This is a genomic window from Nocardia sp. NPDC050793, assembly GCF_040654065.1.
Classification (GTDB): Bacteria; Actinomycetota; Actinomycetes; order Mycobacteriales; family Mycobacteriaceae; genus Nocardia.
Genome location: NZ_JBFAHG010000003.1, coordinates 509296 through 566966 on the forward strand (window position 1 = coordinate 509296; position 57671 = coordinate 566966).

Annotated in this window: 52 protein-coding genes and 1 riboswitch (2 of these 53 only partly in view); of the genes, 17 read left to right on the forward strand and 35 right to left on the reverse strand. The window is 69.9% G+C overall.

Annotation, left to right across the window (positions count from 1 at the left end):
* On the forward strand, positions 1-533 hold the 3' portion of the coding sequence (gene bla / locus AB0H50_RS12930; RefSeq protein WP_357450683.1) for a class A beta-lactamase. The gene continues 397 nt to the left of window position 1, outside the view; the window shows 533 of its 930 coding nt (coding positions 398-930); its start codon lies off the left edge, out of view; its stop codon occupies positions 531-533.
* Positions 534-584: 51 nt separating this feature from the next.
* On the opposite strand, the gene AB0H50_RS12935 is transcribed toward bla, so the two are convergent.
* From AB0H50_RS12935 to AB0H50_RS12945, 3 genes are read right to left on the reverse strand one after another with little or no spacing between them, the layout of a single operon-like run.
* Positions 585-2144, reverse strand: a complete 1560-nt coding sequence (locus AB0H50_RS12935; RefSeq protein WP_357451543.1) for a multicopper oxidase domain-containing protein — start codon at positions 2142-2144, stop codon at positions 585-587.
* 5 nt (positions 2145-2149) lie between these two features.
* Positions 2150-2536 carry a hypothetical protein gene (locus AB0H50_RS12940; protein WP_357450685.1) on the reverse strand — a complete coding sequence of 129 codons (387 nt, stop codon included), beginning with the start codon at positions 2534-2536 and terminating at the stop codon, positions 2150-2152.
* A gap of 38 nt (positions 2537-2574) precedes the next feature.
* The gene (locus tag AB0H50_RS12945; protein WP_357450687.1) at positions 2575-3684 is read right to left on the reverse strand and encodes an amidohydrolase family protein; all 1110 of its coding nucleotides are present in this window, start codon (positions 3682-3684) and stop codon (positions 2575-2577) included.
* Positions 3685-3859: 175 nt separating this feature from the next.
* On the opposite strand from AB0H50_RS12945, the gene sigJ reads away from it, so the two are divergent.
* Positions 3860-4783 carry an RNA polymerase sigma factor SigJ gene (gene sigJ, locus AB0H50_RS12950; RefSeq protein ID WP_357450690.1) on the forward strand — a complete coding sequence of 308 codons (924 nt, stop codon included), beginning with the start codon at positions 3860-3862 and terminating at the stop codon, positions 4781-4783.
* 13 nt (positions 4784-4796) lie between these two features.
* Here the strand turns inward: sigJ and AB0H50_RS12955 are convergent, their stop codons facing one another.
* The 11 genes from AB0H50_RS12955 to AB0H50_RS13005 all read right to left on the reverse strand — a co-directional run bounded on the left by AB0H50_RS12955 (position 4797) and on the right by AB0H50_RS13005 (position 19685).
* Positions 4797-6824 (reverse strand): SDR family oxidoreductase, encoded by a 2028-nt coding sequence (locus tag AB0H50_RS12955; protein ID WP_357450693.1) that lies wholly within the window; start codon positions 6822-6824, stop codon positions 4797-4799.
* Between the two features lie 296 nt (positions 6825-7120).
* Positions 7121-8233, reverse strand: a complete 1113-nt coding sequence (locus tag AB0H50_RS12960) for a glycosyltransferase (protein WP_357450696.1) — start codon at positions 8231-8233, stop codon at positions 7121-7123.
* A 44-nt stretch (positions 8234-8277) separates the two neighbouring features.
* Positions 8278-9657, reverse strand: coding sequence for a glutamate-1-semialdehyde 2,1-aminomutase (locus AB0H50_RS12965; RefSeq protein WP_357450698.1), 1380 nt, complete (start codon positions 9655-9657; stop codon positions 8278-8280).
* A 75-nt stretch (positions 9658-9732) separates the two neighbouring features.
* Positions 9733-11079, reverse strand: a complete 1347-nt coding sequence (locus AB0H50_RS12970; RefSeq protein WP_357450700.1) for a GNAT family protein — start codon at positions 11077-11079, stop codon at positions 9733-9735.
* Positions 11080-11083: 4 nt separating this feature from the next.
* A complete protein-coding gene (locus tag AB0H50_RS12975; protein ID WP_357450703.1) occupies positions 11084-12445 on the reverse strand; it encodes a glycosyl hydrolase family 28-related protein in 1362 nt (453 codons plus the stop codon).
* Positions 12442-13722, reverse strand: coding sequence for a Wzz/FepE/Etk N-terminal domain-containing protein (locus AB0H50_RS12980; RefSeq protein ID WP_357450706.1), 1281 nt, complete (start codon positions 13720-13722; stop codon positions 12442-12444). Before AB0H50_RS12980 ends, AB0H50_RS12975 begins: the two co-directional genes overlap by 4 nt.
* 19 nt (positions 13723-13741) lie before the next feature.
* On the reverse strand, positions 13742-15076 hold the full coding sequence (locus tag AB0H50_RS12985; RefSeq protein ID WP_357450708.1) for a hypothetical protein: 1335 nt from the start codon (positions 15074-15076) through the stop codon (positions 13742-13744).
* Positions 15073-16086 carry a glycosyltransferase gene (locus tag AB0H50_RS12990; protein WP_357450710.1) on the reverse strand — a complete coding sequence of 338 codons (1014 nt, stop codon included), beginning with the start codon at positions 16084-16086 and terminating at the stop codon, positions 15073-15075. Before AB0H50_RS12990 ends, AB0H50_RS12985 begins: the two co-directional genes overlap by 4 nt.
* Positions 16083-17471: a lipopolysaccharide biosynthesis protein gene (locus AB0H50_RS12995; RefSeq protein WP_357450713.1), complete on the reverse strand. Its 1389-nt coding sequence runs from the start codon at positions 17469-17471 to the stop codon at positions 16083-16085. Before AB0H50_RS12995 ends, AB0H50_RS12990 begins: the two co-directional genes overlap by 4 nt.
* Positions 17464-18618 carry a glycosyltransferase family 4 protein gene (locus tag AB0H50_RS13000; RefSeq protein ID WP_357450716.1) on the reverse strand — a complete coding sequence of 385 codons (1155 nt, stop codon included), beginning with the start codon at positions 18616-18618 and terminating at the stop codon, positions 17464-17466. The genes AB0H50_RS12995 and AB0H50_RS13000 overlap by 8 nt, the downstream gene beginning before the upstream one ends.
* A complete protein-coding gene (locus AB0H50_RS13005; protein WP_357450719.1) occupies positions 18615-19685 on the reverse strand; it encodes a glycosyltransferase family 4 protein in 1071 nt (356 codons plus the stop codon). Before AB0H50_RS13005 ends, AB0H50_RS13000 begins: the two co-directional genes overlap by 4 nt.
* A gap of 215 nt (positions 19686-19900) precedes the next feature.
* Between AB0H50_RS13005 and AB0H50_RS13010 the strand changes: the two genes are divergently transcribed.
* Together AB0H50_RS13010 and AB0H50_RS13015 are read left to right on the forward strand one after the other, a co-directional pair.
* Positions 19901-21244: a polysaccharide pyruvyl transferase family protein gene (locus AB0H50_RS13010; RefSeq protein ID WP_357450721.1), complete on the forward strand. Its 1344-nt coding sequence runs from the start codon at positions 19901-19903 to the stop codon at positions 21242-21244.
* 9 nt (positions 21245-21253) lie between these two features.
* Complete coding sequence (locus tag AB0H50_RS13015; RefSeq protein WP_357450724.1) at positions 21254-22090, forward strand: glycosyltransferase; 837 nt, start codon at positions 21254-21256, stop codon at positions 22088-22090.
* Between the two features lie 21 nt (positions 22091-22111).
* Here AB0H50_RS13015 and AB0H50_RS13020 read toward each other — a convergent pair whose 3' ends face one another.
* Positions 22112-22750, reverse strand: coding sequence for an MspA family porin (locus AB0H50_RS13020; RefSeq protein WP_357450726.1), 639 nt, complete (start codon positions 22748-22750; stop codon positions 22112-22114).
* Positions 22751-22812: 62 nt separating this feature from the next.
* Positions 22813-23952 carry a methyltransferase domain-containing protein gene (locus AB0H50_RS13025; protein WP_357450729.1) on the reverse strand — a complete coding sequence of 380 codons (1140 nt, stop codon included), beginning with the start codon at positions 23950-23952 and terminating at the stop codon, positions 22813-22815.
* Positions 23953-23986: 34 nt separating this feature from the next.
* On the opposite strand from AB0H50_RS13025, the gene rfbC reads away from it, so the two are divergent.
* Positions 23987-24559 (forward strand): dTDP-4-dehydrorhamnose 3,5-epimerase, encoded by a 573-nt coding sequence (gene rfbC, locus AB0H50_RS13030; protein ID WP_357450732.1) that lies wholly within the window; start codon positions 23987-23989, stop codon positions 24557-24559.
* Between the two features lie 13 nt (positions 24560-24572).
* Here the strand turns inward: rfbC and AB0H50_RS13035 are convergent, their stop codons facing one another.
* From AB0H50_RS13035 to AB0H50_RS13050, 4 genes are read right to left on the reverse strand one after another with little or no spacing between them, the layout of a single operon-like run.
* Positions 24573-25613, reverse strand: a complete 1041-nt coding sequence (locus AB0H50_RS13035; protein WP_357450735.1) for an SDR family oxidoreductase — start codon at positions 25611-25613, stop codon at positions 24573-24575.
* Between the two features lie 2 nt (positions 25614-25615).
* On the reverse strand, positions 25616-26266 hold the full coding sequence (locus tag AB0H50_RS13040) for a PIG-L family deacetylase (protein WP_357450738.1): 651 nt from the start codon (positions 26264-26266) through the stop codon (positions 25616-25618).
* A complete protein-coding gene (locus AB0H50_RS13045) occupies positions 26263-27039 on the reverse strand; it encodes a glucose-1-phosphate cytidylyltransferase (protein WP_357450741.1) in 777 nt (258 codons plus the stop codon). Before AB0H50_RS13045 ends, AB0H50_RS13040 begins: the two co-directional genes overlap by 4 nt.
* Positions 27036-28355, reverse strand: a complete 1320-nt coding sequence (locus AB0H50_RS13050) for a class I SAM-dependent methyltransferase (protein WP_357450744.1) — start codon at positions 28353-28355, stop codon at positions 27036-27038. Before AB0H50_RS13050 ends, AB0H50_RS13045 begins: the two co-directional genes overlap by 4 nt.
* 496 nt (positions 28356-28851) lie before the next feature.
* On the opposite strand from AB0H50_RS13050, the gene AB0H50_RS13055 reads away from it, so the two are divergent.
* A complete protein-coding gene (locus AB0H50_RS13055) occupies positions 28852-30366 on the forward strand; it encodes a sugar transferase (RefSeq protein ID WP_357450747.1) in 1515 nt (504 codons plus the stop codon).
* A gap of 3 nt (positions 30367-30369) precedes the next feature.
* On the opposite strand, the gene AB0H50_RS13060 is transcribed toward AB0H50_RS13055, so the two are convergent.
* Together AB0H50_RS13060 and AB0H50_RS13065 are read right to left on the reverse strand one after the other, a co-directional pair.
* Positions 30370-31032 (reverse strand): biliverdin-producing heme oxygenase, encoded by a 663-nt coding sequence (locus AB0H50_RS13060; protein ID WP_357450750.1) that lies wholly within the window; start codon positions 31030-31032, stop codon positions 30370-30372.
* A 109-nt stretch (positions 31033-31141) separates the two neighbouring features.
* Positions 31142-32662 (reverse strand): threonine/serine exporter family protein, encoded by a 1521-nt coding sequence (locus AB0H50_RS13065; protein ID WP_357450753.1) that lies wholly within the window; start codon positions 32660-32662, stop codon positions 31142-31144.
* 137 nt (positions 32663-32799) lie between these two features.
* Between AB0H50_RS13065 and AB0H50_RS13070 the strand changes: the two genes are divergently transcribed.
* Positions 32800-33660, forward strand: coding sequence for an LLM class F420-dependent oxidoreductase (locus AB0H50_RS13070; RefSeq protein ID WP_357451546.1), 861 nt, complete (start codon positions 32800-32802; stop codon positions 33658-33660).
* Between the two features lie 42 nt (positions 33661-33702).
* Here AB0H50_RS13070 and AB0H50_RS13075 read toward each other — a convergent pair whose 3' ends face one another.
* Genes AB0H50_RS13075 through AB0H50_RS13085 form a run of 3 tightly spaced genes read right to left on the reverse strand, consistent with a single transcriptional unit; the run spans position 33703 to position 36916 of the window.
* The gene (locus AB0H50_RS13075; RefSeq protein WP_357450756.1) at positions 33703-35334 is read right to left on the reverse strand and encodes an ABC transporter permease; all 1632 of its coding nucleotides are present in this window, start codon (positions 35332-35334) and stop codon (positions 33703-33705) included.
* On the reverse strand, positions 35331-36263 hold the full coding sequence (locus AB0H50_RS13080) for an ABC transporter ATP-binding protein (RefSeq protein ID WP_357450759.1): 933 nt from the start codon (positions 36261-36263) through the stop codon (positions 35331-35333). Before AB0H50_RS13080 ends, AB0H50_RS13075 begins: the two co-directional genes overlap by 4 nt.
* Positions 36263-36916, reverse strand: coding sequence for a TetR family transcriptional regulator (locus AB0H50_RS13085; RefSeq protein WP_357450761.1), 654 nt, complete (start codon positions 36914-36916; stop codon positions 36263-36265). Before AB0H50_RS13085 ends, AB0H50_RS13080 begins: the two co-directional genes overlap by 1 nt.
* Positions 36917-37002: 86 nt before the next feature.
* Between AB0H50_RS13085 and AB0H50_RS13090 the strand changes: the two genes are divergently transcribed.
* Complete coding sequence (locus AB0H50_RS13090) at positions 37003-38937, forward strand: acyl-CoA dehydrogenase (RefSeq protein WP_357450764.1); 1935 nt, start codon at positions 37003-37005, stop codon at positions 38935-38937.
* Between the two features lie 57 nt (positions 38938-38994).
* Here the strand turns inward: AB0H50_RS13090 and AB0H50_RS13095 are convergent, their stop codons facing one another.
* The 3 genes from AB0H50_RS13095 to AB0H50_RS13105 all read right to left on the reverse strand — a co-directional run bounded on the left by AB0H50_RS13095 (position 38995) and on the right by AB0H50_RS13105 (position 43136).
* Positions 38995-39885 (reverse strand): nuclease-related domain-containing protein, encoded by an 891-nt coding sequence (locus AB0H50_RS13095; RefSeq protein ID WP_357450767.1) that lies wholly within the window; start codon positions 39883-39885, stop codon positions 38995-38997.
* Positions 39886-39995: 110 nt separating this feature from the next.
* Positions 39996-41387 carry a DUF2252 domain-containing protein gene (locus AB0H50_RS13100; protein ID WP_357450769.1) on the reverse strand — a complete coding sequence of 464 codons (1392 nt, stop codon included), beginning with the start codon at positions 41385-41387 and terminating at the stop codon, positions 39996-39998.
* Positions 41388-41441: 54 nt separating this feature from the next.
* Entirely contained in the window at positions 41442-43136 is a 1695-nt protein-coding gene (locus AB0H50_RS13105; protein WP_357450772.1) for a GMC family oxidoreductase, read from the reverse strand.
* A 185-nt stretch (positions 43137-43321) separates the two neighbouring features.
* Here AB0H50_RS13105 and AB0H50_RS13110 point away from each other — a divergent pair, with 185 nt between their 5' ends.
* From AB0H50_RS13110 to gcvP, 7 genes are all read left to right on the forward strand, one after another.
* Positions 43322-43906, forward strand: a complete 585-nt coding sequence (locus AB0H50_RS13110) for a CDP-alcohol phosphatidyltransferase family protein (protein ID WP_357451549.1) — start codon at positions 43322-43324, stop codon at positions 43904-43906.
* 42 nt (positions 43907-43948) lie between these two features.
* Complete coding sequence (gene gcvH / locus AB0H50_RS13115; RefSeq protein WP_357450775.1) at positions 43949-44347, forward strand: glycine cleavage system protein GcvH; 399 nt, start codon at positions 43949-43951, stop codon at positions 44345-44347.
* A 164-nt stretch (positions 44348-44511) separates the two neighbouring features.
* Positions 44512-44997, forward strand: coding sequence for an FHA domain-containing protein (locus AB0H50_RS13120; RefSeq protein WP_357450778.1), 486 nt, complete (start codon positions 44512-44514; stop codon positions 44995-44997).
* A gap of 145 nt (positions 44998-45142) precedes the next feature.
* Positions 45143-45946, forward strand: a complete 804-nt coding sequence (locus AB0H50_RS13125) for a MerR family transcriptional regulator (RefSeq protein WP_357450781.1) — start codon at positions 45143-45145, stop codon at positions 45944-45946.
* Between the two features lie 215 nt (positions 45947-46161).
* The gene (locus AB0H50_RS13130; protein WP_141811267.1) at positions 46162-46635 is read left to right on the forward strand and encodes a bifunctional nuclease family protein; all 474 of its coding nucleotides are present in this window, start codon (positions 46162-46164) and stop codon (positions 46633-46635) included.
* A gap of 199 nt (positions 46636-46834) precedes the next feature.
* Entirely contained in the window at positions 46835-47428 is a 594-nt protein-coding gene (locus AB0H50_RS13135) for a MerR family transcriptional regulator (protein ID WP_067839000.1), read from the forward strand.
* A gap of 133 nt (positions 47429-47561) precedes the next feature.
* Positions 47562-47660, forward strand: a riboswitch (glycine riboswitch).
* A gap of 184 nt (positions 47661-47844) precedes the next feature.
* Entirely contained in the window at positions 47845-50667 is a 2823-nt protein-coding gene (gene gcvP, locus AB0H50_RS13140; RefSeq protein WP_357450785.1) for an aminomethyl-transferring glycine dehydrogenase, read from the forward strand.
* Between the two features lie 70 nt (positions 50668-50737).
* On the opposite strand, the gene AB0H50_RS13145 is transcribed toward gcvP, so the two are convergent.
* Positions 50738-51325: a TetR/AcrR family transcriptional regulator gene (locus AB0H50_RS13145; protein ID WP_357450788.1), complete on the reverse strand. Its 588-nt coding sequence runs from the start codon at positions 51323-51325 to the stop codon at positions 50738-50740.
* A gap of 56 nt (positions 51326-51381) precedes the next feature.
* On the opposite strand from AB0H50_RS13145, the gene AB0H50_RS13150 reads away from it, so the two are divergent.
* Positions 51382-52872, forward strand: a complete 1491-nt coding sequence (locus AB0H50_RS13150) for an ABC-F family ATP-binding cassette domain-containing protein (RefSeq protein WP_357450791.1) — start codon at positions 51382-51384, stop codon at positions 52870-52872.
* Positions 52865-53722: a virginiamycin B lyase gene (locus tag AB0H50_RS13155; protein ID WP_357450794.1), complete on the forward strand. Its 858-nt coding sequence runs from the start codon at positions 52865-52867 to the stop codon at positions 53720-53722. The genes AB0H50_RS13150 and AB0H50_RS13155 overlap by 8 nt, the downstream gene beginning before the upstream one ends.
* 140 nt (positions 53723-53862) lie before the next feature.
* Here AB0H50_RS13155 and AB0H50_RS13160 read toward each other — a convergent pair whose 3' ends face one another.
* The 6 genes from AB0H50_RS13160 to AB0H50_RS13185 form a co-directional block, all read right to left on the reverse strand.
* On the reverse strand, positions 53863-55479 hold the full coding sequence (locus AB0H50_RS13160) for a VWA domain-containing protein (protein WP_357450797.1): 1617 nt from the start codon (positions 55477-55479) through the stop codon (positions 53863-53865).
* Between the two features lie 170 nt (positions 55480-55649).
* Positions 55650-55922 (reverse strand): WhiB family transcriptional regulator, encoded by a 273-nt coding sequence (locus AB0H50_RS13165; RefSeq protein ID WP_357450799.1) that lies wholly within the window; start codon positions 55920-55922, stop codon positions 55650-55652.
* Positions 55923-55946: 24 nt separating this feature from the next.
* A complete protein-coding gene (locus AB0H50_RS13170) occupies positions 55947-56492 on the reverse strand; it encodes an HNH endonuclease (protein ID WP_357450802.1) in 546 nt (181 codons plus the stop codon).
* 79 nt (positions 56493-56571) lie between these two features.
* Positions 56572-56694, reverse strand: a complete 123-nt coding sequence (locus AB0H50_RS13175) for a hypothetical protein (protein WP_357450805.1) — start codon at positions 56692-56694, stop codon at positions 56572-56574.
* A gap of 125 nt (positions 56695-56819) precedes the next feature.
* Positions 56820-57368: a DM13 domain-containing protein gene (locus AB0H50_RS13180; protein WP_357450808.1), complete on the reverse strand. Its 549-nt coding sequence runs from the start codon at positions 57366-57368 to the stop codon at positions 56820-56822.
* Positions 57369-57482: 114 nt separating this feature from the next.
* A protein-coding gene (locus AB0H50_RS13185; RefSeq protein ID WP_357450811.1) for an acyl-CoA dehydrogenase family protein crosses the window boundary here: on the reverse strand, positions 57483-57671 show its end. It continues 951 nt past the right edge of the window; only the last 189 of its 1140 coding nucleotides appear in the window; the start codon falls outside the window, past its right edge; it ends in the stop codon at positions 57483-57485.

Consider the following 57671-nt stretch of genomic DNA (forward strand, 5'->3'; position numbering starts at 1 on the left):
TCGACGCCGGAATGACTGTTGCCGCACTGTGTGACGCGGCGATCACTGTGTCCGACAACACCGCGGGCAACCAGTTGCTGAAACTTCTCGGCGGCCCGGAGGGTTTCACCGCATTCCTGCGGTCCATCGGCGACACCACCTCGCGCTTGGACCGCTGGGAGCCCGAGCTGAACACCGCCATTCCCGGTGACGAGCGCGACACCACCACCGCCGCCGCCCTCGCCGCCGACTACCGCAACCTGGTTCTCGGCGATGTTCTCGCCGAACCCGAACGGGTGCAATTGAAGTCGTGGCTGATCGCCAGCAGGACCGGGGCCGACCGTATTCGTGCCGCGTTGCCCGCAGGCTGGACCGTCGGCAACAAGACCGGCAGCCCCGCCTACGGCAGCGCCCTCGACGTCGCCATCGCCTGGCCGCCGGGGCGCTCCCCGCTCGTCATCGCCGTACTGTCCACGAAGTTCGAGCAGAACGCCAAGGCCGACAACCCACTTGTCGCCGAGGCCGCTCGCACAGCCGTTGGGGTGCTCGGGTAGTGCCGAGCCGTTCGACAATCAGTCCCAGGACGAATCCGCCGCGCCGACCGTTCATTCGGTGACGAAGTCGGCCATCATCGCCATGTCCTCGTGCTCGAGATTGTGACAGTGCAGCATGAACGGCCCGGGATGATCGGTGAAGCGCACCGCGACCTCGACCGCTTCCGCGGGGCGCAGGTCGACGGTGTCCTTCCAGCCCAGGTCGAAGCGGCCGGGTGCGCGGTTGTTGCGGCCGATCACCTGGAACGGATCGAGGTGGACGTGCACCGGGTGGTGGAAATCGGTGAGGAAGCGCCAGATCTCGACCGTGCCGAGTTTCGGCCTGGCCAGCGGCTCGCCCGGTGCGTAGAGCTTGCCGTTGATCGCCCAGCCGTGCTCGCGTAGCTGAAAGTGGAAGGTGCGCACCGCGACCGCCGTGCTCGGATCGAGCGCGGCGATCCGGCTCAGCTGCTCGGGGACGGTGGTGTCGTCGCGGCGCGGTGGCCCGGTGAGGTCGAAGCGCATGATCTCGGCGGTGCGTCCGGCGCCGAATTCGTTGCGCAGCCGCACCCGCGTTCCCGGACGGTAGCGCGCGAAGTCCACGACGAGGTCCACCCGTTCACCGGGGGAGAGGTCGATCGCGTCGTGGGCGACGGGCCGTTCGAGAAGCCCGCCGTCGCTGCCGATCTGGACGAGCCCGCCACCGCCCGGCGGCGGCGGATCCAGCGCGAGGCGGTAGCGGCGGGCATTGGAACCGTTCAGCAGCCGGAACCGATAGCGCAGCGGATCGACCTCGAGGCGCGGCCACGGCGCGCCGTTGACCAGCAGGACATCGCCGAGCACACCGTTCATGTACGCGTCGGTGACGCCGGGGGTGCGCAGCGTCGGATCCGCGTGCGGATAAGCGAAGGATCCGTCCTCGGCGAAGGAGCGGTCGGCGATCAGCAGTGGAATGTCACGGTCGCCGGTGGGCAGCCCGAGCGCGGCCTCCTCGTCGTCGGTGATCAGGTGGAAGCCGGCCAGGCCGCGCCAGACCGCCGGACCGGTGAAGCCGTGGCGGTGGTCGTGATACCAGAGTGTCGCCGCGCGTTGGTTGTTCGGATAGTGATAGTCGCGCTCCCCGTGGGCGATCGCGTACCCGGCCGCAGGTGTGCCGTGTCCGTCGTGGTGCGCGCTCGTGGCCGCGGACTCGCCGCGCGGCAGGATGACGTCCATCGGGTAGCCGTCGCTGTCGGCCGGGGTGTGTCCGCCGTGCAGGTGCACGACCACCGGGTGCGGCAGTTCGTTGCGGTGACGCACCACCGACCGGCGGCCCGATCGCGCCAGGATGGTCGGACCGGGAAAGCTGCCGCCGTAGGTCCACGCCGGTGTCCGGAGACCGGGCAGGATCTCCAGATCCGTTTCCCGCTGAACGATTTCGTAGTAGTCCGCCTCTCCGTCGCTGCGCACCGGAGCCAGTACGGCGGGGACGGGCAGCGGTGCATGGAAGGCCGGTGGCGGCGGCACCGCGCTCGGCAGCACGCGGCCGGGTTGCCCTGGCGTGAGCAGCAGGCCGCCCCGGACGCCGGCCGCACCCAAGGTCGCCGCCACGCCGAGGCCGGCCCCGGCGGCCAGGAACCCGCGTCGGCTCATCCGGTTCACGCGCGCCACCGCCACGCCCAGGCCGTCAGCAGGGCGGTGCCGATCGACAGTCCCACGGCCAGCGGTACATGCACCGCGAGAACCCGCTGTTCGCCCAAGGGGATGAGCGCACCGGCGATGATCGTCTGCACGACGCTGGTCCGCACCGGCCAGGACGGGCCGGAACCCAAGCGCCACAACAGGATCGCGGCGACCGTCTGGATCGCCATGCACAGTGCGACGACACCGCCGTTGCGGCCGTGCGCCGCCAGCGCCTCGAAATGCCCGGACAAGAACTCGCCCGCCAGCAGCGCCTGGCTCAGCACGAGCAGCGCCGCGACGGCGGTACCGGCTCGAAACAGCGCCAGCGGCCAAAAGCGGGGTGGGGCAAGGGATTCGGTCACGGATTCTCCTACCGGAACAAGAAGGATGGAGCGGGGGCTCAGCGGGCCTGGCGCACGCCGCGTCGCCAGACCTCGGCGATCGCGGCGGTCGCCGTGATGTCGGTGGTGGGATCTCCGTCGACCAGCACGAGGTCGGCGCGCAGACCCGGCGCGATCCGGCCGCGGTCGGCGAGCCCGAAATACCGGGCGGGCAGGCTGGTCGCCGCGGCGAGGGCCTGCTCCGGCGTGAGGCCGGCCTCGGTGAGCAGGCGCAGTTCGGTGTGCAGGTCGACGCCGTGCGCGGGGACGAACGGCGTGGCGTCGGTGCCTGCCAGCAGCGCGACACCCGCGCGGTGCAGTGCCCGCGCGACCCGGGTGGCGCCGTCGAGCGTCCCGGCGCGTGCGCAGTCCGGCGTATTCGCCGACCGATCCGAGATCGCCGCGAAGTACACCAGCGTGGACACGACGAAGACGCCCTGCGCGGCGACGCGGTCGACGAGCGCGATGTCGTCGTCCGTCCACACATGGGCGAGCCCGTCCACGCCCGCGTCCAGTGCGATGCGCACCTCGGCGGCGGTGACGGCGTGCGCGAGGACGCGCAATCCGGCCGCGTGCGCCGCGGTGACCAGCGCCGCCGCGGTGTCCGCGCCGAGCACCGGCAGTCGCGTGCCGTGCACCGCGCCGTCGTCGACGACGATCTTCAGGTAGTCCGCGCCCTCGGCGACGCGGGCGCGCACGAAATCCTCGGCTTGGTCAGGTCGCTCGATGGTGTCGAACGGTGCGACGTCGAGCGCGTCCATCCCGGGCGCCGTGAGCAGCTGGCTCGGATGTCCGCCCGGCGCGGTCGCGAGGGTGCCCGCGCTGCGGAAGTCGGCGACGTCGTCCCGGTCGGCGGCCAGCGTCCGCTGGGCGGGGAGGTGGTTCGGCAGGCAGAACATGTCCAGCTCGGTCGTTACCCCGTGGCGCAGCGCCTGCACGAGATCGTCGCCGAACACGTGGGTGTGCGCGTCGATCAGTCCGGGCAGCAAGGTCTTTCCCGCGCCGTCGATCTCGACGTCGCCGGGGTCGCCGTCGTACTCGGCGATGCGGTCGTCCACGATAAGGACGGTGGCGTCCGTGCTGGTCTTCTCCCCGTCGAACAGTCGGACGTCGCGAATCACGGTGCGCATGGGTGCTCTCCTTCGTTCTCGGCGGCGGGCGCCGCGTACGGACATCTGGAGTCGGGGGAGAGGCGAGAGTGTGACGTTCGAGTGAGATGGATCACTCCGCGGCCGCGTCGCGTCACACTGCGGTGCGGCGCGGCCCTCTCATGCTCGAGATGAGCGAGCGTAGACAGGAGATGTGATGGAACACCGGCCCGTGGGCGACAGAGCCATGGACACCGATGCCGCGACCGAAGTGTTCGTGCGACACCGCGAGCTGCTGTTCTCGGTCGTCTACACGATGCTCGGCAGCGTCGCCGACACCGAGGATGTACTACAGGAGACCTGGTTGTCCTTGGCGCCGCGCAATACGGCGCTGTCGGCCGAGGAGATCGCCAACCCCCGCGCCTACCTGGTGCGGGTGGCCGTGAATCAAGCGCTCGCGCGGCGCAACGCGATGATCCGGCGAAGGGAAACCTATGTCGGCCAATGGCTTCCGGAACCCGTGGTGCGTGAGACCGAACCCGAGCCCGACGCCGCCGATCGCGCGGTGCGCACCGAGGCGTTCTCGATGGCGCTGCTGGTGGTCCTGGAATCGCTGACCCCGCTGGAGCGCGCGGTGTTCGTGCTGCACGAGGTGTTCGGGTACCCGCACACCGAGACCGCCGAGATCCTCGGCCGCACCCCGGCGGCGGTGCGTCAGATCGCGCACCGCGCCCGTAGTCATGCGCAAGCTCGTCGCCCGCGCGGGCATGCCGACCCGAAGGCGCGCCGCCAGGTGACCGAACGGTTCGTCGCGGCGGCGATGGGCGGCGACCTGGAGGAACTGCTCGCCGTCCTCGCCCCCGACGTCACACTGTGGACCGACGGCGGCGAGCGCGGCCCCGCGACCAGCCTGCGCCCGGTGCACGGGGCGGGCGCGGTGGCGCGGTTGTTCGCCGAGGTGGCGCGCGGGCTGCGGCCCGGTTACCGGGTCGGGTACCGGGCCGTCAGCACCGATCCGTGCGCGGTGCTCTTCGACGGCGACGCCCCGCTGGCCGTCGTCGTGCTGGACGTGACCGCCGAGGACACCGTGCGCGGCATCTACTCGGTCACCAATCCGGACAAGCTGACGCGCATCCGCTGAGCCGCGAACCGGCCTACCACTGCAGGCCTGGCACCACCCGCGCGACCCTGGCCGCCGGGTTCGGCAGCGCCATCAGCGGCATCAGCACCGGCCCGAGCAGGGTGAGCGGCCCGCGTCCCGAGCTGTCCTCCGCGGCGCCGGGGGAGACCGCGGCCTCGGTCGAAACACCCCGTGCCGCATGCGATTCGCCGAACATGCGGAAGCCCTGGTGCAGGATAGTGCGCTTCACCGACGGCATCAGCAGATCGACCGCCTGGGCGAATGTGCCGACCGGCGTGTCGATGCGGTGCGGCCGGTCCTCCAGCGCGCGCACCACGATGGCCGCGGCCCGGTCGGGATCCGGCACCGGCAGCGACCGGTACAGATCGGTCGGCGCGATCATCGGGGTGCGCACCAGCGGCATGCGCACCGAGGTGAAAGTGATGCCCGCGTCCCGGTTCTCGACGGCGGCGATCTCGCTGAAGTTGTCCAGCGCCGACTTGCTGGCCACGTACGCGGCGAAGCGCGGAACCTTGGTCTGCACCGCGATGGAGGAGATGTTGACGATGTGACCGAAGCGCCGCGCCCGCATCGACGGAAGCAGGCCGAGGATGAGCCGCACCGCGCCGAAGTAGTTGACCGCCATGGTCCGCTCGAAATCGTGCATCCGGTCGGTGGAGTTCACCACCGAACGGCGGATCGAGCGGCCCGCGTTGTTCACCAGATAGTCGACGTGACCGTGGTCGGCGAGCACCGCGCGCACCAGTCCGTCGACGGCCTCGGGGTCGGTGATGTCGCACGAATAGATGTACGCCGCCCCGCCTTCCGCGTGCACCGACTCGGCCGCGGCGAGCAGGTCGGCGCGGCCGCGTGCCACCATCAGCACGGTGGCGCCGCGCCGCGCCACGGCGTGCGCGGTGGCCAGGCCGATGCCGGAGGAGGCGCCGGTGATGAGCACGATCCGCCCGGACAGCGGGTCGCCGCTGTCGGCCGGGCGGTCCCGGTTCGGATCGAGGTTCGCGCGCCAGTACTGCCACAGCCGCGCGGCGTAGCTCTCGAACGGCGGCACCGACAGGCCGCTGCCGCGCAATTGGGCCTGCGTCGACTCCGAGACGAACTCCGAGGCGAAGGAAACGTGCGGCGCGACCTCCGGGGGAATTCCCAACTGCGACAACAGGAAATCGCGAACCGCGGGCACGCCGGGCAGCTGCGCGAGACCGTTCAGCGCCAGTCCGCTGCCCGGTACGGGGCCGATGCCTGCGGGCGCGCCCGCGGCGGCGGCGAGGGCGCTGTACACGGCGTCGAACGGCTGCGGCCGCGGGTTAACCAGGTGGAAGGTGCGGCCGTCCAGGCCGGATTTGCGCACCAGCTCCACCATGGCGGCCGCGACGTAGTCGACCGGGACGATATTGGTGGCGCCGAGGTCGGGCAGCGGCATCGGCAGGTCGGACGGCAGGACCGCGAGCTTGGCGATGGCGGAGAAGAAGTAGTACGGACCGTCGATCTTGTCCATCTCGCCGGTGCGCGAGTCGCCGACCACGATCGCCGGGCGGTAGACCCGCCAGCGCACCCCGCGCGACTCGCGAACCATCTGCTCGGCGGCGAATTTGGTGCGGTGGTACGGCGAGGTGAGGTTCTGGCCGAGGTCGAAATCCTCCTCGAAGAACTTGCCCTTGTGGTCGCCCGCGACCGCCACCGAGGACACGTGGTGCAGCACCGCGTCGATGTCGCGCGCCAGCGCGATGACCGAGCGGGTGCCCGCCACGTTCGCGGCGTGCGCGGTGCGCTCGTCGGCGGTCATGTCGTAGACCGCGCCGAGGTGGATCACGTGATCGGCCTTCGGCGCCTGATCACGCAGGCCGAGCCGCTCGGCGGTGAGGTCGCCGACCAGGGCGAAGACTCGTTCGCCGCCGTGCCAGCCCTCGGCCAATTCCGTGAACTTGGCTAACGATTCGGCCCGGACGAGCACGTGGACGATCGCTTCCGGATCGGCGTCCAGCAGCCCTTGCACGACCCGTCGACCCAGAAATCCGGTTCCGCCCGTCACGATGTAGGAGACCATCGTCCCTCCTGCTGTTCACTCGAACCTGTTGTCGCGCACCATTGATCCGGCATGCGGCGGTGAATGCGGAGTCAACGAATCGGCCCCCGGTGACAGCGGTCGGGCCGAAAGTAGGAACACCTTCGTCCTGACTTGTGCGGAACTGTAATCGGTTCAGCGTCGGCGGGGCAAGCCGATCGGCGTCGGCCGCGGTGTGGGAATCCTCACCGTCGCCCCAGGTCAAACGGTATGTGTTACAAGTCTTTCCAGTTACCCAGTCTGATGGCTGCGCCGGAGCAACCACTCGGCTCACTTGGTCAATTGACCAAAATGCTCGCGACGGCGTCGGTCATCCTGGCGCGGAAGGCCGACGGGGCGAATGTGATCGCGTGCGCGCGAATTTCGGCGGGATCATAGACGGACGGGTCGAAATCCGTCATGGCCGCGGCGAGCGCGGTCGTCACCGCATCGTCGGGACCCGGCTCGACGTAGCCGCCCGTGACGCCGGGCCGGACGGTGTCCAGCGCGCCGCCGAGCCCGACGGCCAGCACGGGCGCGCCGCAGGCCATCGCCTCGACCGGGACGATACCGAAATCCTCGATGCCCGGCATGAGCAGCGCGCGGCAACGCCGGTACATGTCCTGCAAAACGTCGTCCGAGACGGGGCCGAGGAAGGTGGTCTCGGACCCCGCGAGCGTGTCGAGATGTGCGCGGAAGCGTCCGCCGCCGACGATCACCAGTCGGCAGCCCACGCGCCGGGCGGCGCGGATCGCGAGGTCGGGCCGTTTGTACGGCACGAGCCTGCCCGCGAAGAGGAAGAAGTCCTCGCGCGCCACCGCCGGGTCCGGGGTGAAGCGGTGGATGTCCACCGGCGGGTTGATCACGGTGGCGGGCCGCCCCCACCAGTCACGGACGCGGTCGGCGACGGCATGCGAGTTGGCGATCACGTGCGTCAGCCGCGGCGCGGCCCGCGACTCGCACCGGCGAGCCAGCGCGCCGAGGGCGGTGAGCGCGAACCGGCCCGCGGGCCCGCCCGCCTCCTGGGCGCGGAAGCCCGGCTCCCAGGCCCAGCGGGCCGGGCTGTGTACGTAGGCGATGGTCGGCGCCTCGGTCGCGAACGCGGCCTGGGTGGCGAAGGCGTGGTGGCTGATGACGACGGCGTCGAAGCCTGCGTCGAGGGGCAGGCCGCGCAGCGCGCGCGGCGCCAGCGGCAACAGCGGGGCGTGCGAGCGCCGCCCGGTGGCCGCGTGGACGCGGCTGAGCCAGGTGTCGTGCACGCGGCTCAGTGGCGGACGGACACCCGCCGGATCGACGATCGCGGCGAAAATCTCGGAGCCAGGCCAGGTTTCGTGCAGCTCGGCGACCACCGCCTCGGAGCCGCCGTATTCGGTGAAGCGTTCATGGACGATCGCGATGCGCGGTGCGATCACGGTTCGCGGCGCTGTCACAGCTCGCGGCGCGGTCGGCGGCTCTGTCACGCGCCCGCCGGTTCGGTGTCGATCCGGCGCGGTTCGGCGTGTTTGCGCAGCGCGGGGGCGACGGGCCTGCCGTGCAGCAGTCCGTCGACGCTGCCCTGCTCGATCGCCTTGCGGTAGCTGATCGCCGCCTCCCGGCAGGCCGAGATCGTCTGCGCCACCTCGGCTTCGGTGTGCGCGGCCGAGGTGACGAAGGACTGACCGAGTACGCCGCGCTCGAGCAGTTCCTGGAGGAACAGGGTGCGATAGGCCTGCGATGGCTTGCCGTCCGCGTCGCGGGTGGCGAAGATCAGGCACGAGGGCCTGCCGAGCACCTCCAGGTATTCGGCGATGCCGAGTTCGGCGGCGACGGCGTTCACCCCGTCGGCGAGCAGCCGCCCCGCGTGTTCCATGCGGGCGACGGGATCGCCGGTCGCGTACTCGCGCACCACCGCGCGGAAGGCCGCCAGCGACGAGGATTCCGGGCCGTGCGTGGTGGACAGCAGGAACACCCGCTCACGGTCGGTGCGTAAGCCGCCCAGCTCCATCAGCTCGCGCCTGCCCGTCAGCGCGGAGATGGGAAAACCGTTGCCCATGGCCTTGCCCCAGCAGGACAGGTCGGGCCGCACGCCGTACACCGCCTGCGCGCCGCCCGCCGACCAGCGGAATCCGGTGATCATCTCGTCGAAGACGAGCAGGGTGCGGTGCCGGTCGCAGAGTTCGCGCACGCCTTCCAGGAAGCCGGGCTCCGGTTCGGCGAGTGCGGTGGCGGCCTCCATCACCACGGCGGCGACGGCCTCGGTCTCCAGCACCGCGGCGAGCGAGGGCAGATCGTTGTAGCGGAACCGCATCGTCCCGGCCACGGCCGCGGCGGGAATGCCGCGTGCCATCGGCGTGGTGCCGATGAACCAGTCGTCCACCGAGAAGAACGGCTGGTCGCAGACCGCGATCACGGTACGTCCCGTGGCGGCGCGCGCCAACCGGACGGCCGCGGTGGTGGCATCGGAGCCGTTCTTGGCGAACTTCACCATGTCGGCGCCTGGGACGAGCTCCAGGAAATCCTGTGCCGCAAGCAGTTCCAGTTCAGTCGGGCGGCTGAAGCTCACTCCGTCGGCGATCGCGGCTGCCACCGCGTCCAGCACCGGCCGGTAGCCGTGACCGAGGGTGACCGAACGCAGGCCCATGCCGTATTCGATGTAGCTGTTGCCGTCGGCGTCCCAGACCCGGCATCCGCTGCCGCGCACCAGGATCGGCGCCATCGACTCCGGATACTGGTCGGCGCCACGGGCGTAGGTGTGCGCGCCGCCAGGCACCAGGTCGTGCAGGCGCGCCTGGAGTTCGTTGCTGCGCGCGAACCCGCGATGTCGCGGGGCCGGTTCCTCAGCCGTGCGGTGTTCCATAACCGATCTCCTGGCCTCGCCGTGCGACCGCGCGCACGTGAAAGTGGTTGCGCGCGAGGGATTCTGCGCACAACTCTACGTCCGGTGCGGCGCCGTGTCGTCCGGAACGGTGACCGCCCACAGATCGTGGTCGGCGCGGCGGCCGGTGGCGCCGACGAACCGGCTCATCCTGCCCTCCCGCACCATGCCGACCCTGGCGGCGACGGCCGCGGCGTCGCGGTCCTGCGGTTCGATCGCGGTGGCGATGCGGCACAGCCCGAGCACATCGAAGGCGTAGGCGACGAGCAGCCGGGTGGCGGCGGTACGCACCCGGTCCGCGGCGTCGCCGAGCGCGGGATCGGTCCAGACGAACATGCGCGCGTTGCGGTCGAACATGTCCAGATCGAACAGGCGGCACTCGCCCGCGTACACGCCGTCCACCTCGATGGCCAGCACCAGGCCCGCCGCCGAACGCAGCCCGGGCCTGGCACGGAGCACTTCGCGCAGCCAGTGCACCCGGGAGTGTGCGTCCACCCAAATCGCTGGCGGCGCTTCGTCATTCGGGTCGAGTGCCGCCCTGGCCCGCAGCCGGGCCGCGCGCCACTGCCTGCCGTCCGCGAGCCGCCGCTTGCGCAGCACGACGCCCGGCCGGTCCCGATCGTCGAGCGACGGTACCGGCGGGGCGCGCAGCGGATCCATCAGGTGCAGCACGCGTCCCGCGTAATACCTTGCCGCGGCCGCGATCACGGTGCCGGTGGCGACGGGCGGACCGGTTCGCTCCCCGGTCGGCGGCAGGGGTGCCGGCACCGGATGGTCGGCGCGGTGCCTGCGCACCCAGGCGGCGGTGCAGCCACCCGCCGGGACCATGGCGGCGGTGAGCGCCCACAGTTCGTGATCGCGGCGGGCGCCCCCGGCGTCGAAGTAGCGGGTCATCATGGCCTCGCGCTGGAACCCGATCCGGGCGGCGCCGCTCGCGGTGGCCACGTTCGCGGGTGAGATCGGAGCGGTGATGCGCTGCAACCCGATCGGCCCGAAGCCGAAGTCGAGCACCATCGCCGCCGCCAGTCCGCCGATGCCGTGCCTGGCCATCTCCGAGTCCACCCAGACGCCGAGTTCCGCGCTGCCCGTGCCGGTGTCGATGGAGATCAGTTCGACCTGCCCGGCGAAGCGGCCGTCCACCTCGATGACCATCGCCATCCGCCGACCGGCGCGCGCCTCCTCCCGCACCGTGAGGCATTCGCGCACCCACAGTTTCGCGGTGTGCCGTTCGTGCCACCCCAGCGGAGAACTCGACCAGAACGGTTCGATCAGGCTCCGGTCGCGCAATCGGAGCCGGCGCCACTGCCCGTGATCGGCGATTCGGGGTGGACGAAGCAGCACGGTGGCGCCGTGCAGGACCACCGGACCGAGCCGGATGCGCGACAGCGATGGCTGGTCGGACACGGGATCACTCCTTGGGTCGCTGGCGGCCGAGAGATGTCGTCCGCAGCGCGCCGTCGGTGGCCACCGACAATCGCCAGTAGCCGCCCGCGGCGTCCTTGAGCACGATGCCCGCGTCGGGACGGTCGGACAGCCACGCCCCGCTGGAGAGCACCGCCGACCGGACGGTCCCGTCGCTGGTCTGCGCCTGAAAGATGTCGGCGTCGCTGCGGCCTGCCCGGCCGACCAGGGTGCCGTCGAATCGGGGCGCGTGCAGGCTGTCGCGGCTGATCACGGTCCAGCCGTCCGGGAACAGTCCCGGTTCGAGATTGTCGGTGGCGCTGGAGATCAGGTTCACCGCGGTGCCCTCGGGGCAGCCGGTGCGATCCACCCGCACCTCGACGGGATGCCCGTCGAGATCCTTGTCGAACTGGACGTTGGCCAGGTAGGGCTGGCGGCAGTAGGCCAGCTCGAGGCAGACCTCGCGCGCCGCGACCTTGCAGTTGACCATGCCGAACTGCGCGGGCCCGCCGCGCTCGCGCCGCCCGATCGCCAGCGCGGTGCCCGCACCCTCGAACCAGACATTGGTCAGCCACCAGTCGTTGGCCGCGCCGTCGACGTCGATGTGTCGCGCGGTGGTGCGCGGATCGCTGTCGGAGACGAATTCGACGTTGCTGAGCGCCAATCCGGCGTTGTGATCGTTGCCGGTGCCGAGCACGCCCACGTAGTTGCTGGTCAGCTTGGACGAGGTGACGTAGTTCTGGATGCACGAGGTGACGATGCCGAAGCCGAAATTGTTGATGTCGCAGTTGACGAAGGAGGTGCCACCGGTGTTGTCCCTGAGCACCACGCCTCGCTGCTCGAGAAAGCGCGGGTGGTTGCCGCTGAGATGGTTACCGCGGATCACCACCGAGTCGAAGGAGCAGCGGAAGCACTCGGACAGCTCGACGGCGGTCGCGCGCGGCCCGGAGACGTAGATGCCCAGCCGCGCGAACCGGACCCGATTACGTTGGCGCAGCGAGATCAGCGTGGTGTCGGTCTCGCACACGATCAGCGAGACGTCGCCGCCGTCGCCGAGCACGGTGGCGTAGTCGGCCATCGGCGGCCAGGCCGTCACCCGGTAGCGGCCCGCGGGCAGGTAGAGGACCAGCGGCATGCCCTGCACCGCGGCCGCGGCGGCGATGGCCGCGGTGTCGTCGGTCACGCCGTCGCCGATCGCGCCGAAATCGCGCACGTTGCGCGCCGCGGGCGCGTCGCTGACGTGCGGGGAACGGAACCCGATGCCGGGTGTCTCCGGATCGGCGCAGGCCGCGGCCAGCGGCACCGCGGCCGCGGCGCCCAGTGACGCGGCAAGTAGGAGTCGTCGTCGGCCCAGGCCGTCGTCGGTCATCTCCGCAGCCTCCCCACGAGCCGCTGCAAGCGGTTGCCCGGCCTGCTGTACGCTACCGCGCCGGTGAGCCGCTCGGAGCCGAATGTGGCCAGCGCACCGCGCAATTGGGGCGCCGTGGTGGCGCCGAGCTCGACCACGCCGAGCGTCCGCTCGCACAGCGGCGCCACCACGATGGCGTCCGCGGCCGCGGTGACCGGGGCGGTCTGCACGACGACGTGCTCGAAATCCGCGCGCAGTTCGGCCAGCACGCTCGAAAATCGTTCGGAGGCGAGCAGATCCGCGGTCTGCGGGTCGGCGTCGCCGAGGGGGAGCACGGTGATGCCGGTCTCCGGCCATCCGGTGAGCGCCTCCGCGGCGGGCGCGCCCCGCAGCACGGCGGCCAGCCCCTGGCCGGGACCGGTGGCGAAGCGCTCCGATCCGCCCCCGCCGGAGGTGTCGGCGTCGACGAGAACCACCGAGCGGCCGGTGTCGGCGAACGATTTGGCCAGTGCCAGAGCGACTTCCGGTTCGGAACGCGGGGAGAGGCCGGTCACTTGGATGGCGTGTGTCTGCCCCTCGCGCAGCAGCCGGGTGCGCATCCGGCGCGTCTCGTCGGCCGCGCCGGGCCTCCCCTCGTCGATGATGCCGAAGATGGGCACCGGCAGCAGCGCCTCGAGATCGTTGGACGTGCGCAGCGTGCGGTCGGTGCGATCGCGCAGGAACGCGGCGAGCGCGCCCAGCGCCAGCCCGGCCAGCAGACCCAGCGCCAAGACGCGCCCGGACTGCGGACCGTCGGGTGACGCAGGCAGCTCCGCACGGTCCACCACCGCGACACGGGCGGCGGGCGCCGCGTCGCGTTCGATGGTCTCCAATTCGTCGATGAGCCTGCGGAAGTGCGCGACGACGGTGTTGGTGAGGTCGCGCGCCCGCTGGGCATTGCCATCGGTGACCGAGATGACGATGAGGGTGGTGGCGGGCGGCGAGGTGGCGGTGATCTCGCCGCGTAGCTCGTCGGGGGACATGTCGATGCTCAGATCGTCGATGACCCGTTCCGCGACCGTGGCGCTGGTCGCGAGGTCCAGGTAGGACCGCACCCGCTGCTGAGCCGCCAACCCGCCCTGGTACGAGTCGTTCACCGAGGTGCCGGTCGCCATCGACACGTACATGCTGCTGGAGGCCGAATAGGTGGTCGGCTGGCCGCGCAGATAGACCGCCGACGCCGCGAGGCACACCAGCGCCACCCCTGCGATGACGAGCCACCGTCGGCGCGCGATCCGCCAGTATTCGGTCAATCCCATTGCCAGGACTTCCTTTTCCCTACACTACGACGGGCGAAACAACCCGCGCTGGCGCGTGCCGGGTGCGGCGCCGCACCTCGGTGACCACCGCGTGAACGAGCCAGGCCAGCACGGCGGCCTGCAGAAATTTGCCGAGATTCTCCATGCTGCCGAGAATTCCGCGTTCGAACAGCGCCGAGGAGCCGGTGATCGCGAGGCCGAGTACCACCACGGGGAACAGCCGCGAGGACAGCGCCCGCGACCAGGCCAGCAGCAGCCCGAAGGTGAACAGCGCGCCGACCAGCACGCCGGTGTAGCCGCCGAGCACATAGCCCTCGTTGAGATTTCCCTCCGCCAGCGAGACCGAGACCTTGCTCATGTCCACCGAGGCGCCGCGCACGTCCTGCGCCCACGCGGTGCCGGACTGGAACTTCTGAGTGCCGAGCAGCTGAGCGGGCACGAGACTGAGGGCCGCGTTGTTCAGCACCTCACCCGGCGTCAGCCAGTAGCCGGGACCGTGGAAGTAGGCGTCGGTGGCTGCCTCGAGCAGATCGAACCGGCGCAGGATGCTCAGGAACGGGCGCACGCCCGGCGGGTAGTCCGAATCGATCAGCGCCGCTTCGGCTTTGGCGAGCTCGGTGGTCTTGAACGATTGCAGCCAGCCGAACCCGCCGATGCCGAGCGCGCCGATACCGGCGACGCCGAGCGCCTTGGCCCGCGTCCACCCCGAGAGGGCGAAGCGGATCGCGACGGCCATCGCCGCGCCCATGATCGGCGTCTTCGACTCCACCACCGCGGTCCAGGCCAGTTCCCCGGCCAGCAGCACGCCGACGGCGAGCGCGGCGACCTCGGGACGCGCCGGGCGCGCGAACACGATCAGCCCCAGCGACGCCACCGTGGCGAGGATCGAGACGAAGCTCAGAATAGGGTTGGCGCTGGTGACCTCGCCCGCGCTGCCGACCGAACCGGTGGCCACCGCGGCGGCGCGACCGAGCAGGCCGAGCGCGTACATGGTGACCAGGGTGGGGATGAGATCCGGGTCGCAGGCAAGGGCGGGCGAGGCAGGCGGGCGGGCGTGCGCCCACACCGCGTAGGCCACCACCAGCGCGGCGTATACCCACAGTCCGAACACGACGTGGTCCAGCACGAGATCGATGCCGTGGTCGTAGCCGAGTTCGGCCAGTCGCGGATCGGGCACGTTGTCGCCGTAGTGCGGTTGCGGCTGGACCGCGAGCAGCACCAGCGGACGCGCGATGTAGGACAGCGACCAGAACGCCGCCTGGGCGATCACGAAAACCCGGACCACACCGGGAATCCAGGCGGACGCGACGACCAGGGTGAGCAGCGCGCCCGCGACGCCGGCGAGTTCGCTCATACTTGCGCCTCCAACGCGGCGAGTATCTCCCGCGCCCGGTCGACGTAGCGGTGGCCGCCTTCGACGATCCTGCGGTGCCCGGCGTCGGCGACGGCGGCGGCCCGCTCTGGATTGGCCGCGCACCAGTCGAGGATCTCGTGCAGCTCGGCGGTGTCGGTGAACAGGAAGCACTCGGACTTGTCGCGCAGCAGTTCGGCGTGCTCTTCGGTGCGCTCGCCGACGAAAAGCCCGCCCGCAGCGGGCACTTCGAACGTGCGGCAGGTGTGGGTGTCGCGGTTGCCGGAGTTGAGCAACACCAGGTTGGCGGTGACGGTGGCGATCACCGCCGAATAGTGTTGCCCGTACACCGGACCCGCCACCACCGCCCTTGTCGTCCGCAATTCGGGCACCCGCCGCCAGCCGGGCCCGCGAATCAGCATGCGATCGCCGTACTTTCGGGCCAGTGCGACGAGGTCGGCGCGGCGGTCCGGACGGCACACGCCGACGAAACCGGCCAGGAATTCCCGGCGGCCGCGCCGCGCGGCGCGGTGGTGCCAGGCCGGGTCGTAGGCGCTGCGCACGAAAGCGACCGCGCGAGCGCCGCGCTCGCGCAGTTCGGCGACGTTGTGCCGCTTGGTGGTCACCACCAGATCCCAGTCCGGTTCGTGCGCCAGGTATTCGGAGGTGATGTTCTCCGGATTGGCGACGTCGTCGGGGCTGTAGTGCACACGGCCTGCGGCGGGTACGTCGAGCAGCCGCCGCTGATCCAGGTGCACCGACTTGAACGCCAACAGCAGATCAGGACGGAACGACGCTGCCGCGCTGTCGATCTCGTCGTGCAGACGCTCGACGGTCCAGGGTGCGCGCCGCCGCGCCGCCTTGGCGTAGAGCCACGGCGGGGACAGTCGCGCGGGCAGCGTCACGGGCGTGGAATCGACGACGAGCACCTCGTGCCCGGCCTGGCGGAAGCCGTCGGCCAGCGAGCGGGCATTGCTGCCGATCCAATCGTCGCCGACATAGAGGATTCTCACGCGCCGCCCTCCTCGCGCATCATCACCACGGCCGGAGCGGTGGCCGCCGCCGTCGTCCGCTCGCGCACGATCAGCCAGCGCACGCGCGCGAGATACCAAGCGGCGACGGTGCATTCGACGATCACCGACCCGTAGACCAGCGTCCACACCGAGTGCGTGCGGAACGCGATGGCCAGTGCCGCGGCGGCAACGCAGGTGCCGAGCACCGCGCCGATCAGCACGCCTGCGGTGTCCTGCCGCACCGGAAGCACCGCGGTGGTGACGAACGAGGTGACCGTGGTCGCGGGCAGCATCAGCACCTCGACGCGCAACAGCCCGATGGCGCCGGTGAACCCGTCGCCGAACACGAGATGGACGAGCACGGGCGCGGCCGCCCAGACCGCCGCGGCCGCCACCGTCGCCACGCACACGCCGACGGCCAGCGCCTGGAGCGCATGCCGCCAGAACCGGTGGTCGGCGCTGCGCTTGGCCATGCGCGGCAGCAGTGCGAAACCGAGTGAGTCGAGCATCGATTGGATCGCCCGCACGAGCCGATCGCCCGCGGAGTAGAGCCCGAGCGCGACCGCGTCGAGCACCGTGGCGTAGACAGCCGCCGCGCCCTGCCCGTACGACGTGGCCAGCAATCGCGAGGCCAGCACCGGTGCGCCGGTGCGCAGCACGGCCCGGACCAGCCGCGGCCGCGCGGGCCTGCCGTAGGTGCGCAGCGCGTCCCACCAGGTCAGCGCCACGGTCGGTACCGAGGACACGAGCAGGCAGAGCAGCGCGACGTGCGCGTGCGGCAGCCGGGGAAGCAGCACCACGAGCAGGATCAGATACCCGATCCGGCCCACCGCCTGATACGCCGTCGAGGTGCCGAACCGGCCCTGCCCGATGAGCAGCCAGTCCTCCGATGTCGACCAGAATCCGCCCGCGAACAGACCGAGCAGGATCATGTCGACCCGTTCCGGCACGCCGACCACCAGGCCCGCGGCGAGCGCGGCGCCGAGCACCGCGAAGCCGGTGGCGCGGATGGTGAGGTAGTCGCCGCGCAGCTGGTTGACGTAGTCGCGCCGGTCGCGGTCTCCGGCGATGTCGTGCACTCGCGCGGCGAGAAACGAGGTGATGCCGAGGTCCACCAGCAGCGAGCCGAGGAAATAGGAGGACATGCCGATCGCGAGCAGGCCGAGCCCGTGCACGCCGAGCACGCGCGCGATGAGCGGCACCGTCACCACCGTGATGACGTACTGGCCGTACTTGCCGAAGCTGACGTACCCGATATCGCGCAGCACCGCGAACAATCCTTGCGAGCGGTGGGTGCCGCCGCCGGACGCCCCGCGCGTTCCGTCGTCCCTGCGATGCGCGCCGCCCGCACCGGCGCGGTCCGCGGTATACCGCGTCTCAGACATGGGCGGCGTTCCGGCGCTGGACGATCCGGCCGAGGAAGGCGGCGACGGAACGGGCGGTGACGGCGATGTCGAAATCCGCGGCGCGCCCGCGACCCGCCGTGGCGAGGCGCGTGCGCAGGTCCGGATCGCCGATGAGGGAGTCGAGCGCGGCGGTGAGCGCGGCCTCGTCGCCGCCGGGCACCAGGAGACCGTCGGCGCCCGCGCGCACGATCTCTTCGGGACCCCCCGGGCCGGAGGCGATCACGGCGCAGCCCGCGTGCATGCCCTCGACGACGACCTGACCGAACGGTTCGGGCAGTACCGAGCAGTGCACCAGGATGTCGGCCTCGCAGAGGTACGGGCGCGGGTCGTCGACGTGACCGGTCCGGGTCGCCAGGAGTCCGAGATTTGCTGCGAGCCCGTCCAATTCGGCCGCAAAGGGTTCCTCGTCGAAGAAGGCGCCGCCGATCAGCAGTACCCGGCGCGGCCGGATCCTGGTCGCGGCGACCGCGCGCAACAGCACATCCTGTCCCTTCCACGGGGCGATTCGCCCCAGCACCGCGACCACCGTCTCCTCGGGTTCGCGCTGGGCGGCACGGGTCGGCATGACCCCGAGTTCGACACCGGGATAGGCGACTTCGGCCGGGCGGCGACCGGTGCGCAGGGTGGCCAACGTGGTTCGGCTGTTGGCCAGAAAGCCCTGTGCCACAGCTCGTCCGAGCAGACCGACGACGAGCGCGGGCAGGCGTCCGAAGTAGTCGGCCGCGATCCGGTCGTGCACCTGCCACACCAGCGGAATGCTCGCCCGCGGCGCCGCTACCGCGCCCATCACCAGGGCCTTGGTGCTCTCGGCGACCAGCACGTCGGCCTGTGTGATCGCCGGATGCGAGCCGAGCGTCCAGCCCAGGCGCAGCAGCGCCAGCGCGCCCGCCAGCAATCGCAGCGGCCCCGAGCCGATCGTCATGGCACGGCTGTCGAACGCGCCTCGGACCACGTGCGCGTCGATGCCGCGCGCTCGCGTCCGCTCGACCATCGGACCGTCCTCCGTGTAGATCACGGCGACATCGGCGAGCCGCTCGGCGCGCAGCGCGGAGGCCAGTCGCAGGGTGGCCAGTTCGGCGCCGGACGGGGCCGCCGTGTGCGCGAGGAACACCGCCCGGATCGTCATGCGACGGTCCTATACATCGCCACGTGGCGTTGCGCGGTGACATCCCAGGAGAAGGTCTCCGCGTGCGCACGACAGCGCTCGGGTGCCGGCAGCGCGCCGTACAGCGCGGCGGTGATGCGCGCGCCGAGGGCGTCGGCCGCACCCGCCGGGACGATGAGCGAAGGATCCAGTCCGCGAACCGAATCCGGAAGCCCGCCGCAGTCGGTGACGATCGGCGCCCGGCCCGCGGCGAGCGACTCCAGCGCGATCAGGCCGAAACCCTCCAGCGCGATGGTGGGCACGACCGTGAGCGCGGCCTGCTCGTACAGTTCGGCGAGCCGGTCGTCGGCGACGTGCCCGGCGAACACGATGGAGTCACCGAGGCCCGACTCGTCGGCCATGGTGCGCAATGCCCTTTCCGCCGTGCCGGTTCCGACGATCACCAGGCGCACGTCCGGATGCTCGGCAACCACATCGGGCCAGCAGCGCAGCAACGTATCGATGCCCATGCGGCGTTCCAGTCTGCGCACGCACAGAACGGTCGGCGCGTCGGCGGGCGGCGGGGCGGCGCGGAAACGGGACAGGTCGACACCCGGCGGGATCACCGCGATCCGCTCCTCCGGTATCCGATAGTCCGCGCCGAGTACCTCGCGAAAATGGTTGGACAGCACCACGAATCGGTCCGCGCCCGCGTAACGCAGGCGTTCGATCAGGTACTTCGCCTTCGCCGCGAGCTCACTCTGCCCGGTGAGCCTGCTCTCCGCCGCCCACGGCCCGTGGAAATGCACCACCAGCGGCAATCGTCCCCGCCTGCCGATCGCGGCGGGTCCGTAGAGGCAGAAGTGCCGATCCAGCACCGAGGCGCGGCGCAGCGCGGCCCGATCCAGGAAGGCGATGCGAGCCCGTCGCGCGGTGGAATCCCCTGTCGCCCCCCAGGATTGGGCGTCCGCCGGATCGTCCTCGCTGGTCGCGCCCCAGGCCACCGCCGACACCGCGACCTCCGGCCTGCGGGAGAGAGCGTGGAACAACTCGGTGAAGTATCTGTTGAGTCCGCCTGGCTCCGCGGTGAACCATTCGGATCCCGTCATGTGGACACGTAGCGAACCCGTCCCTGCCGTCACCCGGGCCCCCTACTCCCTGCACCGGCCGCGCGGATCGTCCGGCCGAACTCGCTTCCCGCGCAACAGTCTAGGACACGGAGACGCCCCCGGCGTGGCATCGCGAGCGCTGGCCGTCGCCCGTGGCGTCGGGTAGATTGCACAGCGAGTTCGTGCTCGCGGGGGACAGGCGGGAGGACTGAACAGTGGGGATCGGTAGTTCCGTGCCCGAGCGAATCACCCTCGCCGAGCGCGATATTCGCGTGCTAGTGGAGAACGGTGAGTACTGGCTGCGCAATCGCGGTGACATCGCCATGATGGTCACCACCATCGAACGGTTGCGCGCCCGCTGGCCGCAGGCGCGCATCGGAGTGCTCACGCACCAGCCCGCGGTGCTACGCGCGCTGCTTCCCGAGGCGGAACCCATCAGCGGACCCGACTGGTCCTGGGGCTCCGAGGGCTGGTCCGGCCGCGTAACCCACACGGCCGCAACGAAATTGATCGGTCCCGCCGCGTTGCGCTGGCGCGCGGTCACCGACGGACCCAAGGACCGGATCCGCGCACTGCGCGCGGAGGTCGCGACCGCCGTCGCCGAACCCGAAAGCGCCGAGCCGCGGGCGTCGGTCCCCGCGGCGGTGCGCGAGGCCTCGCTGGTGCTCGCCATCGGCGGCGGGTACCTGACCGATGTCGACAAATATCAGGCGCACCGCACCCTCGATCTGCTGGAATCGGCGCGTGCCCAAGGCATTCCGGCCGCGCTGGTCGGCCAAGGCCTAGGCCCGCTGCGCGATGAGCGCCTGCTCGACCGCGCCGCCGAGGTGCTGCCCGGAGCGGACTTCGTCGCGCTGCGCGAGCGACGGCGCGGACCGGAACTGCTGGCGCGGGTCGGCGTCGCGCCGGAACAGATCATGGTCACCGGCGACGACGCGGTGGAATTCGCTTACCGCCTGCGCGATGCACGCATCGGGACCGACCTCGGTCTGTGCCTGCGGGTCGCGGAGTACGCGCCGGTCGGCGCGGCGGCAAGGGAAACGCTGGGCCGGGTGGTCCGCGACCGCGCCGCGGCGCTGGACGCGGGACTGATGCCGCTGATCATCTCCGAGTACGCCTCCGAGGACCGCCGCTCCACGCTGCCACTGCTCACGGGCGCGGCCAAGCGCAGGCCACCGGTCGGACGCGGCGGCACACCGCGGGACGTGGCCAGGCAGGTCGCTCGCTGCCGGGTGCTGGTGACCAGCGCGTACCACCTGGCGGTTTTCGCGCTGTCCCAAGGCATTCCGGCGGTCGGCATCACAGCCTCGGAGTACTACGACGACAAGTTCCACGGCCTGGCGGGCATGTTCGGCGCGGGGCTGCGGGTGGTGCACCTGGACGATCCCGGCTTGGACGCCGCACTGCGGCAGGCCATCGACGAGCTGTGGGAAGCCGCTCCGGAGTTGCGGGATCCGTTGCAGCAGAAGGCTGTCGAGCAGATCGAGGCGAGCAGAGCGGGTCTGGAACGGGTCTTTCGACTGGTGGAGAACGGCCCGGTCGCCCGGGTCGACGGCTAGGGGGCTGACATGGCGTCGCTGTCGGTATGCGTTCCGGCGTACAACTCGGGGCGGACGCTGGCCGCCACGCTGGATTCGATACTCGCCCAGGACGAGGACTTCGAACTGGTGGTGCTGGACAACGCCAGCACCGACGACACGGGGGAGGTGGCGCGCTCCGTCGACGATCCCCGGGTGCGGGTGCTGCGCAACGACTCCGTGCTGCCGATCGGCCGGAACTGGGACAAAGTCATCATGGCCTCGACCGGAACGCTGGTCAAGGTCGTCTGCGCCGACGACGTGCTGCGGCCGGGCGCGCTGGCCGCACAGCTGGCGGTGATGGCGGACGCCTCGATCGCCATCTCGTCGAGCCGCTTCGAGGTGATCGACGAGGCGGGGGAGGTGAGGGAGTCCGGGCTCGGTCTCGCGGGCCTGCTCGGCAGGCAGACCCCGCGCGAGCTGGCGCGCACCATCGTGCGACGCGGACCCGCCGACTTCGGGCCGACCGCCGCGGCCATGTTCTACCGTGAGCACTACGACAAGGTCGGCGGGCTGCGCGGCGACCTGGTCTTTCCGATGGACGTCGATCTGTTCGCCAGGGTCGGTTCGTTCGGCGCGTTCTTCGGAATGACGGAAATCCTCGCCGCCTGGCGCAATTCGTCGTTCAACCTGTGCAGCCGGTCCTCCACGGTGAGCAAGCTGACCGAGATGTACCGCTTCCACCACCGCATCGCGCACGACTACCCGGAGCTGGTGCACCGCGGGGACGTGCTGGCCGGGGACACCAGGCTGGCGAAGGCGGCGCTGCACCGGCTGCGCGTGCGCACCCTGGCGACCGTGCGGAACCGCCCGGATCTGCTGGTCTGATCCGGGCGGCCTGCGGCGGGCTCAGATCGTCCAGAGCTTGCCGTAAGTGATCACCGTGTCGCCGTTCGCGCCCACGATCATCACGAACGGGCGAATGTTGGTCGGCCCGACCACGCCGGTGACGGTGCCGTGGAAGCCCGACATGCGGATGAAGCCCGACGTGCCGGAGATCTCGCCGCTCGCGCATTCGATCGTCTGGATACCCGGTCCGAAACCGACCTCCACCTGGAGGCCGAGCCGCGGGATCAGGCTGTCGATCTTCAGCAGCGCGCCGTCACCGCCGCCGAGATCGACGCCGAGACCCGGTGTCGAATACTCGAAGCGGATCTTGCCGTTCAGCGTGGCGGGGAACCCTACCTGGTAGCCGATGGTGATCCGGCCCTTCCAGTCCTCGGCGTGCGGACCGGAGATCTTGAAAGCCGCCTCCCCGTGGTGGAACCACTCCCTGGTGAGCGGATTCCCGTCCAGCGGTGGCACGAAATCGATGCGGGTGTCGGCCTGGATGGCCTCCACCGCGCGGTCCTCGCGGTCCACGATGGTGTTGCTGCTGTCGATTCCCGCTGCGGCGGAACCGTTCCCGAAGACCAGCCCGGCCGCCAGGACGGAAGCGAGCGCGAAGGCGCGCGCGCCCCGATGGCGGAGCTGGTTGGTGTCACTCATCAGAATCCCCTCTGTGTGAATACTCGTCTTACCGAAGAAGAATGCGGTCCTGTGGCAACGAATCACGTTGCGGCGCGGCGCAGAGTCGCTGTCTCGGTGCCTCCTTCCCGCGGTCCGGACGGCGCGTCGATCACCCAGCGGCCGTCGAGTTCCGGGTAGGCCGCGCGCACCTCGGCCAGCAGGTCGGGCAGCGTCAGGAGCACGAGATCCGGTCGCGCCGCGACGAGTTCGCCGGGGGAGACGATCGGAATGTCGGTTCCCGGCATCCGCCGCCCGTGCTTGGCCGGGGAGGCGTCGGCCACCCCGGCGATGAGGCCACGGTGCGCCCCGGACAGGCTGAACAGAGCGACCGCCCGCGACGCCGCGGCGTATCCGTAGACGCGAATGCCACGCTCGGCCCGCTCGTCCAGCCATCGGCGCAGTGAGCTCGCGTGCCGGTCGGCGGCGTGCTGCAGCGCGGGCAGTGCGCTCGGATCGAGGTGGGGCGCTTCGCCGTCGAGCACGGCGCGGACCGAATCGTGCTCGGCCGCCGCGCCGTGCACCGCGCGCAGCAGCACGGTCCCGCCGTAGAGATCGAAGGTCCACGCGTGCGTCACGGTCATGCCGGCCTCGTGCAGCAATCCGCGCAGCGCGGCCAGCGAGTAGTAGGCGAAGTGCCCGTGGCGCAACGCGTTCCATTGTCCCGACGCCACGATGGTGGCCAGCGAGTGGTACTGGATCAGCAGCGCGCCGCGCGGTGCGGTGGCGGCCGCGCGGCGCCGGAACGCTGCCCGCTGGTCGGGCTCGTGCATGAGCCCGAAGCAGTCCAGCACCACCTCGGCCTGCCCGGCGGTCTCGGTGAAACCGCGCGCCGCGAGCAGCGGCAGCCAGGTGCCGCCGTGCGGGCTGCCGAACTCGCGCGCGGTGCGTCCGGTCAGCAGCCCGGCCGCGGCCACCGCGTCGACCGCGTCGGCCGCCTGATCGCGCAGCGCCCGCGGCTCCACGCCCCGCGGTTCCGCGGTGACCGTGTCGTCCTCGGCGAGCTGGGCCAGTCCGCACGCGCAGCAGTAGTCCATGCGCAGCGGATGTCCGGCCTCGTCGGGATCGATCGGGCTCTTCGCACTCGGAAAGTAGTCGGCCGCAGGGACTTTCCCCAGATCGAGTACGGGGCGCATCGCCGCACTCGCGCAACCACGGCAGAGATTCCCCCGCTCGGAACTCATGCCGAATTCCCTTCTCTCATGGCACGATGACCCCGTGCGTATCGAGCAGACCGAGCTCGCCGACGTCCTGCTGCTCGTTCCGCGGCCGTTCCGCGACGCTCGGGGCTTCTTCACCCGGACCTTCGACGCGGAGGCCTTCGACGAGCGGCTCGGCGCGCCGGGCGCCGCAGCGGCGTTCGTCCAGGACTCCCAATCTCGTTCCGTGCGCGGCGTGATCCGCGGCATGCACGGCCGCTCCGGCTGCGGCGAGGCCAAGCTGGTCCGCTGCGCGCACGGCGCGGTGCACGACGTGCTCGTCGACATCCGGCCCAGCTCGCCGACATTCGGCGCGCAGCAGGCATTCCGGCTGGACGACAAGGACTTTCACCACCTGTACGTGCCGCCCGGCTTCCTGCACGGATTCCAGGCCGTCACCGCGACGGCCGACGTCTGCTACCGCATCGATCGGCCGCACGACCCGGCCGAGGACATCGGCGTCGCCTACGACGACCCCGACCTCGGCATCGCCTGGCCCCTCGCGGTGACCGAGGTCTCGGCGCGCGACGCGGCGGCGGGCAGCTGGGAGCAGTTGCTGCGCACCGTCTGGCGGCGCCCCGCTTCGCGCTGAGCGGACGAGTGTTTCAGGCCTGCGCCGTGACCGCGGTCCCGATCCGGCGTAGCGAAGCGTCGAGCACGCCGGAGTCGCACAGCTTGCGTAGGTGCGGCAGCCGCGTGAAACGGTGGAAGAAGTCGGCACTGGTCAGCCCTCTCGCGGTGTACTCGCGGTACAGCTCCGCCGCGCCCGCGGGCACGGTCCACTCGGCGCGGAATCCGATGGCCTCGCGCGCGGCGGAGAAATCGACGCGATAGGAGCGCGGGTCGGCGCCGTTCTCACCGGTGACGAGCAGCCGGGAGCCGGGCACCGCGCCCACCACGGCGGCGGCGATCTCGGCGACCGTCAGATTGTTCTCCTCGGTGCCGATGTTGAACGCGCGAGCGTGGATCGCCTCGACCGGCGCGGTGAGGCAGGTCGCGAAAGCGGTGGCGATGTCCCGCGCGTGTACAAGCGGTCGCCACGGCGTGCCGTCGGAGAGCACCTTCACCTCACCGGTGAGCGCGGCGTAGCCGACGAGGTTGTTCAGCACGATGTCGGCCCGAAGTCGCGGCGAGAAGCCGAAAGCCGTGGCGTTGCGCAGGAATACGGGCGAGAAGCCCGAGTCGGCCAGCGCGGCGACATCGTCCTCGACGCGCACCTTGCTCTCCGCGTACGGGGTGATCGGGCGCAGCGGCGCGTCCTCGGTCACCAGATCCGCTCCCGCGGCGCCGTACACCGAGCAGGTCGAGGCGTACAGGAATCGTTGCACGCCAGCCGCTTTCGCCAAGCGGGCCAGCCGCACCGACGCGTGATGGTTGATGTCGTAGGTGATCTCGGGCGCGAGAGCGCCCAGCGGATCGTTGGACAGCGCAGCCAGATGCACGACCGCGTCGAATCCGCTCAGCTGCTCCATCGACACATCGCGCAGGTCGACCGACGAGCCCGGCGGATCACCGGGGAGCGCGCCGAGGACGCAGTCGGCGAAGAATCCGGAGTCCAGTCCGGCCACCTCGTGGCCGGCGGCGCGCAGCACCGGCGCCATAACGGTGCCGAGATAGCCCTGGTGTCCGGTGAGCAGTATCCGCATGGTCAGTTGCCTCCCAGCTCGACGACGGCCTTGTCCAGTACGAATCCCTCCGCGTGCCCGCTGCGGCTCTGCACGCCGCGGAGCCGGGACAGCCCGGTGAACGCGGCCTCGTCGAACCAGTCGCGCCCGGTCTGGGAGGGGTAGTGCTTGTACAGCAGCCGCGCCTTCTCCTCGGCGAGGTCGGCGGAGACCGGCTGGAAGACGGTGGGGCGGGGCGTATCGGTCTCCCACTTGAGGATCTCGTAGCCGAGCACCAGGTGGTCGCGGAACTCGGTGGGCGTCAGCTCCGCGAGCAGCCGGTGGTCCTGGTGGGCGTCGCCGCGCTGCGGGGTGAACACCAGATCCGGCGCGCAGCCGACGCGAAAGACGGCCAGCGCGTTCTTGATTCGGTCCCAGTGCGCGGGCGCGCGACCGTCCGGGATGTCCAGGACGGTGAGCGCGAGCGCCGCGCCGGGACAGAAATCGGCGAGCGCGGCGCGCTCCTCGGCCTCGCGTTCGGTGCCGCCGCCGGACAGCACCAGCGCGTGCACCCGCAGGCCGGGGCGGCGGCGCGCCAGGGTGAGCAAGGTGGCGCCCATGCCGATCGCGATGTCGTCGCAGTGCGCGCCGAGCACCGCGATCTCGGCGACGGGCGCGGCGATCAGGGGGATCACGCGGGCTCCCAGAGCATCCACGGCCGCACGCCCGCGCGGTAACCCGCGTCGAGTTCGGCGCGTTCCTTGAACGTGTCGGCAGGCTTCCAGAACCCGAGGTGCCGGTACCCGAACAGCCTGCCCTGCCCGGCCAGCGTGCCGCAGGCGTCGGCCACCAGGTCGCCGTCGGGCGGCAGCAGGTCGAAGACCTCCTGGGTGAGCACGAAGTATCCGCCGTTCTCCCACAGCGGCATCCTGGCGACCGGCATGATGTCCTTGACCTCGCCGGTCGGGGTGAGATCGACGCAGTGGAACGAGGATTGGGGCGGCACGACCATCATGGAGGCCGCCGCGCCGGAGTCGGTGAACCTGGCGATCATCTCGTCGAGCGGGGCGTCGGTCAGCACGTCGGCGTAGTTCGCCAGGAAGATCTCGTCCTCGCCGAGGTACTGCCGTACGCGTCGCAGCCGCTCGCCGATGGCCGACTCCACGCCGGTGTCCACGAAGGTGATGGACCAGTCGCTGATGTCGCTGCGCAGCAACTCGACGCGGCCCTCGCGGATGACGAAGTCGTTGGAGATCGACTCCTGGTAGGTGAGGAAGAAGTTCTTGATGTGTTCGGCGCCGTAGCCTAGGCACAGGATGAACTCTTTGTGGCCGAAGTGCGCGTAGTAGCGCATCACGTGCCAGAGCAGCGGCCGCGGACCGACCAGCTGCATCGGCTTGGGGATCATGTCGTCGGAGCCGTCGCGCATCCGCATCCCGTAGCCGCCGCAGAACAGAACGACTTTCATCGTGCGTGCCTCCCGGTGAAGTGTTCGAAGTCGTTGTCGGTGGACCCCGCTGCGGTGGACTGCTCCGCGTTCTCGTCCGTGACCGCGCCGGTGAGGTCGGCGCGATGCACGGTCGGCAGCGGGTAGACGAGCTCGCCGCCCCAGCAGGCGACGTGGCGCAGTTGCGCGGTCAGCTCGGTCTCCAGATTCCACGGCAGCACCAGCACCACGTCCGGGCGGTCGGCGTCGATGCGTTCGGGCGGGTGGATCGGGATGCGCGTGCCCGGCGTGAAACGGCCGTGCTTGTAGGGATTTCGGTCGACGGTGTACTCGAGCAGATCGGGTCGGATGCCGCAGTAGTTGAGCAGGGTGTTGCCCTTGCCCGGCGCGCCGTAACCGACCACCCGCTTGCCTTCGGCACACCGCGCGAGCAGGTAGCGCAACAGCTCGTGGCGCACATGCGCGGCGCGCGGGGCCAGATCCCGGTAGCCGTCGGGATCGTGCAGCCCGGCCGCGGCCTCGTCGCGCAGCACCGCGGCGACGCGTTCACCGGGCGTGCCTGCCGCCGCCTCGGGACGCGCCCACAGGCGGATCGAACCACCGTGTGTGGCAAGCAGTTCCACGTCGACGACGGTGAGTCCCGCGGTGGCGAGGGCGCGTTGCGCCGACAGCACCGTGTAGTACTGGAAGTGCTCGTGATAGATGGTGTCGAACTGCCCGAGCCGCACCAGGTTCGCCGCGTGGTGCACCTCGATGGTCAGCCAGCCGTCGTCGGCCATCAGTCCGCGCAGCGCGCGCGTGAAGCCGCGTAGGTCGGGCACGTGCGCGTAGACGTTGTTGGCGACCACCAGGTTCGCGGGGCCGTGCACCGCGCGCACCTTCGCCGCCGAATCCTCGTCCAGGAACTGGGTTTCGGTCGGCACGCCGAGTGCGCGAGCGGCCGCGCCGACGTTCACCGACGGTTCGATGCCAAGACAGCGGATGCCCGCGGCGACCACGTGCCTGAGCAGATAGCCGTCGTTGCTCGCGGCCTCCACGACGAAGGATTCCGGTCCGAGGCCGAGTCGTTCGACGGCGTGCGAAACGAATCTTTCAGCGTGCCGTACCCAGCTTTCGGAATACGAAGCGAAATAGGCGTATTCGGTGAATGTCTCCTCGGGCGTGATCAGGGCCGGAATCTGCAAGAGCAGACAGTCTTCGCACAACCGGAGATGGAGCGGATAGGTGGGCTCGGGTAGATCGAGTTCGTCCACCGCGAGGAATTTCTCGCACGGCGGTGTCGCGCCGAGGTCGAGCACGCTGGAAAGGCGTGCGGAATCACACAGACGACAACGCATGCAGACCCACCTTCTGCCGAGAGATCGGATCGCCCGGCGGATGGCCGGCCCGCCCGAGGCGGCGAGGCGATCCAGTGAGACGTTACAACCATCGGTCTCGGAGCGGAGGATGAAATCGGTTGTGGGATAGCAGTTTACGGACCGCCTCCCGGCGTGTCGCGGGGTGGGCATCGGGTCCGCAATCGGGGTATTCCTCGCTCTGCCACTCGGTAACCGTTTCGATACCAACGCAATTCGTCGGCGTCACCTGCCGTGATATTCCGATCGGGCCGGATCTCCGGTTCGGGGACGAAACCGACCGCAAGTTCGTCCGCTATTTTCTGGAATGCATTGTGACCCTTGGCATTCGATAGGTACGGCGTTTCGAGTTCTGTAACAATCTGCTGTTGGCCGTCGAATGACCGAACACCCCGAGACGGCCGATGCGGGGCTGCGGGGGACCGATCGACGGGGATCGGGAGCAACGAATTCTCTCCAAGGGGGAGGTGTGTGTTCCATGAGCTACGAGCTCACCGACGGCGACGACCTCGATATATCCGCACCGTCGCACATCCCGCCGCGTTCCGCGCGGGAACGCTGGCAAGCCGACTACGTGAAGCACTTGGCCGCAACGGATCTGGGCGTGATCGCGGCGGCCGTCGGGCTGGCGCAGGTGATCAGGTTCGGTGGGCCTGCCGCGCCGCCGCTGGCCTGGCGGTTGCCCTACGAGATCGGCTACACGGTCGTGTCCGTGGCGCTCGCGCTGACCTGGGCGCTGTTCCTCGCCGCAGGGAACACCCGCTCGCCGCAGGTGGTCGGCTCAGGAACAGAGGAATACCGGCGGCTGGTCTCGGCAACGCTGCGCCTGTTCGGCGCGGTGGCCATCGTCTCACTGATCGTCCAGATCGATTTCGCGCGTGGCTATTTGGCGATCGCGCTGCCGCTCGGGCTGCTCGGGCTGATGTTCAGCAGGCTGGCCTGGCGCTGGCACACCCGCGGCAGGCGACGCGATCGTGCGGAGTACCTGACCTCGGTGCTCGTGGTCGGAGCGCCGGAGGCGGCGCAGGCGATGGCGAGTGCGTTCTCCCTGGACCCGGACGCGGGTTATCGCGTGGTGGGCGTGTGCATTCCGGACGGCGTCGCCGCGACCGGTCGCTACTGGCTGCGGGCTTCCGGTCGCACCTTCTCGGTCGTCGGCGACGATCGCTCGGTGCTGGAGGCAGTGCGCCGCTGCGGCGCGGACACCGTCGCGGTCACCGCGACGGACTACCTCGGTCCGGTCGAATTGCGCAGGATGGCTTGGGAACTCGATCCGCTCGGCGTCGAGCTGATCGTCGCGCCCGGCGTGGTCGACATCGCCGGGACCCGGCTCACCAACCGGCTCGTCGCGGGAATGCCGATGCTGCACATCGCCAAACCGCAGTACGACCGGGCCAAATCGACCGGAAAAGCGGTCTTCGACGCGTGTTTCGCGGGGGGCGTGTTGCTGGCGATCGCGCCGGTGCTGCTCGCCATCGCGCTCGCGGTCAAACTCACCAGCCCCGGGCCGGTGTTCTACCTGTCGGAGCGGATCGGGCGCGGCGGCAAGCCTTTTCGAATGATCAAGTTCCGTAGCATGTACCAGGACGCCGAGCGCACGGTGTCCGCGCTGATCGACGCCAACGGCGGCAACCCGGTGTTCTTCAAGATGAAGGACGATCCGCGGGTGACGCCCGTCGGGCGGGTGATCAGGAAGTTCAGTCTGGACGAGCTGCCGCAGTTCCTCAACGTGCTGCGCGGTGAGATGAGCGTCGTCGGCCCGCGGCCGCAGGTACAGCGCGAGGTCGACACCTACGACGGCGAGATGCGGCGCAGGCTGCTGGTCAAACCGGGCATCACCGGACTGTGGCAGGTGAGCGGCCGATCGGATCTGTCGCTGGAAGACTCGGTGCGGCTCGATCTTTCCTACGTGGAGAACTGGTCGATGGTGCTCGACTTGTTGCTCATCGCGAAGACGATCGGCGCGGTCGCGCGCGGCGAGGGCGCCTACTGACCGTCAGGACGGGCGGCGCACCGGGAACTCGGCGGCGAGTTCGGCGAAGATCGCGGTGTTGTAGTCGAAGGCGCGCTGGCATTCCTCGAGGACCCGCCTGCGCTCGAGCTCGTCCACCGACAGGTCGTCGAGCAGCGCGCGGTAGTCGCGTTTGAAGGCGGCCGGATTCGCGATGCCGTCGAAGACGTAGAAGCGGACGCCGTCGCCGCGGCGTGGCAGGTCCCACAGCTTCTCGGCAGTGCCGCGGATCACCTGACCGCCGGACAGGTCGCCGAGGTAGCGGGTGTAGTGGTGGGCGACGTAACCGGCGGGCCAGTCGCGCGCACACTCCTCGATTCGCTCGGCGTAAGCGACGGTGGCGGGCAGTGCCCGCAGCTGGGTGCGCCATTCCGGGCCGAGCAGGGCGGCGAGATCGCGCTCGAGCTCGGCGGTCCTGGCCAGCTCCGGCTTGATGAAGGGCCCAGCGACAGTGCTGCCGGCCAGCTCGGGCCAGCGCGCCTCCAGCGCACGGTAGATGAACCACAGCTGGCCGGTGTACCGGTGGTAGGAGTCGATGCCGAGCGCGCCGCCGAGCATGTCGCTGATGAACGAGGAGTTCTCCGCCTCCGTGTGCTGACGCGCGGTAGCGGATTGGATGCGTGCCGAGAAAGGTACTGACTCCGACATTCCGAACCACCTCGTCGTCCGCGGCAGCCCGCTTGTTTGGCTACCCTAACTAACCGCGTCGACCATACCGGAGCCGCCGGGTTTGCCGCATTCGAGTCGCGGCACGGTATCAGTGTGCGGGATTCGCGCGCCGCCTGCGCCGGACGATCGGTCGTCGCAGCGAACCGAAGCGGCTGAGAATGCGCGGGCGGCGCAGTGTGCGGTCGCACCATTCGCCCAGCGTGACGCCCGCGGCCAGTGCGCAGCCGATGCCGAACGCGGCAAGCAACTGGTCGAAGCCGAGCAGCGGTTCGTCGCTGAGCATGGCGTAGAGCCCGCGATACACGCTGAGCCCTGGCAGCAGCGGCGTGATACCCGCGACGGCGACGACCAGCGGCGGCGTCAGCGCGCGGCGGGCCATCAGACCACCGGCCATGCCGACCAGGGTGGCGGCCACCCCGGAGGAGATCACCGGACCGAAGCCGGCCTGCTGCACGAGCAGATAGGTGATCGCGCCCGCCGCACCGCCGCACGCCGCGGCGGCCAGCGCGCGTCGCTCGGCGTAGCAGGCGAGGGCGAAGGCCAATGCCGCGATCGCGCCCGCCGCGATCTTGACCGGCAGATCGGTGATGTCGCGACCGGAGGTCATGTCGATGGACGGCACGGTGGCGCCGACCACCTGCGCCAGACGCAGCGCCAGCGCGATGCCCGCGACGATGCCGCCGGTCATCATCACCACCTCGAGCAGCCGCGCGGTCGCGGTGATCGGCGCCCCGGTGATGGCGTCCTGCACCGAACCCACCAATTGCAGACCACTGAGCAACACGGTGATGCCCGCCGCGATGATGAGCGTGGGATCCGCGCGGAAGCCGAGCGGTTCGGCGAGGGTGGACAGCGCGATGGCCGGGATCGCGGCGATGAGTCCGCCCATCATGTGCTGGAAGAAGAACGGCAACCCGTAGCGGTTCAGTACCCGGTTGGTCCGGTCGATCGCCGCGGTGGTGGCGAAGCTGAGCGCCACGACGACGAGGTTCGCGCCGAGCAGCGCGGCGATGGCGGCCGCGAGCAGCGACCAGCCGAACGTCGCGGTCCAGCGGTGGTACGGGTGCGGCGCCGAGGTGATGGCGTCGAGCGCGGCGCGCGCGTCCTCGGGCGCGACCACCTGGGTGCGGATGCGCCGGGTGAGCCGGTCCACCGCGGCGAGCCGGGTGAAATCGAGCGCGCGGTACTGCACGACGCGCATCGTGCTCGCGGGCGGCAGCAGCGGGCCACGGTCGGCCCAGATGCGGATCGAGTCGTAGGTGACGTCGACATCGCAACGGGCCAAGCCGTAGGTCGCCGCGATGAAGCGCACCTGGGTGGTGGTGTCCATGACGCCGGTGCCTGAGGCGAGCACCACCTCCCCGACGCGGACGGCGAGATCGAGCACCTCGGCCACCCTGGCGTCGTCGGTGAGGTCGATCGGTTGCAAGGGGGTGGGCGCGGCGACGATGGTGTCGGCGGTGGCTTGGCGGTCGGCCACCAGCAAGCCGACGGCCTCGCTGACGCCGGGTAGATGCGGGGCCCGGCGTGGCCACACCCGGTTGCGCCAGCCGAGGTGATCGGCTCGCGGGTTCGTGTTGTCTCCTCCCGGCAGCGCGTCAAGACCCATGCCCGTGACCGTAGTCGTAGCGGTGCGGGTCCGGCATCCGCGCTTGTCAGCGTGGGTACGCGGCTGTGGGAACCGTGGTGCGGCGCGACGAAAGGTGGTAGAACTTGTTCTAATTTCTGGCGATGGGAGTGCGTGCGATGCGATACGGGATCGTGTTGTTCACCAGTGACCGGGGTATTCGGCCCGCCGACGCCGCCGCGGCGGCCGAGCGAGCCGGCTTCGATTCGTTCTATGTGCCCGAGCACACGCACATTCCGGTGGTGCGCGCGGCCGCGCATCCGCGCACCGGCGACGCGAGCCTGCCCGACGACCGCTATCTGCGCACTCTCGATCCCTGGGTCGCGTTGGGTACGGCCGCGGCGGTCACCGAGCGGATCACGCTCTCGACGGCGGTGGCGCTGCCTGCCGAACATCATCCGATCACCTTGGCCAAGGCCATCGCCTCACTGGACCACCTCTCCGGCGGCCGGGTCAGCCTCGGCGTCGGATTCGGTTGGAACACCGACGAACTCGCCCACCACGGGGTGCCCGCCAACAAGCGGCGCACGGTGCTGCGCGAACACCTGGACGCGATGCGCGCGATCTGGAGCGAGGAGGAGGCGAGCTTCTCCGGCGAGTTCGTGAACTTCGGTCCGAGCTGGTCCTGGCCGAAGCCGGCACAGAAGCGCATCCCCGTGCTGCTCGGCGCGGCGGGCGGGGAGAAGTCGTTCAGCTGGCTCGCCAAGAACGCCGACGGGTGGATCACCACGCCCACCGAGGCCGGTCTCGGCGAGAAAATCGAACTGCTGCACCGGATCTGGCGCGAACATGGGCGCACCGAGACACCGGAGATCGTCGCGCTGGCCGGGCGGCACGACGGCGCGCAACTGGCGCAGTGGGCCGAACTCGGTGTCACGGAGGCGGTTTTCGGTCTGCCGGACCGCGACGCGGAGGAGGTCCAGGCCTACCTCGAGCGCCTGGCGGGCAAGCTGGGGCTGGCCGGGATCGACCGGCGCTGAGCGCGCCGCCGCTCGTGAACGAGCGGCGGCTGCTGTGCAGACTCAGCGCAAGTCGCGGCGGCGATAGGCCGCGATGCCGACGGCGAGCAGGACGGCGGCGATGCCGAGCAACCACAGGATCGGCGTCGCCTCGAACGCCGCGCCCGGCAGCTTCGGCGGGTGCACGAACGGCACGAGGTCGACCATCCACTGCGGCAGGCCGTCCAGCGAGCCGACGAAGAACAGCACCACCATGCCGCTCAGCACGCCCCAGGCGACCGGCGTGTAGCGCGGCGCGAGCCCGAAGAGCGCGATCGTGATGCCGGTGACCACCCAGACCGCGGGCACCTGCACGGCCGCGGCGGCCAGCGATTGCGGCAGCTTCTCGCCGAACTCACCCGTGCTGAGACCGTAGACGACCCCGATCGCGAGCCCGGCGGTCAGCAGGACCAGCGCGGGCCCCGCCAGCGCGAAACCGATGTGGCTCAACGCGTATCGGGTCCGGCCGACGGCCCCCGCCAGGGTGGCTTCGGCCCGCTGGCTGGATTCCTCCTCGTGCAGGCGCAGGGCGGCGGAGATCGAGTAGGCGGCGGCCGCCGCGGCCAGCATCGTGATCGCGTAGGAGATGAACGACTCCTCCAGGATTTCCGAGCCGCCCATGCGAGTGATCAGATCGGTGATGGCGTCGCTGTCCTCGAGCATGTCGCTGACGCTGTTCACCGCACCCCCGATGAGCAGGCCGTAGAGGCCGAAGCCGACCGCCCAGGCCAGCAGCGCGCCGCGCTGCAGGCGCCCTGCCAGCGCGACTGGGCCGGAGAGTCGTGGCGTGGCGGCGGCGGGCCCCTGGCGTTCGGCGAGCAGCCCGGAGCCGGTGTCGCGCGAGGCGAGCAGCGCGTATGCGGCGCCGGTCGCCAGCACGGCGACCGTGGCGAGCGGAAGCAGCACCCACCACCGTTCGTCGGCGTAGGGCCGGATCTGCAGGCACCAGCCGATCGGCGAGAACCACGACAGCACACCGTTGCCGGCATCGCCGACCGCGCGCAGCGCGAAGGCGGCGCCCAGTGTCGCGAAGGCGACGCCGCGCGCGACCCGCGCGCCCGCGCTCACCTGGGCGGCGACCGCGGCGATCGCGGCCCACACGATGCCCGACGCGGCCAGTGCCGCGCCGAAGGCCAGCGAGCCCGCCGCGGGCAGATCGGCGCTGTAGAGCGAAACGGCGCAGGCGATTCCGGCGATCAGCGCGCCGCCGAAGGCGAGCGTGAGCGCCGCCGTGAGCCCGGCGAAGCGGCCGATGCTGGTGGCGCCCACCAGTTCCGCGCGACCGGTCTCCTCCTCGACCCTGGTGTGCCTGATGACGGTCAGGACCGTCGCGATCGCGATCATCGTGTACATCGCGCCGGCCTTCCAGGTGCCGATCGAACCCAGTTCGGTGCTGAACACCGGTCCGTACATGGCGAGCAGGGCCGGACTGTCGGCGGTGGTCCGTGCGAAATTGTCCAGCTGGGCCTGGGTGGTGTACAGGTCCTTGACGCTGACCACCTGGAAGGCGGGCATCAACCCGATCAGCAGCGACCAGAGCGGCAGCACGATTCGGTCGCGGCGCAGATACAGCCGCAGCAACTGCCAGGTGCCGGCGAAATCGGTGGATTCGCTGAAAAGCGGTGCGGCAGGGGCGCGGTGGGCGGCGGTGGTCATGCCCGCACCTTCTCCCCGCGCGTCGTCGCTGTGTCGCCCGCCTGGCCGTCGACGTGGTAGTGCCGCATGAACAGCTCCTCGAGCGTGGGCGGCGCACTGGTCAGGCTCCGCACGCCCGCGTCGCCGAGCACCCGGATGAGCTCGCCGAGGTGTTCGCTGTCGACCTGGCAGCGCAGTGTCGACCCGTCGCGCTCGATGTCCTCGACGCCGCCGATCCGGCTGAGATCGCCGGGGTCGCCGAGCAATTCGGCGGTGATGGCGGTGCGCGAGAGGTGGCGCATCTCGGACAGCGAGCCGCTCTCCACGGTGCGCCCTGCCCTGATGATGGTCACCCGATCGCAGAGCGCCTCCACCTCGGACAGGATGTGGCTGGACAGCAGCACCGTCGCACCGCGCTGCTGCGCTTCGTGCACGCATTCGCGAAAGACCTTTTCCATCAACGGATCCAGGCCGGAGGTCGGCTCGTCGAGCAGCAGCAGCCGCACGTCGGAGGCGAGCGCGGAGATCAGCGCGACCTTCTGCCGGTTGCCCTTGGAGTAGGTGCGCGCCTTCTTGCGCGGGTCGAGATCGAAGCGTTCGATCAGTTCGGCGCGGCGTTCGGCGTTGATGCCGCCGCGCATCCTGGCGAGCAGGTCGATGGTCTCGCCGCCGGACAGCGACGGCCACAGCGTGACATCGCCTGGTACATAAGCCAATTCGCGGTGCAGGCCGACCGCGTCGGTCCACGGGTCGCGGCCGAACAGCCGCACCCGGCCGGAGGTGGCGCGCAGGATGCCGAGCAGGACCCGGATGGTGGTCGACTTGCCCGCGCCGTTGGGGCCGAGGAAGCCGTGGATTTCGCCCTCGCGAACCGCGAGGTTCAGCCCGTCCAGGGCGGTGACGTGGCCGAAAGTCTTGCGCAGACCTTCGACTTCGATGACCTTGGACATCAGTGCTCCTTAATGACAGTGTCCATCAGCGTGGTGTCGGTGAGCAGGCCCTGGGTGTAGAACTCGAGGGCCGGAGGGGTGAGGTCTTCGGTGATGGCGCGGATCGCCTTGCGGAAGTCGATCTTCTCGCCCTCGCGGTAGTGCAATTGGACCCACAGCAGGACGGCGCCGACATTGAGCGTCATCAGGTAGCGGGCGCGGGCCTTGTGGTCGCGGCTCGGCTTCACGGTTCCCGCGTCGACGCCCTGCTGCATGTAGACCTCCGCGTCGGCGACCATGTGCTCGAACAGGGACTCGGCCATCGGTCCACCCGCTTGCAGGCTGCGCACCATGTAGGCGACGAGCGGTCCGTACATCTCGATCTCGGCCAGGGCGGCGAGCATGCCGGACGCGACGTTTGGCGCCGTGATGGCTTTGACCTTCTCGTCCCGGATCAGTTTCAGCACCCGGTCGTCGCAGGCGGCGCGCAGGCCGTCCTTGGAACCGAAGTGATGGTTGACGAGACCGGGGGAGACGCCTGCCGCCGCGGCGATGGTGCGGACGCCGACCTGGAATCCCTGCTCGCCGAAGACTTCGATCGCGGCGTCTCTGATGCGGGCCGCCGTGGTCAGCTCAGCGGTGGATCCTTGCGATACGGGCTGTTGCTTGAACACATGTTCAGTATATTAAACGCCTGTTCAATCCCGGGCAAGAGTTTTGGCCCGATACCGCGTGGTACGTGGCGACTATGGTCGAAGTCATGGCTACCGGCAGCAGCTCTACGACGGCAGAACACCTTCGTGCGGCACTCGACGGACCGTGGGGATCCGTCCGCGAGGAGGCCCGAATCCAATTGGCCGGGCAGGAATTCACCGGCGATCCCTACCTCGACTACAAAGCGGCCAGGGCCCGCGTCCTGGACCAGATGCGGGTGATCGCGACCCTCGGCTACGCCGAGCGTGGGTTCCGCACGGAGAACGGCGGAACCGGCGAACCGGGCGCGGCCGTCACCGGATTGGAGATGCTCGCCTACGCCGACCTGTCACTGTGGGTAAAGGCGGGCGTGCAGTGGGGCCTGTTCGGCGGGGCGGTGGAGAACCTCGGCACCGAACGTCACCGCGAATACATCCGCAGGCTGATCTCGCTGGACCTGCTCGGCTGCTTCGCGATGACCGAATCCGGGCACGGCAGCGACGTCGCCAACCTGGAGACCACCGCCACCTACGATCCCGCGACCGAGGAATTCGTGGTGCACAGTCCGACGCCGTCGGCGCGCAAGGACTACATCGGCGGCGCCGCCGAGCACGCCAGGATGGCGGCGGTCTTCGCCCAGCTCATCACCAACGGCGAGAACCAGGGCGTGCACTGCCTGCTGGTGCCGATCCGCGACGACCAAGGCGCCGACCTGCCCGGCGTCACCACCTCCGACGACGGCCTCAAGGGCGGATTGCTCGGCGTCGACAACGGCCGCATCTTCTTCGACCACGTCCGCGTGCCGCGGGAGAACCTGCTCAACCGTTACGCCGACGTGGCGCCCGACGGGACCTGCAGCTCGGAGATCGACAACCCGAGCAGGCGCTTCTTCACCACCCTCGGCACGCTGGTGCGCGGGCGGGTCAGCGTGGGCGGCGCGGCAGCCGCGGGCACGCGCGTCGCGCTGAGCATCGCGCTGCGTTACGCGCTGAAGCGCAGGCAGTTCGCCGATCCGGACACCGGCGAGGAGACGGTGCTGCTGGACTACCGCAGCCACCAGCGCAGGCTGCTGCCGCTGCTGGCGAAGTCCTACGCCTACGCCTTCGCGCAGAACGACCTGGTGCGGCGTATGCACCTGGTGCAGACCGGTCAGGACCTGGAGCCGAACGCGCAGCGGGCGCTGGAGAAGCGCGCGGCGGGTCTGAAGGTCGCCCAGACAAGGCACGCGACCCGCGCCATCCAGGAATGCCGCGAAGCCTGCGGCGGCGCAGGGTATCTCACCGAGAATCGCCTGGTGACGTTGAAGGGCGACACGGACGTATTCACGACCTTCGAAGGTGACAACATAGTCCTCACCCAGCTGGTCGCCAAGGAACTGCTGACCGCCTACGCCGACGAGATCCGCGATCTGGACGCGCTCGGCTGGGTGCGTTTCGCCGCCACCATGGCCGGTGACGTGGTGCGCAAGCGTTCCGGTGTGCGTCAGCTCATCCAGACGCTGCGCGACCGCAGCGACGACGGGGTGGACGAGGGCGATCTGGCACGGCGCTCGGTGCAGCTGCAACTGTTCGCCGACCGCGAGGACTACCTGGTTCGCACGGCGGCGCACCGGCTGCGCGCGCGGGCCGAGGAGACCGGGCCCTTCGAGGCGTTCAACAACGCACAGGACCACATCCTGGCGGCGGGCGCCGCGCACATCGACCGGCTGGTGCTGGAAGCCTTCATCGAAGGCATCGGCGACATCGAGGACCCGGACGCCAAGGCGCTCGCCGACGACGTGTGCGACCTGTTCGTCTACACCATGCTCGAGGAGAACTCGGCCTGGTTCATCATGCACCGGTTCATGTCGGTCGAGCGCGCGAAGGCGGTGCGCCGCGGGGTGAACGAGCTGGTGGACCGGCTGCGCCCGCACGCGCTGACGCTCGTGGAGGCGATGGGCGTGCCGGAGACGATGCTGCGCGCCGCGCTTCTCGACGACGCGAGCGTCTACGAGCGCGGCTGATCGGCAGGCGCCGTGGCCGGATCCGCGAGTTCGACCACGGCTGCTCTCGGCGAGCGATCAGCCCGGCCCGTAGGTGAGGATCGCGGTGACGACGAACCACAGCACCCAGGCGATGGCCACCACCATGCCGATCGCGAGCACCGCCCGCATCAGCGCGCGGCCCATGTCGATATCTCCGCGCTCAGGCGGGTACAGCTTCCACGGGCTGTACCACGGGGCCTTGATCACCGGCCCTCGCATCTCCCGCTCCTGCTGGGCCATCTCTTCGGCATACGCCTCGGCCTGCGCCTGCTGCGGGCCGCCGTGCCACAGCGTGATGTCGACGGGGCCGATGAAGCCCTCGTTGATCAGCTCCTGCGGTGCGGGCAGATAGGGGAGGATGCCGAGACCGCGGAAAGCGACCGCGACGTCGTTGGCGGTCCACAGGTGCTTCTCGCTCTCGGCGAGGGTGTCGAAGTAGTGCCGCAGCCTGCTCGGGTCGTTGCCCAGGATGACGTCGAAACTCGGGTCGCTCCAAGACTGTTGGATCTGCAGCTCGGCTCCGCGCAGCGGGACGACCAGCGCCACACCGTGCACCGCGCGCTGCCCGAGGCCGCGGGCGGACAGCCAATCCTGCAGCGCGAAGGTGTGATCGCGGGATTTCTCCAGCGGCGTGCGCTTGTCCTTGCTCTCCATCGCGGCGAGTTCACCGTCGATCGTCCACGGCCCGTTCAGCGGGATCTCCAGCACGCCGTCCTGGCGGGCGACGAGCGCCTCGGCCTCGATCACCACGCAGCTGGTCGGCGTCCAGACGACCGCGTCGAACTGGTGCAGCTTGTCCTTGTGGAACAGGCTGCAATTGATGGTGGCCACGCCGTGCGGGCTCACCGGGTCCTTCCAGGTGCGCAGCCAGTCGATCAGTGCCCGTTCGGCATTCGTGCCAGCCGGGTTCTGTACTCGTACCAGCATTCGCGACCGCCCTTCACGTCGTCACTCGACAGTGGACAGGATACGAGCAATGGCGTGAGTCGCGCCGTGCCCACGCCGAGACTCGGCGTGTTCGGAGTTGGCGGCGCAGGTCATTCGGGAATTTCGGCGGCGAGTTTCCCCGCCCTGACCGCACGTTCGAGCTCGGCGTGGTCGGCCTCGGTGCGATCGGCATAGCGCACCGCGAAGTTCGCGACGGCCTCCTCGAAGCTCTCGTCGCCGTTCAGATACCCCGAGAGCGAACGGGGATCGAGCGACCGCGAATGTGCGCGGGCCAGCAGCGCGCCCGCCAGCCTGCCGTAGTCGTCGAGATCGTCGGCGGGCAGCGCGGCCGGGTCGATGCTGCCCTTGAAGTTGCGGAACTGCCGGACGATGAAAGGCAGCTCGCGCCCGCCCAATTCGAGCGTCGTCCAGCCGAGCAGCATGTCGGAGTCGGACTGAACCAGCCTGGCGCCCTGCACGATTCGCTCGCCCTCGTGACGTACCGGCGGTGCGGGCAGGTACGGCGCGAGCGCGGAGGGGATGGACTGCTTGAGCTGGAGCACCAGCACCTCGCCGTCGTTGCCGTGCAGCAGCGCGACATAGCTGTGCAGCCCGACGCTTCCGGTGCCGACGATGCGAAAAGCGACGTCCGACACCGCGAATCGGGCCAGCAAGTTGCGTCGCGACTCGCGCAGGGTGTCGCCGTAGCGTTCCAGTCCGTCGATCACGGCCTGCTCCACGGCGTCCTCGACCGGGGTGAGAACCGGTGGGTCGCTGACGAATCGGTGCTTGCTGACATCGGTCACGTGGTCGTCGAGGTGCCTGGTCCACTTCGCGGCGACTTTGGCGCTGTTGTTCTTGCGCGCCTTCTTGGCCGCCTTCTTGAAGTCGTCCAGCAGTGCGTCGGCCTTGGCTTGGCTGATCACGGATTCGTCGGGCAGGGCGGTCCACGACTCCATGAACGGCATCTCGGCGAGCGTGTCGACGGCGATCCGGTAGCTGCGTGCGGCGTCGCGCGCGGCCCTGCGGCAGTCGTCTTCGTCGGCTCCCGACTCGCGCCCGGCCAGCACCAGGCTGGCGGCGAGGCGCTCCAGATCCCACTCCCACGGACCGGCGATGGTCTCGTCGAAATCATTGATGTCCATGATGATTTCGCCGCGCGAGGTGCCGTACAGGCCGAAATTCGCGGCGTGCGCGTCACCGCACAGCTGCGCGGCGAGACCGCTGACCGGTCCGCCGGCCAGATCGGCGGCCATCAGGCCGGCCGCGCCGCGGTAGAACGTGAACGGACCGGACATCATGCGCCCCACCCGCAGCGGCACCAGGTGCGGGAGCCGGTCCTCGTGGGCGGCGCGCAGGAAGTCGAGCACATCCGGCCGCCGCGCGCCGGTGGCCTCGCGGTCGCGCGCGGTCACCGGGACGCGCTCGCGCAAGGCTCGCCCCCGCGCCCTTATCTCCTCGGCGGGAACGTAGAAGCGCAGATCAACACCACTGTCCGACACGAGGGATCACGCTAGCCTGCGGCCGCCGATTCCCGCGCATCGTGCGAGCGCGGCTCAGGTCGCGGGCACCGGGGGATCGACCGGCGTGATCGGCAGGCGCAACGCGCCCGGCGCCGCGGCGGGGACGGTGGGCTTGGCGGGCGCCACCGGATCGATGCGCCGGTAGCGTTCGCCGAGTGCGGGTCGCGGGTCGTCCTGGCCCTTGTTGGGCCAGAAGGCCATGGCCCGTTCGGCTTGGGCGGTGATGGTCAGCGAGGGATTCACGCCGAGATTCGCGGTGACCGCGGACCCGTCCGCGACGTGCAGGCCGGGATGCCCGAACACCCGCTGGTATGGATCCACCACGCCGGTCTCCGCGCTCTCGCCGATCACGCAGCCGCCGATGTAGTGGGCGGTGGCTGGGATGTCGAAGACGTCCATGACCAGGCCGTGGGTGTCGCCGTCCACCTTCGCCGCGAAGCGGCGGCCGACGTCGTGCGCGAGCGGGATCCAGGTCGGGTTCGGCTCGCCCGTGCCCTGCCTTGTCTTAAGCTGACCGCGCTTGCGGAACGAGGTCAGCGAGTTGTCCAGCGACTGCATCACCAGCAGGATCACCGACTTCTCCGACGCGTGCCTGGCGTTCAGGCTGCGCAGGAACACCACAGGATGCAACAGGATCGCCAGCAGGAACCGCAGGAACCGGAACGCGCCGCCGTCCACGATCGGCACCGACAGAGGGAACAGCGCGTTCTGTCCCTTGCCGTAGTGGCAGACCTCGATGTGCGTGTCGGCCTCCGGGTGGATGGAGGAGGTGATCGCGATGCCCTCGGCGAAATCGCGGCGCGTGCGGCTCACCACATTGAGGATTGCCTCGGAGTTGCTGCGGGTCAGCTCGCCGAGCCGGGGGGAGAGCTCCGGCAGCACCCGCTCGTCGCGCATCCGGTGCAGCAGCTTCTGGGTTCCCAGCGCGGCGCCCGCGAAGACCACCTGCTCGGCGGTGAAGGTCTTGCGCTGCTTGCGGATCCAGCGATCCGAGCGCTCGGTCTCGACGGCGTAGCCGCCGCCGGACAGCGGGCGCACCGCGGTGGCCGTGGTCAGCGGATGCACCTCGGCGCCCGCCTGCTCGGCCAGGTAGAGGTAGTTGGTGGGGGTGGTGTTCTTGGCGTTGTGCGGGCAGCCGGTGAAGCACCGCGCGCAGTGCACGCAGCCGCGGCGACGCGGGCCGGCGCCACCGAAGTAGGGGTCGTCGACCTCGGCGCCGGGATCCGACTCGTTGAAGAAGACACCGACGTTCGTAGCGTGGAAGGTGTCGCCGACCCCGAGGTCGTCGGCGATCTCCCTGATCACCTCGTCGGCGGGCGTCATGCGCGGGTTCTGCGCGACGCCGAGCATGCGTTCGGCCTGGTCGTAGTAGGGCGCCAGTTCCGCCTTCCAGTCGGTGATGTGCGCCCACTGCTTGTCGGTGTAGAAGTTCGGCAGCGGCTCGTAGAGGGTGTTGCCGTAGATGAGCGAGCCGCCGCCCACTCCGGCGCCGGAGAACACCGCGCATTTGCCGAGGATGCTGATCCGCTGCGGTCCGGTCAGGCCGAGGCGCGGCGCCCAAAGGGATTTGCGCACGTTCCAATTCGTGCTCGGCAGATCATCGGCCGTCCAGCGCCGCCCGGCCTCCAGCACGCCAACCCGGTACCCCTTCTCGGTCAGCCGCAGGGCGCTCACGCTGCCGCCGAACCCGGAACCGATCACTACCACGTCGTAGTCGAATGCGGGCATGACATCCTCTCCTCACCTGTCGATGATGAGATAGTTTCATAGTCATTCTTTCAGGGTGGGTGTTGTGGCGTAAACCGACGGCGAGCCCGGATAGCGGCGCCGGGGGTTCGTGCGGTAAGCACTGGCGTGTGACAACGGAATCGGGGACCACCGAACCCGGCGAGCGCGCCGACACCGGCGGCGGCGTGTTCGACGACCGCATCCTCACCGTCCCGAACGTGCTGAGCGTGCTGCGGTTGATCGGCGTGCCGGTGTTCCTGTGGCTGCTGCTCGTCGAGGAGGCCGACGGCTGGGCCTTCGCGCTGCTGGTCGCCAGCGGCGTGACCGATTTCCTGGACGGCAAGCTGGCCAGGCTGCTCGACCAGGGATCGCGCCTGGGCGCGCTGCTCGACCCGTTCGTGGACCGGCTCTTCCTGGTGACCACCTTGCTGGCCTTCGTGATCCGCGGCCTGCTGCCATGGTGGGTCGCGCTGCTGCTGGTCGGGCGCGACCTCGTGCTGACCCTCACGCTCTCGGTCTACAAACGGCGGGATCTCGACCCCCCCGAGGTCATCTATCTGGGTAAAGCCGCCACCTTCGCGCTCATGTCCGCGCTGCCCTGGCTGCTTGCCGGACAGATGGATTGGGCACTCGCCGGTTTCGGCCGGGCATTCGGCGGGGCATTCCTGGTCTGGGGCACGGCGGTGTATCTCTGGACCGGCGTGCTCTACGCGGGCAAGGCCATTGCGGTGGCACGAGCGATACCGGCTGTGGGGCACCGTCACCCATAACGGATAAGGTTGCGTGCAACGTTCACTACGAAAGGACGCCCAGTGCCCCTAACCCCCGAGGATCTGCGGTACACCGAGGAGCACGAGTGGGTGCGCCGGGTCGCCCCGAACCGGGTGCGGGTCGGCATCACCGATTACGCGCAGTCACAGCTCGGCGATGTCGTGTTCGTGCAGCTGCCTGACGCGGACAGGGCGGCGGACGCGGGCGAGAGCATCGCCGAGGTCGAGTCCACCAAGAGCGTCTCGGACATCTACGCGCCGCTGACCGCGAAAGTCGTTGCGGTGAACGAGGAACTGACCTCCGCGCCGGAGACGCTGAACACCGACCCGTATGGTGCGGGGTGGCTGTTCGAGCTCGAGGTGGAGGACGCCGACGGGCTCGATGTCACGCTGGGTGAACTGCTGGATGCGGCAGGTTATCAAGGAGTTATCGGGGGCTGAAGCAGCCTTCCCAGTTCTCCCTGCACGGGCACGCCCCGGCAGGGTACGGTCAAAGCCAACAGATGTACCGGCACCCGATGCCGGTGTTCTAGCGACACGACCGGTCGTGTCGGCGAAGCATCACCTGCTTGCATGGATAATCAGGTTCGAGGAGGAGAGAAACGGTGAGCGAGAACAAAGACCCGGGTTACCAGGAGACCGCGGCCGAGACGACGTCGGTCTTCCGCGCGGATTTCCTGAACGAGGTCGACGCGTCGCGCTCCGGTGAGCAGACCGGTGAGCAGCCGGTCCAAGGGGTCGAGGGCCTGCCGGTCGGCGCCGCCCTCCTGGTCGTCAAGCGCGGGCCGAACGCGGGATCGCGTTTCCTCCTGGATCAGCCGACCACGTCGGCGGGGCGCCACCCCGACAGTGACATCTTTCTCGACGACGTCACCGTCAGCCGTCGGCACGCCGAGTTCCGCCAGGACGACGACACGTTCCAGGTGGTGGACGTGGGCAGCCTGAACGGCACCTACGTGAACCGGGAGCCGGTGGACTCCTCGGAGCTGCAGAACGGCGACGAGGTGCAGATCGGCAAGTTCCGGCTCGTGTTCCTGACCGGACCGCGCGCCGCCGTGAACGAGCCGTCGGCGGGTGCGGGCAGTCTATGAGCACTGGTTCGGATGGCGGCGTTCGCGGGTCCCTGCGTGGTCACGCTCCGCTGCCGCCTCCGGGCCCGTCGCTCGCGCCGCGGGCGCCGATGTGTGTGAAAGACACGGCGCTGTGACGGGCGCGGCGCAGTGGGCGCGCGGAGGGATGTCGATCGGCTCCGTTCTCGACCTACTGCGACCCGACTTCCCCGACATCACCATCTCGAAGATCAGGTTCCTCGAATCCGAGGGCCTGATCCGGCCGGAGCGCACGCCGTCCGGCTATCGCAGATTCTCGGTCGCGGACTGCGAACGGCTCAGGTTCGTGCTGACCGCGCAACGCGATCAGTACCTGCCGTTGAAGGTGATCAAGGAACAACTGGAAGCGATCGACAGCGGGGCGGCCACGCTCGGTGTGCGGGAAGCCCGCGCCAGGGCGCACTCCGGCCGTCCCGGCGGTGCGGAATCGGCTCCGGTCACGGGCGTCGATTCCGGCTCCGCCGCCGCGCAGGCCGGCCGCGTTCCGCGGACGGCCGCGCCGCGCAGGCTGGGCGTGGTGCCCGGCGAGGTCTCGCCGGACGAGTTGCGCTTCGATCACGAAATCCGGCTCACCCGAGCGGATCTGCTGGAGCAAGCCGAGATCGACGAGCGCTTCCTCAACGATCTGATCCGGGCCAATCTGATCACTCCGGGAGCCGCTGGGTTCTTCGACGGCGAGGCGGTCACGTTGGCCAGGACCGCCCGCGCCATGGCCGAATTCGGCCTGGAGGCACGGCATCTGCGCGCCTTCAAACTGGCCGCGGACCGGGAGGCCGCGCTGTTGGCGCAGATCGCCGCGCCGATCGCCAAGAGCCGCGACGCGGGCGCGCGAGCAAGGGCCGAGGAAACCGTGCGCGAACTCGCGGCACTGTCGCTGACGCTGCACACCTGCCTGGTGAAAGCCTCGGTACGCAACTCTCTCGGAAGCTGACGCCCGAACCTGTATTCCACCCCGGCAACACGCCGATTTCGGCTGTGCACACCGATCGCAGCACCGCTGTGGGTTCGCCTAGACTCGTGGTACGGCGAGCTCTGCAGCGGTCAGGTCGGGCGGCCGGCGAATATGGGAGGCAGTGCTATGAGCGAGCGAATCATGTCACAGCGTGCTTCGCGCATGCCGAAGCCGAGCGTTAGCGAGGCAATGGCATGAGTGAAATGCGCGTGATCGGCATCCGCGTCGAGCAGCCACAGAACCAGCCCGTGCTGTTGCTGCGCGAGGTGTCGGGGGACAGGTACCTTCCGATCTGGATCGGCCAGGCCGAGGCGACCGCCATCGTGCTGGAGCAGGAGGGGGTGACGCCCATCCGCCCGCTGACCCACGATCTGATCAAGATCTTGATCACCGAGCTCGGGCACACCCTCAAGGAAGTCCGGATCGTGGATCTGCAAGAGGGCACGTTCTACGCGGACTTGGTCTTCGACAACGAGCTACGCATCTCGGCGCGCCCGTCCGACTCGGTCGCCATCGCGTTGCGAGTGGGTTGCCCGATTCACGCCGAGGAAGCCGTCCTCGAGGAGGCGGGGCTGGTGATGCCCGACGAGCGCGAGGACGAGGTGGAGAAGTTCAAGGAGTTCCTCGAGTCGGTGTCGCCGGACGACTTCAAGGCCACCGACAGCTGAGGGGCCGGAAATCTTCTAGACCTCAACTACAGCTACAGACTTTTACCGCGCGTCGCGTTTGGTCCGACGATGTCGCTCCCGAGACAATCAACGGGAGTAATCTCGATAGTTGGGCCACGTCCGGAATGACGGGTTGTTGGTCATCACCGGAGCCGGGCCATCGTTGAGGCTAGGCGTCTGCGGAGCAAGGGAGTGGTCAGTGGCAGAGCAATCGCAGGATGTGCGGCGGCCGGACGTCCGTCCGACCGAGGGCTCAGAGGTGCAGCCCGGCCTGTTCCCGGATGACTCCGTACCCGACGAGCTCGTCGGTTACCGTGTGCCGAGCGCGTGCCAGGTCGCTGGGATCACCTACCGTCAGCTCGACTACTGGGCCAGGACCGGACTTGTCGTGCCCTCCATTCGCGGCGCGGCGGGTTCGGGTAGTCAGCGGCTGTACTCGTTCAAGGACATCCTGGTCCTCAAGATCGTGAAGCGGCTGCTCGACGCGGGGATCTCGCTGCAGAACATCCGCATCGCCGTGGATCATCTGCGCAGCAGGGGCGTCCAGGATCTGGCGGGCATCACCCTGTTCTCCGACGGCACCTCGGTGTACGAGTGCACCTCGCCCGAGGAAGTCGTCGATTTACTGCAGGGCGGACAGGGCGTCTTCGGTATCGCCGTGAGCGGCGCGATGCGCGAGCTGACCGGCGCCATCGCGAACTTCCCCGCGGAGCGCGCCAGCACCGCGACCGAGCGTCCCGAGGACGAGCTGGCGTTCCGGCGCAAGGCGCGGATGAACAGGGCCACCGGCTGACACCGGGTGGCATGCGGCCACCGTCACCCGCGCGGGACGGTGGCCTTTCTCGGTCCGCCGGTGCGGAGTGACGAGGGCGACACTCGGGTGGAGGCATCGTTTCGCGGCGCGGCGTCATAAACTGACGGTGCGTCGCCGCCGTGCGGGAGAGTTCCGGTCTCGAACAGACCGGGCGCCGAAGGAGCAGCACCTCCCCGTCAATCTCTCAGGCAACAGGGACCGTACGGGCTTCGGCGCCTCTGGAAAGCGGTGGTCTGCGCGTGCGCAGGGCCGCCCGCCCATGGGGAAAGGGAACTGGCCTCGACCGGGCCGCCCGAATCTCTCAGGCACCACGACAGAGGGGGAGGGCTGGAACCCGTCGACACCGCGTCTACCCATCGACACGGCTCGACCCGCCCGACCTTGGAGCTGCTGCCGTGACTCGATCATTCGCCGACCGTCATATCGGACCCGACCGGGACGAACTCGCCCTGATCCTGCCCGTCGTCGGCGTCGATTCGCTGGACGATCTGGCCACCGTCGCGCTACCCGCGAGCATCCTCGACGACTCCGCGGCGGGCGCGCTGGCCGGTCTGCCGCCCGCGGCCACCGAACACGAGGTGCTCGCCGAGCTGGCCGCCCTCGCGCACGCCAACACCGTCGCCACCTCGATGATCGGTCTCGGCTACTACGACACCCTCACCCCGCCGGTGCTGGTGCGCAATCTGCTGGAGAACCCGGCCTGGTACACCGCCTACACGCCCTACCAGCCGGAGATCAGCCAGGGCCGCCTGGAGGCGCTGCTCAATTTCCAGACCATGGTCTCGGATCTGACCGGGATGGAGGTGGCCAACGCGTCCATGCTGGACGAGGCCACCGCGGCCGCCGAGGCCATGACGCTGCTGCGCAGGGCAGGCCGGTCGAAGTCGGCGCGGCTGCTCGTCGACGCCGACCTGTTCCCGCAGACCCGTACCGTGCTGGAGACCAGGGCCGAGCCGCTCGGCATCGAGATCGTCGAGGCGGATCTGTCCACCGGAGCGCTGCCGGAGGGCGAGTTCTTCGGCGTGGTGCTGCAGGCGCCGGGCGCGTCCGGCCGGATCGTCGACTGGACCAGCGTCATCGCGGCGGCGCACGAGCGCGGCGCGCTGGTCGCGGTGGGCGCCGACCTACTCGCCGCGACGCTGATCACCCCGCCCGGTGAGCAGGGCGCCGATGTCTGTTTCGGCACCACCCAGCGCTTCGGCGTTCCGCTCGGTTTCGGCGGCCCGCACGCCGGGTACCTGGCGGTGCGCAACCAGTACGCGCGGCAGCTGCCGGGCAGGCTGGTCGGGGTGTCGGTGGACGCCGACGGCGATCTCGCCTACCGGCTCGCGCTGCAGACCCGTGAGCAGCACATCCGTCGCGAGAAGGCGACCTCGAACATCTGCACCGCCCAGGTGCTGCTGGCCATCGTGGCCGCGATGTACGCGAGCTACCACGGTGCGGACGGCCTGCGGGCGATCGCGCGGCGGGTGCACGGGCACGCGGCGGCGATCGCGGCGGGCTTGGATGGCGCGGTCGTGCACGACACCTTCTTCGACACCGTGCTCGCGCACGTGCCGGGCGGCGCGGAAGCCGTGGTGGCCAAGGCGAAGTCGCGCGGCATCAACCTGTGGCTGGTCGACGCCGATCACGTGGCCATCGCCTGCGACGAGGCGACCACCTCGGCGCACGTCGCGGCGGTGCTCGAATCCTTCGGCACCGCACGGTCGTTGGACGCCGACGGCACCGCCGCGCCCGCCGCCTCCATCGAGACGCGCACCTCCGAATTCCTCACCCACCCCGCGTTCACCAGCTACCACACCGAGACCGCGATGCTGCGCTACCTGCGGCGGCTGTCCGACAAGGACATCGCCTTGGACCGCAGCATGATTCCGCTCGGCTCGTGCACCATGAAGCTCAACGCGACCGCGGAGATGGAGCCCATCACCTGGCCCGGTTTCGCCAGGGTGCACCCCTACGCCCCGGTCGAGGACGCGCCCGGCCTGCTGAAGGTCGTCGCAGATCTGGAGAACTGGCTCTGCGAGATCACCGGCTACGACTCGGTGAGCCTGCAGCCGAACGCGGGCAGCCAGGGCGAGTACGCGGGTCTGCTCGCCATTCGCCGCTATCACCTGGACCGCGGCGACACGCACCGCGACACCTGCCTGATCCCGTCCAGCGCGCACGGCACCAACGCCGCCTCGGCGGCCATGGTCGGCATGCGCGTCGAGATGGTCAAGTGCCGCGACAACGGTGACGTCGATCTGGACGACCTGCGCGCCAAGATCGCCGACCACGCCGACCGGCTGGCCTGCATCATGATCACCTACCCGTCCACGCACGGCGTGTACGAGCACGAGGTGGCCGAGCTGTGCGCGCTGGTGCACGACGCGGGCGGCCAGGTCTACGTGGACGGCGCGAACCTGAACGCGCTCGTCGGTCTGGCCCGTCCTGGCCGGTTCGGCGGCGATGTCAGCCACCTGAACCTGCACAAGACCTTCTGCATCCCGCACGGCGGTGGCGGTCCCGGCGTCGGCCCGGTAGCGGTGCGCTCGCACCTGGCGAAGTACCTGCCGGGCAACCCGCTGGAACGCGGTTCGCACGCCGTGTCGGCGGCCGAGTACGGCTCGGCCTCGATCCTGCCGATCACCTGGGCCTACATCCGGATGATGGGCGCGGACGGCCTGCGTCGCGCCACGCTCTCGGCCATCGCCTCGGCCAACTACCTGGCGCGCAGGCTGGACGGGTACTTCCCGGTGCTCTACACCGGCGAGAACGGCATGGTCGCCCACGAGTGCATCCTCGACCTGCGCGAGATCACCAAGCGCACCGGCGTGACCGTCGACGATGTGGCGAAGCGCTTGGCGGACTATGGTTTCCACGCGCCGACCATGAGCTTCCCGGTCGCGGGCACGCTCATGGTCGAGCCGACCGAGAGCGAAAACCTCGCCGAGCTGGACGATTTCATCGAGGCGATGATCGCGATCCGCGCCGAGATCGATCAGGTCGGCGCGGGAGTCTGGCCGGTGCAGGACAATCCGCTGCGCGGCGCGCCGCACACGGCGGCCAGCCTGGTCGGTGCGTGGGATCACCCGTACAGCCGCGAGATCGCCGTCTACCCAAGGGGTCTCGCGCACGCCAGGGCCAAGGTGTGGCCGCCGGTGCGGCGTATCGACGGCGCGTACGGCGACCGCAACCTGGTGTGCTCCTGCCCGCCGCTGGACGCCTACGCCGACTGACGCACAGCGAGGCCGCCGCGCCCGAAGGATTCTCCTCTGCGCGGCGGCCTTTCGCGTATCCGGAGCCCGTTCAGAGCGTGTGCGCGCGGGCGGCGGCGAGTGCCGCGTCGGCGGCATGACGGGCGTCCTCGGCCGTCACCGGTTCGCGAGAGATGAACAGCCGGTAGAAGATCGGCGCGACCGCGAAGCGGACGACCTCCTCCGCGTCGACCTCGGGGTCGAGCTCGCCGCGGAGCACGGCCCGTCGCACGATCTCGGCCGACTGCCGATGGCGTGCCTGATAGAAGTCGTGCAGCGCGGTCGCCGCGGTGGGATTCTGCATGGCGGCGGCGATGAACGCGGTGGCGACCGGACCCGCCTCCGGATCGGTGAACCCGGTGCGGACGAGTTCGGTCAGCGCGCGCAGATCATCGGCGAGCGTGCCGGTGTCGGGAATGGGCCACGGCTCGGCGGAGGCCAGGTCGAGCGCGTCGGCGATCAATCCCTCCGGGCTGCCCCAGCGGCGATAGACCGTGGTCTTGTGCACCCCCGAACGCTGAGCGACGGCGTCCACGCCGAGGCCCTGGTAACCGTGCTCGGCGAGTTCCGCGAGGGTGGCCGCGCGCACCGCGTCGCGGACTCGCGCGCTGCGGCCGCCGGGACGTTTCCGAATCTCCAAAGACAACTCCTGTTGCATTAGCAGGCGTGATTCGTTAGCTTAAAGCTACACAAGTAGTGATTGGAGTGCACCTGACCACCCAGCTGACCCTTCGGGGTGTTGCGAAGTCCTACGGCGAGCGCCGCGTGCTCGACGGCGTCACGTTCTCGATCCGGCCCGGCGAGCGGGTCGGGATCGTCGGTGAAAACGGTTCGGGCAAGTCGACATTGCTGCGCGTCATGACCGGAGTCGAACCGGCCGACGAGGGTGTCGTGACCGTCGCCGCGGCAGGCGGCATCGGCTATCTCGCACAGACACTGGCGGGCGATACCGTCGCCGACGCCATCGATCTGGCCCTCGCCGAGCTGCGTGACCTCGAGCGGCGCATGGGCGAAGCCGCCGCCGCGCAGGACATGGACGCCTACGGCGACCTGCTCACCGCCTTCGAGGCCAGGGACGGCTACGACGCCGACGCCAGGGTCGAAAAGGCCATGCACGGCCTCGGCCTCGCGGGCATCGGCCGCGACCGCGCGGTGGCGAGCCTCTCCGGCGGAGAACAGGCGCGACTTGGTTTGGCCTGCCTGCTGGCGGCGTCCCCGGAGATCCTGTTGCTGGACGAGCCGACAAATCATCTCGACGACGCCGCTCTGACCTGGCTGGAAGACCGTCTTCGCGCTCACCGCGGCACCGTCGTGGTGGTCTCGCACGACCGGGTCTTCCTGGACCGGGTGGTGACCGCGATCATCGAGGTCGAGCACGGCGGCGTCACCCGGTTCGGTGGCGGCTACACCGGTTTCCTCGCCGCCAAGGCCGCGGCCCGGCAGCGCTGGGAGCAGGAGTACGCGCAGTGGCGAGATGAGATCCGGCGGCTCGAGGAGTTCTCCGCGACCACCGCGCACCGGGTCGCGGCGGGCCGGGTCATGAAGGACAACAACAAGATGGCCTACGACCGCAACGCGGGGCGGGTGCAGAGTTCGATCTCCTCGCGGGTGCGCCAGACCGCCGAGCGATTGCGCAGGCTGACCGACGATCCGGTGCCGCCTCCGCCGAAGCCGCTCCGGTTCCGCGGCAGATTCGGTGCGGCACAGGCGAAGTCGTTCGCGATCGGCGAGCTCACCCTCGGCCCGCGCGATCGGCTGCTCATCGACGGACCCAATGGCTCTGGCAAGTCGACGCTGCTGGACCGGATCTACGGCAGCGCCGAGGGCCGCGTCGGCTACCTGCGCCAGGAGGTCGCGTTCGATCCGGCGCAGACGGTCGCGCAGGCCTACGGCCACGGCCGGGAGGCGCTGGTGTCGACAGGTCTGTTCCACCCGAGTGCGCTGGACGTGCGCGTCGGTGCGCTGTCGGAAGGGCAGCGGCGCAGGCTCGCGCTGGCCAGGGTCTTGGCGGGCGAGCACGATCTGCTGCTGCTCGACGAGCCGACCAACCACCTGTCACTGGCATTGGTGGAAGACCTGGAGCAGGCGCTCGGTGAGTATCCGGGCGCGGTGGTCGTGGTCAGTCACGACCGCGCGTTGCGCCGCCGGTTCCAGGGGGAACAGAAGGGAGTGCACGAATTTGCCTGAGATCCGCACGACGATCGAGGCGCCGGGTGCGCCGTACGGCGTGACCGTCGACAAGGCGGGCACGCTGTGGTTCACGATGGCCGCGCAGGGTGCGATCGGCCGATGGACGGGTGAGCGAGTCGAGACAATCGCCCTCGACCCGTCCGACGGGCAGCCGACCGTGATCGTCGCAGGTCCCGACGACGCGGTGTGGTTCACCGAGTTCGGCGGCAACCGCGTCGGCCGGATCGGGGCGGACGGCGCGTTGTCGTTCGTCTCCGCCGACGCGCCGTACGGTCTGTGTACCGGACCGGACGGCGCGCTGTGGTGCACCGAACTTCAGTCCGGTCATCTCGGGCGGTTGTCCGCCGACGGGACGATCGTCCGGTACCCGGTCGACGGCATGCCCTCGATGATCACCGCGGGGCCCGACGGCGCGCTCTGGTTCACCTTGAATCAGGCCAACGCGATCGGCCGCGTCACCACGGACGGTGCGATCACCACGTATCCGCTGCCGACCGCGCAGGCGAACCCGGTCGGCATCACCGCGGGACCGGACGGCGCGCTGTGGTTCGTCGAGATCGGTGCGGGACAGGTCGGCCGCATCACCACCGACGGCGCGATCGAGGAGTTTCCGCTGCCGGATCGTGCGGCCCGTCCGCACGCGATCATCGCCGGACCCGACGGAGCGCTGTGGTTCACGCAATGGGGGAGCTCCCGGCTCGGGCGGATCACCACCGCCGGGCAGATCAGCGAACTCGACCTGCCCGGCGCGGAACCGCACGGTCTGGCGCTCGGCCCCGACGGTGCGATCTGGGTCGCTATGGAGTCGGGCGCGCTCGTCTGTGTCGAACCGGACGGACGGAAATAGTCATCCGAGCCTGGCACGCGCTCTCATCGAAAGGGCACTACAACCGGAGAGATCGGCGAACTCGATCTCCCGGCGCCGAACCGCACGGCCCGTCCGTCGATGCGGACGGTGCGATCTGGGTGGCCATCGAGTCCTGAGCCCTACGGGGTGGTCAGGGCTTGGACCACCGCGCTGCCGAAGCTGAGATCGTTCGAGGTGGCCAGCCGAACGTAGCTGCCGCCGGTGCGCTGCGCCGCGGTCTGCAGCGTCTCGGCGCCGCTGCCGCCGATCACGATGACGTCGACGCGCACCGGACGGTCCGGATCGGCGGCCGCCGCGAGGTCGGCGAGCAGCTGCGCGCCGGTGAGTGCGGAGTCGTCGTCGGGCCCGTCGGTGATCAGCAGCACCGAATTGGTCCGGCCCTCGGCGTAGCCGGCCACCGCGCTGCGATAGGCGGCGAGCAGCGCGGGGTAGGCCTGATCGGTCTTGGTCTCGGTGGCGCGGACGGCGCTCAGCGCGGTGTCGATCGTCGCGCGCTGGCCGTCCGCGAGCGCGGCCGTTTTGGCCTGCACCCGGTACGGGTTGCCGCCGTCGAGGCTCTTGCCGAAGGTCCAGACGCCGAGGCCGAAGTCCGGCGGCATGACGTTCATGGTGGAGCGCAGCGCGCCGAGCGCATTCGCCAGCCGGGTGCTCGAACCCTCGGCCGTCGACATGGACGAGGAGACGTCGAGCAACACCGTGGACTGCACACCGAGCACAGGGTGCGCGAGGGTGGCCCGCACCTTGTCCAGTGCGGCGCGGGACGCGCCGGGGCCGGTCGGCGGCGGCACCGCGGTGAAGTCCGCGCTGGTGAAGAACGGTGACTGCTCGGGGTTGCGCAGATAGTCGACGAAGAGCCCGGCGATCAGGTTCTGCGTCTGATCCACCCATGGCCCGGAGATGAGCGCGGCAGGGTGGTCGGCCACCGGCGCGGTGCCCACGGGACGGAAGACGGCGACGCCGGGCCGCCCGGCTATTTGCTGCTCAGTAGCGACTACCGCGTGGATGGCGGAGTTCGCGCCATGGGCCGGATCGGCGACCGCGGCGAGGGCGGCGGCGGTGTCCGCGGCCTCCGGCGCTCCGGACGCCAAGCCGGAGACCGCCGCGACCACCTGGCCGGACTGCGCGCCCGCGTCGGACAGCGGTTCCTCACCGGCTATGGCGGACCCGACCGCGACCGCGGCGGCCACCCTGGCATCGCCCGGCGGCAGCGCCAAGCGCAGTCCGCCCCAGCCGGGCAGGCCGATCTCGCCGAGCGAACCCTGTTGCAGGCGAGGCAGATCGCCCCACGCGATCCGCGCGCTCTCCAGTGCGGCGCGCACTTGCTCGGGCACGCCGAGCGCGATCGGGCTGCCCGCGATCGGGCTCGGTTCGCCCGCAACGAGTCCCGGCACTCGCATGGACTCGACGGCGCGGGAGGAATCCGGAATCCACAGCGCGGGTTGCGGTCCCAGTGCCGGGTTCCACGCGCCGCCCGCGCGGAAGCCCTCGGCGATCTCGGCCGAGGGCCGTGCGGTCACCGTGACGCGCGCGCAGTGATCGCGCACCTGCGGCTCGGTCGCGTTGTACTTGTCGGCGATGGCGCGCACCGGCGCCTCGAGGTCGGGATCGACGGTGACGAACAGCGTCGCGGGTCCCTCGACGCAGCCGGCGGCCGCCGCGCTGTCCCGGTCCGCGGCCCGGTCACGGAACTGGAACCAGGCGAAGACCGCGGTTGCCAGTAGCAGTAGAGCGACCACCGCGATAACCGGACCTTTGCTGATACCTCGAGATCTGGTCCCGCTGCGATGAGTGCCCACGGCGCATCAGTGTATGGTCACCGCCGGTCAGCCCGCCGGGCGAGTCCACCTGTTCGGCGGGCGACGCGTGCGAACCGCCGACGCTGTCGTACGTCGGCGGCTCGCGGCGGTCATTCGCGGATCATCCGCCCGCGGTCGAACTCGTGCCCGCCCCACACGCCGGACTGGCCGGTCTCGGCGGCGAAATCGGCGCAGGCCGCGCGGATCGGGCAGCTCGCGCAGATGGTCCGCGCGTAGTCGAAGTCCTGGGACGGGTACGGGAACCAGGCTTCGTGATTCGGGTCACCACGGCACGCGGCCCGGTGCCACCCTCGGGCATCCGAGAGCGGCAGCAGGTCGGCGAGCGTCGACTCGATCCCGGTCGGTGCTGTTCGGACGGTCATGGATCCTTACTCCTCTCTCGATGCTCAGGCGCTCGCCAGCTGCTTCCAGATCTGACGTTGCCGTTTGGCCAGGTGATCGGGCGCCTTCGGTTCCCACAGCAGCCGCATGCCCGCCTCCTCCGGCGTGCGGTCGGCCTTGAGCGTGTTGCACGGAGCACAGGCCGCGATCAGGTTGCTCCAGGTGTTGGGTCCACCGCGGCTGCGCGGCCGGATGTGGTCGACGGTGCGCGCCCATCCGGCGCAGTAGCCGCACCGGTGCGCGTCGCGGCGCAGCACGCCCGCCAGGGTGGCGCGACTCTGGTCGTCGACCCGGCCGGTGTGCTCGATGTACACATAGCGCAGCAATCGGATGGTCTCCGGCAGCGCGATCTCCATCTGCCGCGACCGGATCGGGAAGTACGGCTCCCTGTCGGCGACGGATTCGGCGGCGCCGCTGATCAGCAGCACCACGGCGCGTTCGGCGGCGACCTCGTCGAGCGCCTCGTAGGAGGCGTTGAGGACGAGGACGCCGGTGCGTATCCAGTTGTCGGCGGTCACCGCCACCGGATCGGCGGCACGACGGAACATCATGGGGCTCACCATGTTTCGTGGAGAAAGTGGAAGATTCAGCGAAGCGCGGCGCGGCGCTCCGATTCGGGAACCGGTGGGGTCAGCGACCGGCCGGGAGGTGGCCTGCCGCGCCGCCGTCGCCGCGCGACGGCTGTCCGTTCTCGACGATCGAGAACCGCTGTACGGCTTTGCTGTTCGCCGAATACGCGATCATCGGATGCACGGGCCACCTCCTCCTTCCAGGTACTCGTCGGATCGCCCCGCCGATCGGGGCGATCATCGTGGAATCACATGGTGGCACAGGGAACCCGCGTTTGTCGGGTCATTTTTTTCGCGACGCGCGAGCCTTCAGACCGCGTGCAACGCGGCCGCGCCGAAAGACACGTCGAACCGATCGCACCAGATCGAGACGCTGGTCATGGCGGCGAGATCGACATCGGCCGGAATGGCGTAGTTCTGGCTGCCCTTGTTGCCTTTCAGCTGGCCGAGATCGGTGTGACGGCCGTCGTCGAAGACGCCCCACCCCGCCCTGCCTTCGAGTACCGGTGCGTCGGTGAGCCAGACGTGCAGGTCGGGTCCGTCGGACGTGTCCAGATCCGCAAGGCGCAGCACTCGGCTACCGTCGGCCAGCTGGAGGACGCTGACGGTGCCCGACGTGCCGTGCTCGTGGGAAATGAATGTGCCCGCGGCGAGTGTGCGCGGCGGCTGCGATGCCGGGTCGATCTGCGGCGAGCCGCCGGGTGGCGCGACCACGGTGGGAGCCGCCTCGTCGACGGTGGTGTCGGTGACGAGCCGCCATGGCTCGAACAGGGCCAGCGCCACACCGAGCCCGACCACGACCAACGCCGTGAGTACCCAGGTGATCGGGGAGCGGGCGATCGTGCGCATCGACGCCATGACTGTCCTTCCGGTCGCGCGGGCACGGCATGACGACCTGCCTCGCTCTAGCAGACACAGGCGAATCGCGCCCCTGTCCATCATCACCGAACAGGGGCGCGTCGTTCACCGGTTTCACCCTAGCGGGGTGTGTCCGAGCAGGACGTGTCCGCTGAACAGGGTCTGCTTGGCCCGCGGGAGCGGATGGAACAGGCAGCCGTGCACGTCGCGGTAGCGCATCTCCAGTTCGCTGCCGCGCGAGTAGCCGACGCCGCCGACCGTCTCGATGGCCAGTCGCACGGTCTCGATCACCGCGTCCGCGGC

Bases quoted from the DNA above. Each gene is read 5' to 3' on its own strand.
- AB0H50_RS13000 (WP_357450716.1), bottom strand. From the start codon at position 18,618: ATGACGATCCGGGCGGTGTTCCTCGCGCACACGGCGGCCCCGTCCGGC.
- AB0H50_RS13075 (WP_357450756.1), bottom strand. From the start codon at position 35,334: ATGACCACCGCCGCCCACCGCGCCCCTGCCGCACCGCTTTTCAGCGAA.
- AB0H50_RS13065 (WP_357450753.1), bottom strand. From the start codon at position 32,662: ATGGGTCTTGACGCGCTGCCGGGAGGAGACAACACGAACCCGCGAGCC.
- AB0H50_RS13180 (WP_357450808.1), bottom strand. From the start codon at position 57,368: ATGGCGTCGATGCGCACGATCGCCCGCTCCCCGATCACCTGGGTACTC.
- AB0H50_RS13070 (WP_357451546.1), top strand. From the start codon at position 32,800: ATGCGATACGGGATCGTGTTGTTCACCAGTGACCGGGGTATTCGGCCC.
- AB0H50_RS13095 (WP_357450767.1), bottom strand. From the start codon at position 39,885: ATGCTGGTACGAGTACAGAACCCGGCTGGCACGAATGCCGAACGGGCA.
- sigJ (WP_357450690.1), top strand. From the start codon at position 3,860: ATGGAACACCGGCCCGTGGGCGACAGAGCCATGGACACCGATGCCGCG.
- AB0H50_RS12935 (WP_357451543.1), bottom strand. From the start codon at position 2,144: ATGAGCCGACGCGGGTTCCTGGCCGCCGGGGCCGGCCTCGGCGTGGCG.
- AB0H50_RS12975 (WP_357450703.1), bottom strand. From the start codon at position 12,445: ATGACCGACGACGGCCTGGGCCGACGACGACTCCTACTTGCCGCGTCA.
- AB0H50_RS13090 (WP_357450764.1), top strand. From the start codon at position 37,003: ATGGCTACCGGCAGCAGCTCTACGACGGCAGAACACCTTCGTGCGGCA.
- AB0H50_RS12985 (WP_357450708.1), bottom strand. From the start codon at position 15,076: ATGAGCGAACTCGCCGGCGTCGCGGGCGCGCTGCTCACCCTGGTCGTC.
- AB0H50_RS13130 (WP_141811267.1), top strand. From the start codon at position 46,162: ATGAGTGAAATGCGCGTGATCGGCATCCGCGTCGAGCAGCCACAGAAC.
- AB0H50_RS13125 (WP_357450781.1), top strand. From the start codon at position 45,143: ATGTCGATCGGCTCCGTTCTCGACCTACTGCGACCCGACTTCCCCGAC.
- AB0H50_RS12980 (WP_357450706.1), bottom strand. From the start codon at position 13,722: ATGGGATTGACCGAATACTGGCGGATCGCGCGCCGACGGTGGCTCGTC.
- AB0H50_RS13025 (WP_357450729.1), bottom strand. From the start codon at position 23,952: ATGAGTTCCGAGCGGGGGAATCTCTGCCGTGGTTGCGCGAGTGCGGCG.
- AB0H50_RS12955 (WP_357450693.1), bottom strand. From the start codon at position 6,824: ATGGTCTCCTACATCGTGACGGGCGGAACCGGATTTCTGGGTCGACGG.
- AB0H50_RS13005 (WP_357450719.1), bottom strand. From the start codon at position 19,685: ATGACGGGATCCGAATGGTTCACCGCGGAGCCAGGCGGACTCAACAGA.
- AB0H50_RS13050 (WP_357450744.1), bottom strand. From the start codon at position 28,355: ATGCGTTGTCGTCTGTGTGATTCCGCACGCCTTTCCAGCGTGCTCGAC.
- AB0H50_RS13045 (WP_357450741.1), bottom strand. From the start codon at position 27,039: ATGAAAGTCGTTCTGTTCTGCGGCGGCTACGGGATGCGGATGCGCGAC.
- AB0H50_RS12995 (WP_357450713.1), bottom strand. From the start codon at position 17,471: ATGTCTGAGACGCGGTATACCGCGGACCGCGCCGGTGCGGGCGGCGCG.
- AB0H50_RS13080 (WP_357450759.1), bottom strand. From the start codon at position 36,263: ATGTCCAAGGTCATCGAAGTCGAAGGTCTGCGCAAGACTTTCGGCCAC.
- AB0H50_RS12965 (WP_357450698.1), bottom strand. From the start codon at position 9,657: ATGGAACACCGCACGGCTGAGGAACCGGCCCCGCGACATCGCGGGTTC.
- AB0H50_RS13015 (WP_357450724.1), top strand. From the start codon at position 21,254: ATGGCGTCGCTGTCGGTATGCGTTCCGGCGTACAACTCGGGGCGGACG.
- AB0H50_RS13020 (WP_357450726.1), bottom strand. From the start codon at position 22,750: ATGAGTGACACCAACCAGCTCCGCCATCGGGGCGCGCGCGCCTTCGCG.
- AB0H50_RS13055 (WP_357450747.1), top strand. From the start codon at position 28,852: ATGAGCTACGAGCTCACCGACGGCGACGACCTCGATATATCCGCACCG.
- AB0H50_RS13105 (WP_357450772.1), bottom strand. From the start codon at position 43,136: ATGCCCGCATTCGACTACGACGTGGTAGTGATCGGTTCCGGGTTCGGC.
- AB0H50_RS13060 (WP_357450750.1), bottom strand. From the start codon at position 31,032: ATGTCGGAGTCAGTACCTTTCTCGGCACGCATCCAATCCGCTACCGCG.
- AB0H50_RS13170 (WP_357450802.1), bottom strand. From the start codon at position 56,492: ATGATGTTCCGTCGTGCCGCCGATCCGGTGGCGGTGACCGCCGACAAC.
- AB0H50_RS13165 (WP_357450799.1), bottom strand. From the start codon at position 55,922: ATGACCGTCCGAACAGCACCGACCGGGATCGAGTCGACGCTCGCCGAC.
- AB0H50_RS13035 (WP_357450735.1), bottom strand. From the start codon at position 25,613: ATGCGGATACTGCTCACCGGACACCAGGGCTATCTCGGCACCGTTATG.
- AB0H50_RS12945 (WP_357450687.1), bottom strand. From the start codon at position 3,684: ATGCGCACCGTGATTCGCGACGTCCGACTGTTCGACGGGGAGAAGACC.